General features: G+C 59.7%; 41 protein-coding genes and 2 pseudogenes. 21 read left to right on the top strand and 22 right to left on the bottom strand.

Annotated features, from left to right (window positions below; translation table 11 throughout):
* Positions 1 to 352 (top strand): MBG domain-containing protein (locus QD409_RS29055; RefSeq protein ID WP_430764345.1); only part of this gene is annotated, 352 nt, incomplete at its 5' end.
* Between the two features lie 260 nt (positions 353 to 612).
* The gene (locus QD409_RS29050) at positions 613 to 1,500 is read left to right on the top strand and encodes a hypothetical protein (protein WP_430764347.1); all 888 of its coding nucleotides are present in this window, start codon (positions 613 to 615) and stop codon (positions 1,498 to 1,500) included.
* 256 nt (positions 1,501 to 1,756) lie between these two features.
* On the opposite strand, the gene QD409_RS29045 is transcribed toward QD409_RS29050, so the two are convergent.
* Positions 1,757 to 2,542: a CDP-diacylglycerol diphosphatase gene (locus tag QD409_RS29045; protein WP_430764344.1), complete on the bottom strand. Its 786-nt coding sequence runs from the start codon at positions 2,540 to 2,542 to the stop codon at positions 1,757 to 1,759.
* A 245-nt stretch (positions 2,543 to 2,787) separates the two neighbouring features.
* Here QD409_RS29045 and QD409_RS29040 point away from each other — a divergent pair, with 245 nt between their 5' ends.
* From QD409_RS29040 to QD409_RS29030, 3 genes are all read left to right on the top strand, one after another.
* Complete coding sequence (locus QD409_RS29040) at positions 2,788 to 2,931, top strand: hypothetical protein (protein ID WP_430764343.1); 144 nt, start codon at positions 2,788 to 2,790, stop codon at positions 2,929 to 2,931.
* A gap of 197 nt (positions 2,932 to 3,128) precedes the next feature.
* Positions 3,129 to 3,470: a ferredoxin gene (gene fdxA / locus QD409_RS29035; RefSeq protein WP_430764342.1), complete on the top strand. Its 342-nt coding sequence runs from the start codon at positions 3,129 to 3,131 to the stop codon at positions 3,468 to 3,470.
* Between the two features lie 21 nt (positions 3,471 to 3,491).
* The gene (locus QD409_RS29030) at positions 3,492 to 4,382 is read left to right on the top strand and encodes a dihydrodipicolinate synthase family protein (RefSeq protein WP_430764341.1); all 891 of its coding nucleotides are present in this window, start codon (positions 3,492 to 3,494) and stop codon (positions 4,380 to 4,382) included.
* An 18-nt stretch (positions 4,383 to 4,400) separates the two neighbouring features.
* Here the strand turns inward: QD409_RS29030 and QD409_RS29025 are convergent, their stop codons facing one another.
* The 9 genes from QD409_RS29025 to QD409_RS28985 form a co-directional block, all read right to left on the bottom strand.
* A complete protein-coding gene (locus tag QD409_RS29025; RefSeq protein ID WP_430764340.1) occupies positions 4,401 to 5,795 on the bottom strand; it encodes an amidohydrolase family protein in 1,395 nt (464 codons plus the stop codon).
* Between the two features lie 12 nt (positions 5,796 to 5,807).
* Positions 5,808 to 6,731 (bottom strand): LysR family transcriptional regulator, encoded by a 924-nt coding sequence (locus QD409_RS29020; protein WP_430764339.1) that lies wholly within the window; start codon positions 6,729 to 6,731, stop codon positions 5,808 to 5,810.
* A 35-nt stretch (positions 6,732 to 6,766) separates the two neighbouring features.
* Complete coding sequence (locus QD409_RS29015; RefSeq protein WP_430764338.1) at positions 6,767 to 7,543, bottom strand: enoyl-CoA hydratase-related protein; 777 nt, start codon at positions 7,541 to 7,543, stop codon at positions 6,767 to 6,769.
* Positions 7,540 to 8,697, bottom strand: coding sequence for a CaiB/BaiF CoA transferase family protein (locus QD409_RS29010; RefSeq protein WP_430764337.1), 1,158 nt, complete (start codon positions 8,695 to 8,697; stop codon positions 7,540 to 7,542). Before QD409_RS29010 ends, QD409_RS29015 begins: the two co-directional genes overlap by 4 nt.
* Complete coding sequence (locus QD409_RS29005; RefSeq protein WP_430764336.1) at positions 8,694 to 10,052, bottom strand: FAD-dependent oxidoreductase; 1,359 nt, start codon at positions 10,050 to 10,052, stop codon at positions 8,694 to 8,696. Before QD409_RS29005 ends, QD409_RS29010 begins: the two co-directional genes overlap by 4 nt.
* Before the next feature lie 25 nt (positions 10,053 to 10,077).
* A complete protein-coding gene (locus QD409_RS29000; protein ID WP_430764335.1) occupies positions 10,078 to 10,911 on the bottom strand; it encodes an ABC transporter permease in 834 nt (277 codons plus the stop codon).
* Positions 10,908 to 11,726 carry an ABC transporter ATP-binding protein gene (locus QD409_RS28995; protein WP_430764334.1) on the bottom strand — a complete coding sequence of 273 codons (819 nt, stop codon included), beginning with the start codon at positions 11,724 to 11,726 and terminating at the stop codon, positions 10,908 to 10,910. Before QD409_RS28995 ends, QD409_RS29000 begins: the two co-directional genes overlap by 4 nt.
* A gap of 5 nt (positions 11,727 to 11,731) precedes the next feature.
* Entirely contained in the window at positions 11,732 to 12,766 is a 1,035-nt protein-coding gene (locus tag QD409_RS28990) for an ABC transporter substrate-binding protein (protein ID WP_430764333.1), read from the bottom strand.
* Between the two features lie 365 nt (positions 12,767 to 13,131).
* Positions 13,132 to 13,848, bottom strand: a complete 717-nt coding sequence (locus tag QD409_RS28985) for a helix-turn-helix transcriptional regulator (protein WP_430764332.1) — start codon at positions 13,846 to 13,848, stop codon at positions 13,132 to 13,134.
* A gap of 98 nt (positions 13,849 to 13,946) precedes the next feature.
* Here QD409_RS28985 and QD409_RS28980 point away from each other — a divergent pair, with 98 nt between their 5' ends.
* The 12 genes from QD409_RS28980 to QD409_RS28925 all read left to right on the top strand — a co-directional run bounded on the left by QD409_RS28980 (position 13,947) and on the right by QD409_RS28925 (position 26,655).
* Entirely contained in the window at positions 13,947 to 14,345 is a 399-nt protein-coding gene (locus QD409_RS28980) for a VOC family protein (RefSeq protein ID WP_430764331.1), read from the top strand.
* A gap of 450 nt (positions 14,346 to 14,795) precedes the next feature.
* The gene (gene queC / locus QD409_RS28975) at positions 14,796 to 15,506 is read left to right on the top strand and encodes a 7-cyano-7-deazaguanine synthase QueC (protein WP_430764330.1); all 711 of its coding nucleotides are present in this window, start codon (positions 14,796 to 14,798) and stop codon (positions 15,504 to 15,506) included.
* A complete protein-coding gene (gene queD, locus QD409_RS28970; RefSeq protein ID WP_430764329.1) occupies positions 15,506 to 15,862 on the top strand; it encodes a 6-carboxytetrahydropterin synthase QueD in 357 nt (118 codons plus the stop codon). The genes queC and queD overlap by 1 nt, the downstream gene beginning before the upstream one ends.
* Positions 15,859 to 16,587, top strand: a complete 729-nt coding sequence (gene queE, locus QD409_RS28965) for a 7-carboxy-7-deazaguanine synthase QueE (RefSeq protein ID WP_430764328.1) — start codon at positions 15,859 to 15,861, stop codon at positions 16,585 to 16,587. Before queD ends, queE begins: the two co-directional genes overlap by 4 nt.
* Before the next feature lie 467 nt (positions 16,588 to 17,054).
* On the top strand, positions 17,055 to 17,255 hold the full coding sequence (locus QD409_RS28960; RefSeq protein WP_430764327.1) for a hypothetical protein: 201 nt from the start codon (positions 17,055 to 17,057) through the stop codon (positions 17,253 to 17,255).
* A 483-nt stretch (positions 17,256 to 17,738) separates the two neighbouring features.
* Positions 17,739 to 18,458, top strand: a complete 720-nt coding sequence (locus QD409_RS28955; protein WP_430764326.1) for a helix-turn-helix domain-containing protein — start codon at positions 17,739 to 17,741, stop codon at positions 18,456 to 18,458.
* 294 nt (positions 18,459 to 18,752) lie between these two features.
* Positions 18,753 to 19,202: a hypothetical protein gene (locus QD409_RS28950; RefSeq protein WP_430764325.1), complete on the top strand. Its 450-nt coding sequence runs from the start codon at positions 18,753 to 18,755 to the stop codon at positions 19,200 to 19,202.
* A complete protein-coding gene (locus tag QD409_RS28945; protein ID WP_430764324.1) occupies positions 19,199 to 24,199 on the top strand; it encodes a beta strand repeat-containing protein in 5,001 nt (1,666 codons plus the stop codon). The genes QD409_RS28950 and QD409_RS28945 overlap by 4 nt, the downstream gene beginning before the upstream one ends.
* 7 nt (positions 24,200 to 24,206) lie before the next feature.
* Positions 24,207 to 24,782, top strand: a complete 576-nt coding sequence (locus QD409_RS28940; protein ID WP_430764323.1) for an invasion associated locus B family protein — start codon at positions 24,207 to 24,209, stop codon at positions 24,780 to 24,782.
* Positions 24,783 to 24,796: 14 nt separating this feature from the next.
* Positions 24,797 to 25,492: a hypothetical protein gene (locus tag QD409_RS28935; RefSeq protein ID WP_430764322.1), complete on the top strand. Its 696-nt coding sequence runs from the start codon at positions 24,797 to 24,799 to the stop codon at positions 25,490 to 25,492.
* Positions 25,489 to 25,962 carry a DUF4189 domain-containing protein gene (locus QD409_RS28930; RefSeq protein ID WP_430764346.1) on the top strand — a complete coding sequence of 158 codons (474 nt, stop codon included), beginning with the start codon at positions 25,489 to 25,491 and terminating at the stop codon, positions 25,960 to 25,962. The genes QD409_RS28935 and QD409_RS28930 overlap by 4 nt, the downstream gene beginning before the upstream one ends.
* A 210-nt stretch (positions 25,963 to 26,172) precedes the next feature.
* The gene (locus QD409_RS28925) at positions 26,173 to 26,655 is read left to right on the top strand and encodes an invasion associated locus B family protein (protein ID WP_430764321.1); all 483 of its coding nucleotides are present in this window, start codon (positions 26,173 to 26,175) and stop codon (positions 26,653 to 26,655) included.
* Here QD409_RS28925 and QD409_RS28920 read toward each other — a convergent pair.
* The 6 genes and pseudogenes from QD409_RS28920 to QD409_RS28895 form a co-directional block, all read right to left on the bottom strand.
* Positions 26,656 to 26,793 (bottom strand): annotated as a pseudogene (locus QD409_RS28920) (IS6 family transposase); the annotation flags it as partial.
* 160 nt (positions 26,794 to 26,953) lie between these two features.
* Positions 26,954 to 28,039 carry a quaternary amine ABC transporter ATP-binding protein gene (locus QD409_RS28915; protein ID WP_430764320.1) on the bottom strand — a complete coding sequence of 362 codons (1,086 nt, stop codon included), beginning with the start codon at positions 28,037 to 28,039 and terminating at the stop codon, positions 26,954 to 26,956.
* Positions 28,032 to 28,919 (bottom strand): ABC transporter permease, encoded by an 888-nt coding sequence (locus QD409_RS28910; protein ID WP_430764319.1) that lies wholly within the window; start codon positions 28,917 to 28,919, stop codon positions 28,032 to 28,034. Before QD409_RS28910 ends, QD409_RS28915 begins: the two co-directional genes overlap by 8 nt.
* 96 nt (positions 28,920 to 29,015) lie before the next feature.
* The gene (locus QD409_RS28905) at positions 29,016 to 30,017 is read right to left on the bottom strand and encodes an ABC transporter substrate-binding protein (protein ID WP_430764318.1); all 1,002 of its coding nucleotides are present in this window, start codon (positions 30,015 to 30,017) and stop codon (positions 29,016 to 29,018) included.
* Positions 30,018 to 30,088: 71 nt separating this feature from the next.
* Entirely contained in the window at positions 30,089 to 30,883 is a 795-nt protein-coding gene (locus tag QD409_RS28900) for a pyrroline-5-carboxylate reductase family protein (RefSeq protein ID WP_430764317.1), read from the bottom strand.
* A gap of 13 nt (positions 30,884 to 30,896) precedes the next feature.
* Positions 30,897 to 31,526, bottom strand: a complete 630-nt coding sequence (locus tag QD409_RS28895; protein WP_430764316.1) for a TetR/AcrR family transcriptional regulator — start codon at positions 31,524 to 31,526, stop codon at positions 30,897 to 30,899.
* Between the two features lie 146 nt (positions 31,527 to 31,672).
* Here QD409_RS28895 and QD409_RS28890 point away from each other — a divergent pair, with 146 nt between their 5' ends.
* The 3 genes from QD409_RS28890 (at position 31,673) to gfa (ending at position 35,256) form a co-directional block, all read left to right on the top strand.
* Positions 31,673 to 33,709 carry an NAD(P)-binding protein gene (locus QD409_RS28890; protein WP_430764315.1) on the top strand — a complete coding sequence of 679 codons (2,037 nt, stop codon included), beginning with the start codon at positions 31,673 to 31,675 and terminating at the stop codon, positions 33,707 to 33,709.
* Positions 33,710 to 33,756: 47 nt separating this feature from the next.
* A complete protein-coding gene (locus QD409_RS28885; protein WP_430764314.1) occupies positions 33,757 to 34,374 on the top strand; it encodes a dimethylsulfoniopropionate lyase in 618 nt (205 codons plus the stop codon).
* A gap of 309 nt (positions 34,375 to 34,683) precedes the next feature.
* Positions 34,684 to 35,256, top strand: coding sequence for an S-(hydroxymethyl)glutathione synthase (gene gfa / locus QD409_RS28880; RefSeq protein WP_092849209.1), 573 nt, complete (start codon positions 34,684 to 34,686; stop codon positions 35,254 to 35,256).
* 94 nt (positions 35,257 to 35,350) lie between these two features.
* Here the strand turns inward: gfa and QD409_RS28875 are convergent, their stop codons facing one another.
* The 3 genes from QD409_RS28875 to QD409_RS28865 are packed head-to-tail and all read right to left on the bottom strand — an operon-like array spanning position 35,351 to position 39,011.
* Positions 35,351 to 36,631 carry a M24 family metallopeptidase gene (locus QD409_RS28875; protein WP_092849212.1) on the bottom strand — a complete coding sequence of 427 codons (1,281 nt, stop codon included), beginning with the start codon at positions 36,629 to 36,631 and terminating at the stop codon, positions 35,351 to 35,353.
* Between the two features lie 48 nt (positions 36,632 to 36,679).
* Positions 36,680 to 37,768, bottom strand: a complete 1,089-nt coding sequence (locus tag QD409_RS28870; protein ID WP_092849215.1) for a hybrid-cluster NAD(P)-dependent oxidoreductase — start codon at positions 37,766 to 37,768, stop codon at positions 36,680 to 36,682.
* Positions 37,758 to 39,011: an aromatic ring-hydroxylating oxygenase subunit alpha gene (locus tag QD409_RS28865; RefSeq protein ID WP_092849222.1), complete on the bottom strand. Its 1,254-nt coding sequence runs from the start codon at positions 39,009 to 39,011 to the stop codon at positions 37,758 to 37,760. Before QD409_RS28865 ends, QD409_RS28870 begins: the two co-directional genes overlap by 11 nt.
* Positions 39,012 to 39,118: 107 nt before the next feature.
* Between QD409_RS28865 and QD409_RS28860 the strand changes: the two genes are divergently transcribed.
* Entirely contained in the window at positions 39,119 to 40,006 is an 888-nt protein-coding gene (locus tag QD409_RS28860) for a LysR substrate-binding domain-containing protein (RefSeq protein WP_092849233.1), read from the top strand.
* Between the two features lie 87 nt (positions 40,007 to 40,093).
* On the opposite strand, the gene QD409_RS28855 is transcribed toward QD409_RS28860, so the two are convergent.
* From QD409_RS28855 to QD409_RS28845, 3 genes and pseudogenes are all read right to left on the bottom strand, one after another.
* Positions 40,094 to 41,080 (bottom strand): GlxA family transcriptional regulator, encoded by a 987-nt coding sequence (locus QD409_RS28855; protein ID WP_430764313.1) that lies wholly within the window; start codon positions 41,078 to 41,080, stop codon positions 40,094 to 40,096.
* Between the two features lie 26 nt (positions 41,081 to 41,106).
* Positions 41,107 to 42,105 carry a 4-hydroxyproline epimerase gene (locus QD409_RS28850; protein WP_092849242.1) on the bottom strand — a complete coding sequence of 333 codons (999 nt, stop codon included), beginning with the start codon at positions 42,103 to 42,105 and terminating at the stop codon, positions 41,107 to 41,109.
* A gap of 16 nt (positions 42,106 to 42,121) precedes the next feature.
* Positions 42,122 to 42,280, bottom strand: a pseudogene (locus tag QD409_RS28845) (ABC transporter permease); the annotation flags it as partial.

The raw sequence follows: 42,280 nt of genomic DNA, 5'->3' as shown, positions 1-42,280 counted from the left end.
CCTCTTCGGTCAGCTGGCGACCGCGGCCGACCGAGTTTCCGGACCGGGCAGCTATGCCATCACGCAGGGMACGCTKACRGCCTCGGCCAACTACGATCTGAGCTTCGTCGGCGGCGTGCTGACGGTGACCGCCACAAGCCCGACCACGGAGCTGGCAAGCATCAACACGCCGCGCAGCTTCGCCCCCGACATGCCGCCGCTGCCGCCGGTCCAGGGGCAAGACGGCGCCCCGACCTTCGCCGGCGATGGGACAGGCAATGATGGCAGCCCTTACATCGTTGATCCGCGTTTCGATGGCACCGTCGTCTGCCTCGGCGATGGCGCGGCCTGTGTCGTGCAACCGGCGCCATGAGCCGGAATTGCAGATCATTGGCGGGAACAGGCGCATCCAGCGAAGAAGCTGGGGGCGGGGTATTTCTCCGGCAGATCGGTATTTTGCCGATCTCGCCCATTCCGGGACTGATGGCTGTCCGGGAGCGACTCGCCTGTGTGATTTGGACACCTGTCAAATGATGGTGCTGAGGGCGTTTCCCCGTGGGTGAAGTTTATGATTTTCCAACAACCCGGTCGTCGAGTGCTCCGCGCGAAATCGCAGCGGCTGCGACGCGCGAGGTGGATCTCTTGATCGGGGCGGAAGCCTTCCCGCGCGCAATGCTGCTGTTGGCAAGGAGTTTTATCGCGGAGCACGAGACTTCCCCGAGGGTGGCAGCTCTTTTCGCGACGCAACAGCGCTGGCTCCTGTACCACACAGCCCTTGCCTGTCATTTTCGCGCGGCCGCATCTGGCGGGCGCGGGCTGACGCGGCGAGCTTTTGCGAATGTCGCCCTCCAGCATGGGATCGCCAGCCGCAATACGGCTCACGCGTTCTTCGACGAGGTGCTGAAATACGATGTCATTCGTTTGGCAGACGGTGCCGCTGATGGCCATACGGGCCAGGTGGTTCCGTCCCGTGCGGCCTTGTCGATGCTGATCCAGTGGTACGCCGTCCATTTTGAGGCCCTCGACCTTATCGACGGTGGGCACAGGGCCGTCCGGTTCCTAGGGCATCCTGAAAGCATGCTCGCGTGCATGCAGCCGGGTGTCGCCGACGTTTTGCTGTCGAGCCCGGAGATGCGCATTCCCGGGCCCCTTTCTGCGATTTTCACCTGGGCCGACCCGGGCGGATTGTTGATGGATCGCCTCGTCGTTGGCATCGGCCCCGAGAGGCTGCCGGAGCAGAGCAGATATCTTACCGATGTGAGTGCTATTTCCCATCTGGCGCGATCTTCCGGTCTCTCCCGCGCCCATACAAGCCGCAAGCTTTCGGCTGCCGAAGCGATCGGGTGTATGGGGTGGAGCGGGCGGCGGGGTCACTCACCCATCTGGATCTCGCGCGGTTTCTACGAGCAATATGCCCGCGCCCAGGCGTGCAAACTGCTCATTCTAAACAATGCGTTTGAAGAAGCCTCGGCAGCAATCGTGTTTGCATCCGACAAACACGCGGTTGCCGGTGAAAGCTGAAAGGCTAGCGGGCTTCGGTCACTTCGGGATTGCGTCGTGAGACGGTATCCTGCCGCGGTCTGACAAGAGTTCTGAGCGTTAGCCGAAGCCGGGAGGCGTGGAAAGTTGGGCCTTCGTCCGGCCGTTCGGAATCTTGCTACTTACTCAGCCCTGCCGACTTGCGGGTGCTGGCGGCTTACCTTGCTACGCGTTTCGCAAATATCGATGGAGAGCCCGTTGGCTCGGGCATGCTCGAGGCGCTTCCGTTCCCGCCTGTTTATAAGCGGCATTTTGGATCGACCAATTCCTCTGCCGAGCCGTAGGAATCGTTGTCACCAAAGATCTCGGCAAGCAGGTAGAGACCTTGCTGCCCGTCCTGCCGTGAGGTTCCGACGATGCCGATTGTGACGTTCTCCATATCTGCGCGCGCGTGCGGAACGTCGTCTGCAACAAGCTGAAATGGGTTGATATTTTCAAATTGATCGGCGCTGACAAATCTTGCCCAGAAGGATCGCCAGGCAGATTTAGTGTTTATGCGCTGAAATTTTTCTGCGCCGATGTCGGCTGCATGACTGTTCAACGCCAATTTCAAGCTGCTGGATACGCATCCCATGTGAATGTGAAGGTGGTCCTGCGTACGGTTGCTTGCAGCGTTGATCCCCAATGCTGCATCCCGCCACGGATCCCGGTTCGCATGGTCGCCCATGACGATCGCCCACTCGTTCCAAGCATCAAGGAAGTAATTGGGTGCGTCGGGAACCAGAAGGCGCTTGTCTTCTATGCCACTGACATCGGCAAGCGGCGTGAGAATGGTTCGTTCTTTGTGGGTTGGTTCGCGCAGGATTGCATAGGACGCCAGGGGCTGCGGTTTCTGAACGACCTTGAGGCAGGGAAATGCGGCGCCGGTCAGAGTGGAATTGAGCCTGCAGCTTTCAACGGCGAGGCCCAGGGCGGCGCGGCTGGCGAATGAGCTGCCGAGAGCAACCACCAGAAGGATGCCGGTCGACAGAAGTGCAAGGCGGTATCGCCGCTTGGAAACACGCAATCCAGAAAGGTTTTCCAACCGGCAATCCCTAGCTAGCCACAGTCATTATCGGGTTAATGAAACATATCGACTCTCGTCGATACGACCAGCCAAAATCCCGTTACAGCAAGGCGGCCTCGCCATGGGATTACCTAGACGGCGGAAAGTACTTACATCATTCCAGAATATATTCAACGGATGGCCTGCTTCTTGCTTTCAGAAGAGTTTGCGACAGACTTTCGGCAACTGGAGCCATATTGAATTTGACATTCTGATCGATCCCATTGACCGCGCGACCCGATCCGATCTCGACGCTACCGATACTGCTCCGCCATGTGGTCGGGTGGAACGGAACGATCATCTGTGCCGAGGTCGATCCCGAAGCCGTGCTGCCCGCTCTCTGGGGCGCGGCCGATCTTGCAGCATGACATTTCCCGATGTGGCTCTGTCTCGAATGGCGGAAGCTACATTTTCCCGCAAACCATCTGCTCGTGGACCGCCAATCGCTCGGCCCGAGCGTTGCCGTTTTGGCAATGAAAGAGCCGAAAATCGGCGCTTCTTCAGAACGCTCTTGTTTGCCATAGTTTGCTAAAGGCGCCCTTCAGAGCGCCGCGAGGCGAACGTCATGGCTTACGTAATTACCGAACCCTGCATCGATACGAAGGATGGAGCCTGCACGGTGGCCTGCCCTGTCGATTGCATTTATGAGGGCGGCAGGATGTTCTACATCCAGCCGGAAGAATGCATCAATTGCGGGCTCTGTCTTTCCGTTTGTCCGGTCGACGCTATCTTGTGGGATGAGGAAATGCCGGCAGAGCGGCTGTTCCTGCGCGATGTCAATCGCGATTTCTTTACCGATGATGTCACCGGCTGGGGCGCTCCCGGCGGTTGGGACAAGAGCCGCATCACCAGCCTCGATCATCCTTTCGTGGCGGCCTATCGCAGCCCGAGTGAAAACAGAATCTAATAGAATGGGAGGAGCCTTCTCGTGACGCAGACCCGGATTGCCGGCGTGATCGCCGCCGTGCCGACGCCTTTCGACAATCATGGCGACATCAATGCCGACGCTTTCGTCGAGCATGCCCGCTGGTGCCTGGACAATGGTTGCGATTTCCTGAACGTGCTGGGCACGACGGGCGAGGCCAATTCCCTTTCCGCCGCCCAGCGCAGCGCTCTCATGACGACTGCGGCACGTGGATTGGATGGCCGCAGGCTGATGGTCGGAACTGGCACGCCGGACCTTGAAACGACGGCAGCACTGACGCGCCGCGCCTTCGATCTCGGTTTTGCGGCAGCACTCGTGCTGCCGCCCTATTACTACAAGCCTGTTGAGGAGGATGGCTTGTTCGCCTGGTTCGCCGAGCTTGTGAGAATGACGGCAGAGACCCCGATCTCGATCTACCTCTACAACTTCCCGCAATTGACCGGCATCGAGTTTTCCCCCGCACTGTCAGCGCGGCTTTCGCAGGCTTTTCCGGAGCGGATCCATGGGGCAAAGGATAGTTCCGGCAATCTTGCCTATGCGCGTGAGCTTGCCAAAATCGCTGGCTTCGGCGTCTTCCCGAGCAGCGAGGCGGCACTTGCCGATGCCGGTCGCGATGCTTACGCCGGCTGTATATCAGCGACCGTCAATATCGATCCTCGCTCGTCGCAACAGCTGTGGCGCGATCAGGAGAATGCCGAGCTGTTGGAACAGGTCCGTGGCCTGCGACAGGCCATCTCCGCCCATCCCCTTATTCCAGCTGTCAAGCATCTCGTCGGCAATCGCGCCGGTAATACGGTCTGGAATAAGGTATTACCGCCGCAGATGCCAATCACCGACAGGACGAGGCTCGAAAGTCTCGATGCGTTGCGAATCGGGGCTCTGGTCGATGCATGATCTTGCTTTGGTCCGGTTTCAGGTGATTCCGGGCCAAGTTGCATAATAGGTGCGTGTCGCTTCGGATAACGCTTTGACGAGAGGGCGCTGCTTCTCAAGCCTTGGCAGATCGGCTCTTGCCTGTGCCAGCAGCTCGGACAAGGCCGCATCGAAGTCGATGCCCGTCAGCTCTCCTTGACGCATCACTTCCCGGCCAGCGACAACAAGGCCCGTAGCATGCCGCGCGCTCATGCGGGTCAACAGCACTTCCGCCTCGTCGTCATCGTCGAACAGCGCCTCGGCAATCAGGGCCTGATAGTCAACGATTGTGAAGTCCTCGGCCTCGCTTGCGTTGATCACTTGGCCGCCCACCCGGATCGCGGCATCGAACACATTCTGTGCCGTCAATCGTCGCGACAGGCTACGCCCGCCCTGCAGGAGATAGAGGAGCCGCATTTCCCGCCATAGATCCTGATCGTCGTCCAATCCGGTGCCGTCGAGGCCGATGGCGAAGGCCGGGCGGCCCGGCTTGATCGTGGATGCGATCGGGGCAATGCCCGAGCGCAGACGCAGATTGGCAGAGGGATTGCTGACGAGTTGCACACCGCGCTCGGCAAGCAGTTCGCACTCGTCGGGACTTAGCTGGACGCCATGGGCAATGGCGAGCCGCGGCGAGAGGAAGCCGATTTTGTCGAGATAGGTGACAACGCCTTCGGGAAAGCGTCTGTCGAGCCAGATGCGCTGGCGCGGGCTTTCGAGCAAGTGCATGTGGATACGCCGGTCATGGAGCGCTGAAGCCTCGGCAATCGCCTCCAGAAGAGCGTTCGAGCACCATTGCGGCCCGATCGGCCCATACTGCACGTCGATCAACGGGCTGGTATTGGCAGCGGCAACTGCCTCGACGGCTGCGAGCTGCGTGTGGATCGGCGCATAGCTGGGGATAGTGCCGGCAAGCGCCTGCCAGTCATCCTGAGATAGAAAAGGCCGCAGCCGTTGCGGCCCACCATCATAGGCCCAGGCATCATGGTCGAGCAGCGGGCAGGAGAGCGCAAGCCGAATGCCGATGTCGAGGGCGGCCCGCATGACTGCGTCAGCCTCGCCGACCAGACGATCGACGTTCAAGGAGTTATGGCAATGCATCGTTGCGCCGACGCCGGTTCCGGCAAGGCGGCCAAAGGCGACGAGCGCTTCGAGATAGGGATCCGTGCGTGGCCGCAGCCTCAGACCGGGTATCCACACTTCGAGCGCATCGTCGACGGCGCCGAAATCGAGGGTGCGGATGCCGTAGCCATGGTCATGGGCATTGACGGGCGAGGGCAGAGCCAGATCGCCGGGCTGCAGGCCAAAAGATTGAAGCGCCTGCGGCAGCTCAGCACCGTCGGTGATCCTTTCGGCAGGCGCATGACCTGGATTGAGCAGCAACCGCGGTGCCATGATCGGTTTCCTCTAACGTGAGACCAGCGTGTTGATCTTCCCGGCGAATTTCGACAGTTCCTCGCCCATCGATTGGGCGACGACCTCCGTCGCATGGGTGAGCTGTCGGCGGCGTGAGACGACGATGCCGACTTCGAGATCCTGGAGCTTCGATCCTGCGATCGAGAGGGCGACGGCATCGCCGGCTTCCAGCTCGCGCAGCAAGCCAAGCGGTGTGAAGAAAGCGACGCCTTCGCCGGCAAGGATCATGGGTTTCAGCATCATCTGATTGTTTGTCGCCACCAGCGTACGCCCGACGCGGTTGAGAGCCCCGAGTTCAACGGCGATCATCGAACTCATGACCTCGTTGTCGAGCTGCAGCAGCATATTGAACTGGGCACATTCCTGCAGCGTGACGGATTTCTGCCTTGCCAGCGGATGGGTCTTGGCAACGATCGCCATCAGCGGCATGCGCACGCCATGGATCAGCTTCATGTCGTGCGGCCGGGCAAGATCGAAGGTGACGCCGATGTCGACGTCGCCTTCCGCCAGAAAGCGGAAGATATTGTTGTAGTTATCGGTGCGGATGCGGAAATCCACCGCCGGATGCTTCTTGTGAAAGCTGGAGACGAACTCCGGCAGGAACTGGATCGCGAGGCTGTCCAAGGCGGCGATATGGACACGGCCGGTGCTCTTGCCGTGGAGATCGCCGAGGTTGGACTTCATGATCTCATATTCGTGCAGCGTCTCCTTGGCGTGGCGCAGCACGATTTCGCCCGCAGACGTCAGCCGCAGCCCGTCGGAAAAGCGCTCGAACAGCGGTGTCCCGAGTTCGTCTTCCAGCTTCTTGATCTGGCGGCTGACGGCGGATGTCGCGACATGCAGCTCGTCGGATGCCTTGCGGATCGATCCGGAGCGTGCGACCTCGGCGAAATACTTCAGGATGCTGGCATGCATGAAAAGCCCTCGGCAATCTCGAAGCTATAGCATGCCTATCTGCCGCGCCAAACGGGCGCCCGCTTCTCGCGGAAAGCCGCGACACCCTCCATGGCATCCTCGCTTTTCAGGGCTTTGATCAGTGCCGGTGTCCTGAGCGCCTGAGCTTCGGCCGGGCTCAAATGCGCCGTGCGATTGACCGTCTGCTTGATGGCCCGCAGCGACAGCGGCGCGCAGGCGACGATGTCAGCGGTCCAGCGATCGACTGCGGCGTCCAGCTCTGCAGCCGACACAACTTCGTTCACCACGCCGTAGCTTGCCATTTCCTGCGCGCCGAACTGCCGCCCCGTCAGCATCACGGCCATGGCACGATTGAACGGGATCTTGCGCTGCAAAAGCACCATGCCGCCATCAAGCGGCATGCGGCCGACGCGGGCTTCGGGCAGACCGAAGCGAGCCGTCTCCACCGCAACGACGATATCGCAGCCGAGCACCATCTCGAAGCCGCCGCCAAGTGCATAGCCGTTGACGCGGGCGATGACGGGCACGTCAAGCGAGCGGCGGAACGCAAGGCCTCCGAAACCGTTTTCCCGCCCGACCGTCCAGTAATCGACGCCGGAACTGCCGCTGCCGCCTTTGAGGTCGGCGCCTGCGCAGAAGGCTTTCTCGCCAGAGCCCGTCAGGACGACGCAGCTGATATCGTCGCGACGCTCGATCTCCGTCCAGATCGCCTCGAGTGCGGCCTCGGTCTCGGCATCGACCGCGTTCATCCGGTCGGGGCGGTCGAGCGTGACGCGGGCGACGCGGTCTTCTACCGTAAACGAGACGCTCATGCAGCATCCCCCTGAAGCTCGGAAAGCGAGGCCAGAATTTCCTCATTGTGCTGGCCAAGCTGCGGCGGCGCAAACCGCACGCTCACCTGCGCGGCCGACATATCGATCGGCGAACCGATCAGGCGGATCGGGCCAGCGGCGGTCTCGCCTGCCTCGAGGATCATCTTGTTGATGATGGTCTGCTCGTCCCTCAGAGCCTCCGGCAGCGAACGCACTGGAGCGCAAAGAATATCGACAGCCTCCAGCCGCTCGATCCAATGAGCGGTGCTGTTTTTGGCGAAATTGTCGCGGAAGATCGCCTGTAACTCCGGCCGCCGCGCCATCTGCGCATCGAAATCCTTGTAGTGCGGATATTGCGAGAGGTCCTCGATCTCCAGCGCCTCGCAAATATCGCGCAAGGGATTTGGCTTGAAGGCGCCGACCATGACGATCGCGCCGTCCGTCGTCTCGAAGACGCCCGTCAGCGGGAAGGCGCCCCAGTTCAGATCCCTCTGCCGCATCAGATGCGTCGTGCCTTCCTGCATCTGCATGGCGATCATGGAATTGTAGAGGCTGACGGCCACCTGCTGGCCTTCGCCCGTCTTGTCGCGCTGCAGGAGGGCTAGAAGGATGCCTTGGACGAGATGCATGCCCGCCGAATAATCGGCAAGCGGCGTGGCATAGATCGACGTGGGGTGGCTGTTGTCGGACTTGCGGCGCATGACGCCGGAGACGGCCTGCGCCAGCACATCCTGGCCGCCCTTGTGCTGATAGGGGCCGGTCAGTCCAAACCCGGTGCCGACGGCGTAGATCAGGCGGGGATTGATCTTTTTCAGGTCTTCATAGCCGAAGCCCATGCGCTCCATGACGCCAGGCCGGAAGTTGTTGACGACGACGTCGGCCGTCTCGAGCAGTGCCTGGACGGTCTTGCGGGCGCTCGCGTCTTTGAGATCGAGCGCCAGGCTCTTCTTGTTGCGGTTCAAGGAGCAGAAGACCGGATTGTTGAGACCATCCGGATCGGAGCCGAGCGACCAGCGCGAGAGATCGCCGATCTTGACCTTTTCGATCTTGATGACTTCGGCGCCGTAGTCCGCCAGAACCTGCGTGCAGCATGGTCCGAGCATGACTTGCGTGAAATCGATCACGCGGATTCCGTCGAGTGGCAAAGTCGTCATTCTGCAGCCTCCAAATATGTCGCGTTTTCCGAGGGGATGTCGCCGGGATCGGCGCCCTGAGCCCGCATCTGTTTCTGAATTGCCCGGATATCGGCCTTGCGAACGGTCGTGCCGGCATTGAGGGCAACGGTTGCGGCCACACCCGCCGCCTCGCCCATCGCCATACAGGGCGGGATCTCGCGGCTGGATTTCTGCGCCTGCGGCGTTGCCGAATAGTGCCGGCCGGCAACGATCAGCTGATCGATCTCCTTCGGCAGCATGGCCCGGTAAGGCGTGTAGTAGTCGCGGCCGCGGCAGACCGTGTCGGCAAAATGACGGCGGGTCATGACGTCGTCCTTCGTCACGACATAGTCGCCTTGCAGCAGCCGCGTCTGGCGTACGCCGGTCTGCGGCGCGAAATCGACAACATAAGCATTCTCGAAGCCGGGCATCTTTTCGCGGGCGAAATCGAGCAGCTTGGCGATGCGCGAGCGGCCTTCCATCTCCGCCTTGGTCAGGTCTTCGACCTTGAGGCCGCTCAGCGTCGGCATATGCGGGCAGTTCAGCCAGACGACGCCTGGCAGCGGCGTCTTCAGCCACCAGAAGGACCAGCAGCCGCCGATCAGCCGCTTGGCTTCATGATCGAGCGTCTTGAAGGCTTCCGGCTCCTGCTGCTCGAAACGCTCCGCCGCTTCCGTATCGACGCCGCCCCAGCGGGACACAGTCGTCAGGATGAAGTTGGATTCGACGTGATCGGCTCCCGCGCTTGCCGCCACATCGAGATCGCCCGTGGTGTCGATGACGACATCGCCGAGGACCGCCTGCATGCCATTCTTCGTCTGACAGATCACGCCCTTGATCGCGCCACCCTCAACGATTGCCGAGGAGAACCAGCTATGGGTTCTAAGCTTGATTTTCGCCTCACCGATCATGTCATAGGCGGCGCGTTTGAAGGCGTCGGGATCGAATGCGGCCGAAAAGCAGATCGGATGCGGCATCGACTGGGTATGGAAGTCGAAGAGCCCCCAGCGAGCCCAGCGCTGCCATGCCTCCGGCGTGTCGCGGAATTCGATCAGGCGATCTCGATCGGTGGGGGTGACGCAGAGTCCCCAGCGCTTCATGCGCTCGATCGTCTCCATGCAGATGCCGCGTACGGTGATTTCGAGCTCGTTGATCATGTCGTCGAGCACCAGCACCATGCCGCCGGCAGCAAGTCCGCCGACATAGGGATAGCGTTCGAGAAGCGTGACGCTGGCGCCGTTGCGGGCGGCCGATACGGCTGCGGCAATCCCTGCCGGGCCACCGCCGACCACCACCACATCGGAGCGATCGACGACACGGATGTCCCGTGCAGGCTGACGAATAACCTGTTCCATTGGTGTTTCCTCGATTTTTTAGGGTTCAGTGCTGCCCGGCCGGCTTCCAGCGGATCATCTTCGCCTCTGCGACCGACACGATGAAAAAGAGGATCACGGCCAGCAGCGCGGCAATGACGACCGTTGCGTAGAGAAGCGGCGAGCGGAAATTATAGGTCGCCTCGATGATGAGTGCGCCAAGCCCGAAGCTGGAGCCGATCCATTCCGCCACGATCGCCCCCATGACGCTGCTGGTCGCGGCAATCTTCAAGGCGGCGAACAGGAACGGCAGCGAGCTTGGAAGGCGAACCTTCCAGAGGATCTCGGAGTTGCTGGCCGAAAGCACGCGCATCAGATCGAGCATGGCAGGGCTGGCGGAGCGAAGTCCCTGGACCATGTTGACCAGTGTCGGGAAGAAGCAGATGAGGCCGGCGATGATGATCTTCGGGGCGACGCCGTTGCCGAAGATCAAGACGAGGATCGGCGCAAGTGCAATGATCGGGATCGCTTTGACGAAGACGGCAATCGGATAGAAGGCTCTCTCCGCCGTGGCGCTGTGGACGAACCAGATTGCCAGGAGGATGGCGACGAGATTGCCGAAGATAAAACCGAGAACGGCCTCGAGCACCGTCGGCAGGAAGTTGCGCGTCAGTGTCGCGGCGTTGTCGCGAAACGCATAGAGGACGTCGAGCGGGCTCGGTGCCATGAAGGTCGGGATCTTGAAGATCCAGATGACCCCCTGCCACAGCACGATGCAGCCGAGTGCCGCAAGGATCGCCGGCATATGCGAGGAAAGAACGCCGACGGTTGCGTCCAGGACGGCGACCTTGCGCGGTGCCTTGGAGATACGGCCGATATCAGAGTGCACGGCGTTGCTCATATGCATTCCTCCAGCAGCGCGCGCAGATGCGCGGTGACCTTGATGAAGTCGACCGTGTCGCGCATCGCAAGCGCGCGGGGATAGGGGAGGTCGACCTTCATGAATTCCTTCACCCGGCCGGGGTGGGCCTGAAGCATCAGCACATGCTCGCCGAGGAAGACGGCCTCGGGGATGGAGTGGGTGACGAAGACGATGGTCGTGCCCGTCTCGCGCCAGATGCGCAGCAGTTCTTCGTTGAGCTTGTCGCGAGTGATTTCGTCCAGGGCGCCGAAGGGCTCGTCCATCAGCAGGATGCGCGGCTTGGTCACCAGGGCGCGGGCGATGGCGACACGCTGGCGCATACCGCCAGACAATTCGTGCGGCAGGGCGTTCTCGCGCCCATTGAGGCCGACAAGCGCCAGCAGTTCCATGGGATCGGCATAGGAGCTCTTGTCGTGTTTGCCCACTTCAAGAGGAAGGCGGACATTGTCGATGACGCTGCGCCACGGTAGCAACGTCGCTTCCTGGAAGACGAAGGCGAAGTCGCGGCCCTCGCGCGCCTGGCGCGGTGGGCGTCCGAAAACCGAAACCGAGCCGTCGCTGATATGGACAAGATCGGCGATGCAGCGCAGCAAGGTCGACTTGCCGCAGCCGGACGGCCCGAGCATGGTGACGAACGAGCCTTCCGGAATATCGACAGAGACATTGGACAGGGCGGTGAATTCATTGCCCTTGTCGCCGAAGCGGATGTCGAGATCGCGGATGGAAACGGCAAGCCCTGCCGTTTCGGCTGCCGGTAGCGGCTGCGGCTGCTTGATGGTGGCGGCGCTCATCATGACGTTCACCCGATCTGCTTGCGGATTTCGGTGGTCGCGTCGAGGATCGCCATGGTGGCGACGTCATCGACGGTCGGGGTAGCACCTGTGAACTGCTTGAGATCGGCATAGGCCTTGATCTGGGCGGCCCAATTGTCCTTGTTCATCGCGCCCCAGCCGGTCTGCTTGGTGCTGTCGCCGAAAGAGAAGTCAATGACCGAGTGGACTGCCTCGAGCTCGCTCGCCTTGTCGAGATTGGGATAGGCCTCGACCAGCATGCTGACGGCTTCTTCCGGATGGTCGCGAACATAGCCCCAGCCCTTGGCGGCGGCCGTGGTGAAGCGCACCAGCACGTCGGAATGTTTGTCGAGCTGTTCATCGGTCGTGTAGTAGACGTTGGCGTAGAGCTGCAGGCCGGCATCCCACAGCATCATGTCGACGCGCTCGCCGCCCAATACCTTCAGCGCATTGGTGTTCGTCACCCAGCCGGTGACGGCATCGGCCTGACCAGTGATCAACTGGTTCATGTCGGAACCCATATTGACCATCTTCACCTTGTCTTCCGGAATGCCGTTTTGGGCCAACAATGCGCGCAGCAGGATGAAGGCGGTTGGCTGCGTGGCGATCGTCTTGCCGATCATATCCTTCGGCTCGCGGATCGGTGCCTTCTTCAGGGAGAAATATGTAAACGGATGCTTACGATATCCGGCAAGAAACGCCTTGACCGGCATGCCGGCCGAGCGGGCGAGCATGACCGAGGGGCTTGAGGAGATCTGCCCGATGGTGGATTGGCCGGCAGCAACGCCGGCGACGCCATCCACATTCGGGCCGCCCGGCACGATGGTAAGATTGATGCCCTGTTCAGTAAAGAAGCCTTTCTTCTGGGCCGCGACCTCGCCAATCAGGCCGTTCGAGGCAAGCCAGCCGAGCTGCATGCGGACTTCGGCGACATCGGCTGCCTTGCCAGCGCGAATGCCGACAAAAGTCTGGGTCGCAGCGAGACCTCCGACCAAAGCAGCATTGGACAGGAAACGGCGACGATTCATCATGAATTGAGACATGCTGATAGTTCCCCTGTTGATTGGGCGATCGGACTTTTCGTCTCGTTATCCACCAATGCAAGGATGATGGGGGAATTTAGTGTTCTAATAAAGAACAATTATGCGCATTGTCAGTTGCCAAAAAGGCAACGGTACGCAGGGTTCATTGCGGTCGATGCGGGAAGCTTATCCTTCGGCCGTGCGCTCCAGGCGAACATGCCGGGTGTCGAGCACCGTTCGCGCAAGGGCCGAAATAATCGGGTGGAGAACTCGCATCTGACGCTGCGATGACGGGAGCCCGGTATGATGCAGCAGTTCAAGTCGGCGCGACAATGCCAGCACTTCGCCTCCATACAGGTCCGATTTCCAATCTATTCCACTGTCGGTCAGTCGGAGGTGAAGCGCTTCGATTGCTGGAGGGTAGCCTCTCGCCAGGCCGACCAGCGACGGCGCAGCTCGCCTGGACGAAGGCCATGCCCTTCGTCGAGCATATCGGCCGCGAGAATCCGGTCCGTACGGAAATGCCGAAAGCCCTGGCGTAATTCACACCACGCCACCAGAATTCGGTTGGTGTCCGAATAGCCGAGGATAACGGGCCACACGGTCCGTGCGGTTTCTTCGCCCGCGTCTGAGCGGTAACTCAGCCGAAGCTTGCGTCCCTCGCGCACCGCAGCGCGGAGCATCGACGGGTCGATGTTCTCCTCTTCGTGGCCCTGGACCACCGGTTTGGCGCCGACGCTCGGCTCTACGATGTAAGGACGCAGGTGTTTGGGAACCACTGCAGCGATCTTCGCAACGACATCGCGGGCGGCGTTGGAGAGCGTCTTGTCGGAACGGCCAGCAACCCATTGTGCTCCGAGCATCACCGCCTCGATCTCTTCCGGCGTCAGCATGAGCGGGGGCATTTCGTAGTCGGATGAGAGGAGATATCCGAAGCCTGCTTCACCCTCGATCGGAACCCGCTGGCTCATGAGATCGGCGACATCGCGATAGACCGTGCGCTTCGAGACTTCGAGCTCCTCCGCAAGCGCGGCGGCGGTCACCGGTCTGCTCGACCGGCGCAGGATTTGGATGATCTGAAACAATCGGTCGGCGCGGCGCATTCTTACTGACTCCTGCTGCCAGTATGGTGGCAGCAGGCTTGTGCGACAAGAGCCTTCAAGGCGCCGACAATCCTGCGGGCCTCTTGAAGGAGTAACCGATGAAATTAGCTTCCACGCGTCTGATCGCTGCCGACATCAAGAAGGTTGTCAGCTTCTACGAGATGGTCACCGGCCAGACGGCCGAGTGGCTGGCGCCAGTCTTTGCAGAGATCGTCACTCCCGCGGCAACGCTGGCCATCGGAAGCGCCGAGACTGTCGCTCTGTTCAGGGAGGGCAGCGCCGAACCCCGTGCCAATCGATCGATCATCCTTGAGTTCCAAGTCGATGATGTCGACACCGATTTCGCCCGATTAAAGGGTGAGGCGGAGGTTGTGCACGAGCCGAAAATGATGCCGTGGGGCAATAGGGCGGCGCAATTCCGCGATCCGGAGGGGACGCTCGTCAGCCTCTATACGCCTGTGACCGACAGCGCGAAACAGCGCTTCGCAGGCCGCTGACGGTTGAGCGTCCTCGCAGAAACGTGCGGGGGCATCCCCTCGGCAAACAGCCGCCTGTTTCGTATCACGCTTAAGTAGAGTCCCGAATTTTGGAGCCTCCTTCAAGCAAAGCTGCCTTTGATATCGCACCGCCTCAGCGACGTCCCGCCTTGAATTGGTGGTGAAAGGTCGAAGGCCCATTTGTGCAATCACCGCTGGGGCAGCGAACCGGATGGACCCCGAGAGCCGCGCCGGCAGGTGCCATCCGGTTTCAACATCCAGGGGAAATTTGGAGCGTCAGGCGAGCCCCCATTATCAGATACAACGTATCTGCACCTGTCGGCGCGCCGCCAAGAAATAAAACGGATGCCTTGTTTCTTCCGGATTCTGTTGCTAGGGAGCCTGCCGTGGCTTGCAGGAGCCATGAAATCCGGTCGCAGCCCACCCGGTCAAAACAAGGGATCCTGAATTATGAAGACTATCGTCGTCTGCTCCGGCGGATTGGACTCCGTTTCGCTCGCCCATAAGGTCGCGGCTGAACATCAGCTTATAGGCCTCGTCTCCTTCGACTATGGCCAGCGGCATCGCAAGGAAGTGGAATTCGCCGCAGCCTGCGCCAAACGGCTCGGCGTGCCGCATCAGATCATCGACATAACAGCCATTGGCAGGCACCTGACCGGATCGGCACTGACCGACAATGTCGATGTGCCTGATGGACACTATGCCGAGGAAACCATGAAGGCGACCGTCGTGCCGAACCGCAACGCGATCATGCTGGCGATCGCCTTCGGGCTTGCGGCTGCGCAGAAGGCGGATGCGGTCGCCGTTGCCGTTCATGGCGGCGATCATTTCATCTATCCCGATTGTCGCCCCGGCTTCATCGACGCCTTCCAGCAGATGCAGAACCATGCGCTCGACGGCTATGCCAGCGTTTCGCTCTACGCGCCCTATGTGACGGTGTCGAAGGCGGATATCGTCACCGACGGCGCTCGGCACCGAACCCCCTTTGCCGAAACCTGGTCCTGCTACAAGGGCGGTGAGCGCCATTGCGGCCGTTGCGGCACCTGCGTCGAGCGGCGCGAAGCCTTCCACCTCGCCGGTGTCGAAGATCCTACCGATTACGAGGATCCCGATTTCTGGGTATCAGCGACATCAGGCTTTTCTGCCGAGGAGGTGAAGTGATGTTCCGCATCACCAAGGAGTTTCATTTCTCCGCCTCGCATCAGCTCTCGCATTTGCCCGACGATCATCAATGCGCGCGCCTGCATGGGCATAATTACATCGTCGTGGTGGAGCTTTCGGCGGCCGAACTCGATGGGAACGGCTTTGTGCGTGACTATCACGAGCTTCAGCCGTTGAAGCGCTACATCGACGATGAGTTCGACCACCGCCACCTCAATGCTGTCCTCGGCCACGATCGCGTTACCTCGGAGTGTCTCGCCAAGCATTTCTACGATTGGTGCAAGGTCCGATTGCCGGAGACATCAGCCGTGCGCGTCAGCGAGACGCCAAAGACATGGGCGGAATACCGGCCATGAGTGAAGCGCGCATTCGCGTTAGCGAGATCTTTGGGCCGACGATCCAGGGCGAGGGGATCTTGATCGGCCTTCCCACGATTTTCGTGCGCACTGGCGGCTGCGATTATCGCTGCTCCTGGTGCGATACGCTGCATGCGGTCGACAGTGAATACCGCGATCAATGGCAGCCGATGCCCGTCGACGAGATCTGGCAGGAGGTGACGCGGCTCTCGGGCGGCAAGCCGCTGACGATTTCGCTCTCGGGCGGCAATCCCGCGATCCAGCCTCTCGGTCCGCTGATCGCGCGCGGTCATACGGAAGGCTACCGTTTTGCGCTGGAAACGCAGGGAAGCGTGGCCAAGGAATGGTTCTCGGAGCTTGATGTGCTGGTGCTGAGCTCGAAGCCGCCTTCGAGCGGTATGGCGACGAACTGGGCTGATTTCGATGACTGTCTGCGCATGGCAGGCGGCAAGCCGCAGATCGCGCTGAAGATCGTCGTATTCGACGATGTTGACTATGCCTATGCGCGCGATGCCTCGTTGCGCTATCCCCATCTGCCACTTTATCTGCAGCCCGGCAATCATACGCCGCCACCTGCCGACGCGGACGATGCCCTTGTGGATATCGACGGCATTGTCGAACGCATGCGCTGGTTGGTCGACAAGGTCGGCGATGACAAATGGTTTGAGGCGAGAGTGCTGCCGCAACTGCATGTGCTTATCTGGGGAAACAAGCGCGGCGTTTGAGTGATTGCGAACGGGTTGCGTCGGTTCGCGCTTTCGGCAGAGACCTTGAGGTTGCGATTGACGGCCGGCGCAACAAGAGCCCCGCCGCTGCCTCCTCGGCAGCGGCGCCTGACGGTCAATGAGGTGCGGCTTGCTGATCGTTTAAGCAACAATCAGGCCGGCGTCGCTGATAGCATTTTCTGTTGTCGAGCTGCCTAAATATTCACCGTTCAGGTATTCACCACAGCGCTTTGCAGTCTGACCGGTCGAAGTGGCAGAATAGTTTCTATTTTTTCTTGTATCGTTTGCAGCGCACGCGGTGAGTTTGCGAGTGACGCCGGGTCAGCGATTGTGATCAAAGTTGGATTGGTTGCAGCATAGCGATAGTCTGATTGGGTACTGCCCACAAAAGACTCTTACGCGTTCTTTCGATTTATTTTACATTAGGAATGTGATAGCTGGCATATAGTAATCCTGTGAGATTGAGAATGGTAGAATTCAAATTTAGTGATCCGCCTCTGGGGAACGGCACAGATGAGATTTCAAGCGAGTGCCAACGTCAATTGCTGCCTATCGTCGATGAAATAGTTCGAGCCGCTGCCGCAGCTGGATGGAATGAGAAAGATGTGCTTCTGGCGATGGCGGACGTTGCATGGGATCTATATGAAAAGCGCCGAGGCGATCTTTAGCAGCCACAATGGCGCGACAATCGGTTTTTCTGCTTTTCGGCGAACTAAGATTTAGCCTGAGAACAGCCCTCTGTTGAGGTGCGCGAGATGCCTTCATTCTGATGGGAATGTGATGCGCTCTGCCGGCTTACTCCTTTTTTTACCATACACATATCTCCCCTTCCAAACTCAGCTATTTGTACTATTTAATCTCGGACTATAGGCTGATTTGCGGCTGCGTTGAGCTGGCAGTGTTGGGAAATTGAGATCTCATGCGAAACTGAGATCTCGCCTGCTTGTTCGCGCTTACAGGATTTCGTTCGGGCGGGGCGATGAAGGATGAATTATGGAAGTGAGGCTCGGGAACGGGCCGATCGATATGTATTTGACATAATTCCTGAAAGTGCAGGCCCGAGAAAGGCCACCATGCGTGGGAGCGTCATTAGCTCCGTCCGTAATCCCGGATCCCAGACGTTCCTGGCAAAAGAGCACGCGGTAGGAATCATGTTAGCGCCGACCCGTAGCCTGAGGGCTTCTCTCGGTAGCGACAGGATCTCGGAATACGATGCGCCAATCGGCGCCATCGCGGTTAATCCCGCGGGCGTGGATAGCAGTCTTGCCTGGTCAGAAACCAGGAGAAATCTTGTCATTGCCATTCCCCCCGAAGTGCTGTCCGAGCTTGCGCTGCAGGAGTTTGATCTTGCCAAAGTCGAGCTTCAGCCGCCTGCCTTCGGGACCGTCGATCCCACAGCCCTCGGCATTGCGCAGAGGATTTCTGTCGAATTAACCGGGAAAGCAACTCCGAATGAACTCTATCTTGATTCATTGGTTACTCTGTTTAGCACGCATCTCCTTCGCACTTATGCAAGCCATATGAAACAGCCGCAGCCGCCCAGAGGAGGGCTCTCCGCCAAAAGCGCCCGACGCGTGGAAGAGTATCTCCGTGAACATTTTACGGAGAAGGTTCACGTCGCTGAACTTGCTGCTGTCGCTGGCATTTCGCCGAACCACTTCATAGTCAGGTTCGCCGTGACTTTTGGCATGCCGCCCCACCGTTACCTCATAAATCTGCGCTTGGACTTTACGGAAAAATTGCTTGTAGAGAGCGAGATGCCGATTGCAGAAGTCGCTTACGTGGCCGGGTTTTCGGACCAAAGCCATTTGGCGACAACGATGAAGAGATATCGCGGACGGACGCCGAAAGAGCTGCGGTTCGAGCGATAACTTGGCGCGCCCTGCGGACGCGTCTCGATCGGATGCGGCCGGAACCAATATCGCTATCTTACACTCATTGTTGAGTTCTGGCCGGAAAAAGGCCCGCGCCTGAATGAGCATCCGCATTCACGCGAACGGAGCAGAGTTTGCTTCCTGAAGCCAGGAAATTACCAGCAGAGTTTGCGAAACAGCCTCAGGTAGGTGTGGCAAAGCGGCGACACCCGCCGTCGGCTGAGCGAGAAATCGTAGTTTTCTAAAAAAAATCCGGAATTTTCTAAAATACGGTCGCGCTGAAATGAGGCCATGTTCCCGATGGCAATCATTCGGTGCATTATGGACATTCAATTTCCGGGATTTGAAATCTTTGCTCCGAAAATCGAGGTGGCATGGACGGCCCTACAACGACGGTACGCCAGTCGCATAACTGATGCGGAGCTTGATTACCTATTTGCCTGCCTTGTCCTTGGTTTGACCTCCCCGGCATATGCAGACGGCGATCCCTTGCTCCATTTCGAAGCCTGCCGAGCCCTTGTGGGGACAAAGCTTCTGCCCGATCGGGCCGATGCTGCATTGCATACCGTCCCAACTCTGTCGCAGCCGTGGGTCGAAAGTATCCGCGAGCAGCTCGAAAGCCAAGCCGCCAAGATGGGGCGCGCGCTTCAAGAAATGCATGATTTAAACGACGACTCGGCCGCCGATGCGGGTCCAAGCGAGCCTGGCCGTCCAGCCAACAGCGAGGAGAAAGCAGCATGAAGGAATGCGTTGGGGAGCCTCTGCAGGTCGAGTCTCGTACCGGATTTGCTCGAAACTGGGTTTCAGGTGGTGGCGTCGACCGCTCGGTCCGCCGTCGCTTGATGGCGGTGCTGCGCATGGCCCATCGTGTGCTCGGCTTCAAGCGGAGCCGGTTGGGGCACGGAATGCTCGGCATCGGTAGGGGCGGGCTCCTCGGGATGCTTCCGGCTTCGGCAGCCGCCGTTGCCATGGTCATGGCTGCGAGTTCGGGGGCGAGTGCCGCCACCGTGACCCTTGGCGGGGCGACCACAGGCGGCGCGGGTTCGCAAGTCGGTATTGGCACCGGCGCCCAGGCGGTCGCCAGCGGCGCCGGCGGCTCGCCGATCGCCATCGGCAACAACGCCGATGCAAGCGGAACAGCTCCTGTCGGTTTTACCTTTGAGGCGGTGGCAATCGGCAATGCGGCGGTCGCTACGGGGGCATGGGCGACGAGCATCGGTACCACCGCTTCGGCGACAGGAACCGGCGCTAGCGCCTTCGGTACCTCGGCCAACGCCTCGGCGAATCAGGCGACGGCGATCGGAAATGGAGCGGCCGCCTCGGGTATCACGTCGACGGCGGTCGGCTACCTGGCCAGTTCGTCGGGACAATATACGGTGGCTCTTGGCCGGGGTGCGTCGGCCTCAGGCGTCGGCGGTGCGATGGCGCTGGGCGCCGGCACGGTCGCAAGCAACGTCAATTCGGTGGCGCTCGGCGTGAACGCCACTGCCAACGCAGCGGGCGCCAGCGCTTTGGGCACTTTCTCCAGTGCGACGGGAGGAAACTCGACCGCCCTCGGCGTCAGCTCCGGTGCCACCGCCAACTTTGCATTTGCGGGAGGTTGGAGCTCCGTCGCTAGCGCGGACAGTGCCCTTGCCCTTGGCAAGTCAGCCGCGGCATCGGCGATTAACTCGGTCGCCGTCGGCTCTAGCGCCGTGGCGTCGGGAGATTTCGGGGTCGCCTTGGGTAACCAGGCGCAGGCGCTCGCTGCCGGTGGTAGCGTTGCGATAGGCTCAGGCGCAATCGTCGCAAGCACCGCGACCTCCAGCGTCGCGCTCGGCAACAATGCGAATGCCGGTGGTGTTCTTTCGGTTGCCACGGGCGCCGGTGCCAGCGCCAGCGGCGACAATTCCACTGCCACGGGACGCCAGGCCGTTGCCAGCGGCATAAACGCCGCCTCGTACGGATCTGGAACGAAGGCGACGGGAGACAATTCTCTCGCTGCCGGCGTCAGCGCCAACGCCGGCGGAGCCGGCAGTACCGCGCTCGGCATCGGCACCGTAGCTAGCGGAGACACCTCGGCGGCTGTGGGCTTCCAGGCCAGCGCGACGGCCACCGGCGCCACGGCCGTGGGACGTGATTCCGGTGCCAGCGGAATCAACGGTACCGCTCTCGGCCGCGGTGCCCGAACCAGCGGACAGAATGGCGTCGCTGTCGGCGCTGGAACGAGCGCGTCCGGGTTAAACTCCGTCTATGTCGGTCAGACTAGTTTTGCAACGAGCGCCAGTGGACAGAGCGCCATCGCCGTCGGCACGGACGTGACGGCGTCCGCTGATGACACCATTGCGATGGGACGCGAAAGCGGGGCGACTGCAACCAACGCCATCGCGGTGGGTCTCCAGTCCGTCGCGGATTCCGCCAACGCCGTGGCTATCGGCACTGGCGCGACCGCAACCGGTGGTAAGGCTGTCGCCATCGGCGCCGGCAACGTCGCTTACGGCGACGGCGCGGTCGCCATCGGCGATCCGAGCTATGCCAGCGGCACGGGTGCCTTCACCGGCGGCGCCAATAACATCGCCAACAGCGACGGCACGGCTAGCGCCACCGCCGCCAACCAGGCCAATGGCGCAGTTGCCATCGGCAACGGCAATGTCGCCATCGGTCAAGGCTCGGTCGCGATCGGCAACACGAGCCGCGCCGGCGCGGCCGGAGCGCTTGCCTTTGGCGACGCGGCCACGGCAAACAACGCACGCGACGTGGCGCTTGGTTCGGGCTCGGTGACCGCAGCAGCGGTCGGCACGCCCAATGCGGTGATCAACGGCACGACCTACGCCTTCCAGGGCACCACTCCGACCTCGACGGTCAGCGTCGGCGCTGTCGGCGTCGAGCGCACCATCACCAACGTCGCTGCGGGACGCATCAACGGGTCCTCGACGGATGCGGTCAACGGCTCGCAGCTCTTTGCCACCAACCAGGCGGTCGATGCCATCGGCACCACGCTCAACAACATCAACGTCGGCGGCGGCATCAAGTATTTCCATGCCAACTCGACACTGGCGGACTCGTCGGCGACGGGTACGGACTCGGTCGCGATCGGACCCGTCTCGACCGCGGCGGGGACGAACGCCATTGCGGCCGGCACCAACTCGAGCGCCTCCGGCGCCAACGCCTCGGCCATCGGCAACGGCGCGGTAGCATCGGCCCTCGACGCAACGGCCTTTGGATACATATCCAAGGCTTCGGGCCAATTCAGCACCGCCGTCGGACCCAATGCCAATGCTACAGCCACCTCCAGCATCGCGATCGGCCAGAACGCGTTTGCAACCGGCGTTCAGGCGACCGCTCTTGGCGTAGGAGCGAATGCCGGCGCTTCGAATGCGCTCTCGCTGGGCGCTCTTTCCGCCGCCGGCAACGCTGGTGACGTGGCGCTCGGCTCAAGCTCGGTGACCGCGGTCGCCGTCGGCACGCCAAGTGTGGTGATCAACGGCACGACCTACGCCTTCCAGGGCACCAATCCGACCTCGACGGTCAGCGTCGGCGCAGTCGGCGCCGAGCGCACCATCACCAATGTCGCTGCGGGACGGATCAACGGGTCCTCGACGGATGCGATCAACGGCTCGCAGCTCTTTGCCACCAACCAGGCGGTCAATGCCATCGGCACCACGGTTACGACGATCGGCGGGCAGGTCACGCAGAACACGGCCGACATCACCAATCTCGGCAATACCATCAACAATATCGCCGGCGACACATCGACGGCCTACACCGATGCAAACGGTAAGGGCATCCGATATGTGCGCACCAACGACAGGACCCTTGCCGTCAGCGATTCCTCAGCTCAAGGGATCGGTTCCACCGCCGTCGGTTACAATGCCACTTCCGTTGCCGACAACTCGCTTGCGCTTGGAAGAAATAGCAATGCAGCCATCGTTGGCGGCGTGGCTCTTGGCTCGGGATCGATCTCCGATCGCCCTCTGGCCCCGGCGTTCGGCCAGATAGCCGCAGGCCCGACGGGCTTCATCCAGTACAATACGACGGATAAAAACCTGCTGGGCGCTGTATCTGTGGGTTCAAGCACATCCTACCGGCAGATCACCAATGTCGCCGATGGCACAAACACGCAGGATGCCGTCACGGTCCGGCAGCTCCAGGGCGCCATCGCCTCGGTAGCTGCGACACCGGGCAAGTACTTCCATGCAAACTCCATCGCCGGAGATTCCCTTGCCGTCGGCGCCGAGTCGGTGGCGGTGGGCCCGACGACGGTGGTCAACGGTGACAATGGCATCGGCATCGGCAATGGCGCGATCGTCGATCAGATCGCTCCCGGCGGTACGGCAATCGGTCAGAACGCCCACGTCATGCTGGCTGACGGCGTTGCGCTCGGTACAAACTCGGTTGCTGCGGGCATCCAATCGGTCGCACTCGGCGCCGGCGCGCAAAGCAATAATATCAACAGCGTCGCGCTCGGCGCGCAATCCATAACCTCCGTGGGCGCGCAGACCAACTACACCGCCTTCGCCCTTACGGGCCTGCAAAACTCGGTCGGCGAAGTGTCGATCGGCTCGGCTGGATCAGAACGCAAGTTGACCAATGTCGCAGCCGGTTCGGCTGGCACCGACGCCGTAAACGTCAACCAGCTCAGGGGTCTCGGCACCAATATCACCAGCTTGATCGGGGGCAATACGACGGTGAACCCCGATGGCTCGATCACCGGTCCCACCTACAACATCCAGGGCAACAACTATTCGACGGTCTACGATGCCTTCGGCGCAGTCAACAACACGCTGACCAACATCAACAATGGCGGCGGCATCAAATATTTCCATGCCAATTCGACGCTGGCCGATTCCGCAGCAAGCGGCACCGACAGTGTTGCGATTGGGCCTCAGAGCGTAGCCAGTGGAACGAACAGCCTGGCCGCCGGCAACGGAGCCGCGGCCGCAGGGCCGAGTGCGGTTGCTCTCGGCCAAGGGGCACGGGCAAACAATGCCAATGACGTGGCGTTAGGCTCTGGTTCGGTAACGCAGGCTGCTGTCGGTACGGCCGGGACCACCATTCAGGGCAAGAACTATGCCTTTGCCGGCACCACGCCTGTCGGAACGGTGAGTGTGGGTGCCGCAGGGGCGGAGAGAACCATCACGAATGTCGCTGCCGGCCGCATTTCCGCCGACAGCACCGATGCCATCAACGGCTCGCAGCTTTCTGCGACCAACTCGGCGATTGAGAGCCTGCAGACCGGTGTTGGAACCATCACCAAAAATGCAGTCACATATGACCTCAATTCAGATGGCAGCAAGAAGAACAGCATCACGCTGCAGGGCGGTGACGTCAATGCGCCGGTGGTGATCTCCAACGTTGGCAGGGGCGTTGCCGCCACGGATGCGGTGAATGTCGCTCAATTGGGCGACAGCGTTACCCAGGTCAAATCGTATACGGACAACGCTGTCGCCAACACGTTGACTGCGGCCAATAATTATACGGACCAGAAATTCGGGCAACTGAACCAGCAACTCGGAGACATACGTTCCGAGGCAAGACAGGCGGCCGCGATAGGGCTTGCGGCGGCATCGCTTCGCTATGATGACCGTCCCGGCAAGCTGAGCGTGGCCGTCGGCGGCGGCGTGTGGCGGGGTGAGGGCGCCTTGGCCTTCGGCGCCGGTTACACCAGCGAAGACGGGCGAATGCGCGGCAACTTGTCGGGTACGGCGGCCGGCGGCCAGGTGGGCGTCGGCGCTGGCCTCAGCTTTACCTTGAATTGAGCCCGTCATGCTTAAAGGAGCGCTTTTCGGCGTCCCGGCTTTCATGGCGTGCATGCTCCTGTTCGGCTCGTTTGCGGCTGGGCAGGAGGCTGTCCTCGAAAACTATCGCATAAAGCCCTCTGAGGTTGTGGTTCCCCCGGAGCTGAAGCCTGGCGACTATCAGAGGATCATTCGCCCGTTCGAAAACTGGACCTTGATCTGCGACGAAAACCTGAAAAGCCACCAGCGGGTTTGCAACGTCACCCAGATCATCGAGAACGGGGTGGGACAAATTGCGTTCAGCTGGTCGCTCGCCGCAACCAAAAAAGGCGAGCCCTACATGATCTTGCGGACCGCCCCGGTTGCCAAGAGCGACGGTCATATCTCGCTCCAATTCGAGGGCCGCAAGGAGCCCATACAAGTCAAGCTCGATGGGTGCAGCCAAACGGTTTGCGTCGGCATGCTCCCGATCGGACCGATGATGCGCGAGCAGATTTCGAAGAGCACCGCGCCGGCGATCTCCTATCCAACGGCGGATGGAAGGACGATCAGCGTGACGGCAAACCTCAAGGGCCTTTCCACCGCCGTTAAGGCGATAAAGTGACGGACGGATTTTCAATGACCCAGCAATCAATCCACGAGCGCATCATGTCCCGGAACAGAAACGACGCCGCAATTCAGAACTTGGTCGACGATCAAGCGAAGCCGCAGCGGAAATGGCGGAAGGCGACCTTTCTCTCGCTGCTTGCAATTGCAATCGCGGGCGCTGCGGGCTACGCCGTTGCCAGATACGATTTGATCGGCAACCTGCTGCCGCAACCGGCTGTCGCCGCGGCGAACGATGCAAATCCTGCACTGCCAGACACGCCGTTTCTGCAGCATGCCAAACAGGCCGGCCTGCAATCCTGTTCGACCGTCTTCCCGGTTCTTGGGCAGTTGCTGACAAATGGCACTCAATACAATGTCCAATCGATCTGGAACAACGAGGCGGCCGACAAGCATGCGGTGCAGGCGCTTGTCGGTATGAACTATGCCACGCAGGGCTACAGCGGTCCGGCCGCCGGCATCGTATTCGCCGCGCCGATCGCATCCGGCTGCGAAGGTGCAATGGTTCGCGTGGCACCGTTTACAGGCTCCTGCCCGGAAGTTTCGGCCAAGTTTCCGAACGGGAGCAAGCTCGTCAACAATCTCGGGCAGATCGGTGTCTACGAACTCGGCAATGACGGGGGGGATGCCATGCTTCTGCCGAGTGGAAACGGTTGCGTCGTCATTTCCGTCGCTTCGGCAGCAAGAAAACAAGGGGGCTCAAAATGAGATTGAGATATGTCGTTGCGGCGATCGGCATGCTGTTTGTCTCTACCGGTCAATTGGGGGCAGCTGATCTTTTTACGGCAGAGCAACCGCCGGCCCCGCCGCCGGAGGAACGAGGCATATGGGCGGCCATCGCTTATTCCGCGCCCGATGAAAAATACGGTTTCTTCTGGGGCGCAGACAAACGGCAGGAAGCCATGGATATCGCGCTCAAGCATTGTGAGCGGGATAAGGGTAGCAACTGCGTCGTAGTCAGCATATTCCGCAATCATCGACACTGGGATGACGACGACAAGACCGGCTTTCCATATGATCATTGCGGTGTCCTTGCCATCGGCAAAGAAAAACGCAATCCAGTCACGCCGTGGAGCGCAAATTCGGCACCGACACGCCGCGAAGCTGAAGATCTTGCGCTTAAGGCGTGCGAGCGCTCGGGCTCTCGCTGCACCGTCCGGGAGTGGGTGTGTACGTGACCTATCCTGGCCATGAGCACGGAAGTTCGCGAGGACAGCGGTCATCACCCACTTTTAGCCCTTCGTCTCAGCTTCTTGCGGAACCGACCTTGGAAGGTCGCATTTCAAATTGAGAGATCTTATCCCTTGTCAATTTCGACATTCATTTCATATCGGACAATCGACCGTGTATCGAGTGCGTTACTCGCCTTTGTGTGCTCGAGCTTCGCTATGATGCCTGCTCCCGCAGCTTTTGCCCAGTCGATTCTGCCAAACGGCGCATCAAGCTTACAGGAGACCTATCAAGACTGGCGGGTTGCGTGCAGTCAACGCGACAAGGCGGCCGTATGTGCCATTTCCCAAGATCAAACCCAGCAAAATGGTCAGAGGCTGCTTGCCGTCGAGATCCAGAAACGTCCTGATGGCGGCGCGCTCGCATCGCTACTGCTGCCGTTCGGAATTCTCCTCGACTCAGGCGTCACGCCAAATATCGATGATCAGCCGCCTTTGAAGTCAGTCCGGTTTCGCACCTGTTTGCCTAACGGCTGCATCGCCTTGCTTCCGTTCGATGCCGCGACACTTGGCAAATTACGAACCGGCTCGCGCTTGAATCTCAAAGTTATTGCCGATGATGGCAACGCACTTGGCTTCCAGGTGTCGCTACAAGGCCTTTCCGCCGCTGTCGATCGCGTCGCCGCCTTGGGCGTCCATTAAGACGACGATGCCGCGCTCGAGCGGCGGCACTTCGACTTCGCGCAGGCTCAAATTGAACCTGAAATAGAACCAGACGGCACGCGCTACGATCTCGATTGGAAACCGATGGTTCCTGTAAGTCAGGGCTGTCTTGCTCACGCTGCCAACTATCGCAGCAGCGTTGATGACAAATCAATGTGACAGCACCCAGGCCTGTCTCCTTGGCCTCATCGACGCATAACGACGGGCTGTCTCCGAGTTCGTCGCGCAGACGCATTCGCTAATGCATGTTCGATTTCGAACGCTTGTCTTGCTTCCGTCATCCATAATGCATTGTGACGACGCTGTTGTCGTCTCTGGCCGACGAAACGGGCGCATTGACCATCGCAGTCGCAAGCCGGCGGAAGTTGACGATCCCGACGGGTTGGCCCGTGGGAGATATGACCGCTGCATCCCCATCGGGAGCGGAGGCGAGCATGCGAACGGCATCTTCGATCGTAGAGCCGGCTGCGATCGTCGTCTGAGGCAATGGCCCACCGGCATGCCAGGGCTCCATGATGGCCTCGACCTGTACGACGCGCCCTCTGTTCACCTCCTTGACGAAGTTTGCGATGTAGTCGTCGGCAGGCCGCAGGACGATGTCCTGGCTCGTTCCCTGCTGGATGACCTCGCCATCGCGCAGGATCGCGATCTGGTCTCCCAAACGCAGCGCTTCGTCGAGATCGTGCGTGATGAACACGATCGTCTTTTTGATTTCCTTCTGGATGTCGAGGAGAACGGACTGCATGTCCATTCGGATGAGAGGGTCCAGCGCAGAATAGGCCTCGTCCATGAGCAGAACAGGGGCGTCATTGGAAAGGGCGCGTGCCAGCCCGACACGTTGCTGCATGCCGCCCGAAAGCTGATTGGGGTAGTGTTGTTCGAACCCCTTCAAGCCCACGCGCTCCAGCCATCTCATGGCGACTTCAACGGCCTTGCCGCGCTGCATGCCTTGGACCTCGACGCCGAATACGGTGTTGTCGAGTACGTTGCGATGGGGAAGAAGCGCAAACTTCTGGAACACCATCGCCGTCTGATGCCGGCGGAAGCTGCGAAGTTCGGTATTGTTCATCTTCACGACATCGACGCCGTCGACAAGAACCTCTCCGGCTGTCGGATCTATCAGCCGGTTAATATGTCGAATGAGTGTCGACTTGCCCGAGCCCGAGAGCCCCATGATGACCTGAATGCAGCCGGACGGGATCTCGATGTTGATGTCCCTCAATCCAAGCACATGTCCGTGAACCCGATTGAGCTCGACTTTAGTCATGCCCTTTTTAACCGTCTCGACATAGGCGGCAGGATTTGGGCCGAAGATTTTGTAGAGGTTGCGGATTTTGATGCCGCCAAACTTTTGATCAGCCATGGACGGTCTCCCGATGCTTCTGGAGCCTCTTGCCATAGGCCTGGCTTACCCGGTCGAAGATGATGGCAATGCCGACAATGGCAAGGCCGTTGAAGATTCCCAGCGTGAAATATTGGTTTGCAATGGCCTTGAGTACGGGCTGGCCAAGTCCTTGAACGCCGATCATCGACGCAACGACGACCATCGCCAGGGCCATCATGATCGTTTGATTGATGCCGGCCATGATCGTCGGCAAGGCAAGCGGCAATTGGACCTTGAAGAGCTTCTGCGCATGCGATGTTCCGAAGGCATCGGCCGCCTCCAGAACATCTCTGTCCACAAGGCGGATACCCAGATCGGTCAATCGGATCATCGGAGGTATCGCATAGATGACGACGGCAATGAGGCCAGGCACCTTTCCGATCCCGAGCAGCATGACGACGGGAATGAGATAGACGAAGCTCGGCATGGTCTGCATGACGTCGAGGATCGGGTTGATGATGCGCTGGATCCGGTCCGAACGGGACATGACGATGCCGATCGGCAGGCCGATGGCGATCGACAGCACGGTACAGACGAAGATCATGGAGACTGTGCGCATCGTGTCATCCCACATATCGAAATAGCCGATCAGCAGCAGGGTCACGAGACAGCCGAGCACGATCTTGAGACTGCGGCTTGCGAGCCATGCTATGATCATGATCAGCAGGATGATGATGGGCCAGGGCGTCTGCGTCATGAAACGCTCCGACGCAATCAGGAAATGCTGGAGCGGAGCAAACAAGCTCTCGATCTGATCGCCATAGGCGCGGGTAAAGGCACGAAATCCGTCGTCGATGGCCTTTTTGAGGTTCCGAAGCGCGTCGTCATTCATGTGCGGAAATTTGTAAAACCAGTCCATTCGGTTCCCCTTTTCTTGAAAGAAGCCGTGCCAGTCTTTTTGATTTTTCGGCAGGCGGTCTGCGGTGCGCTCAAGGCGCACCGCAGATGAGCAACATCAAAGAGCCGCTTCGATCTTCTTGGCGGCATCCGGAGAAACCCACTTCGTCCAGATGTCCTTGTTTTCCTTCAGGAAGTGTTTGGCACCATCTTCGCCGCTTGCCTGGTTGTCCGTCATCCAGGCCATCAGCTTGTTGACGGTGCCGTTGTCCCAGGCACGCTTCTTGAGATAATCCATGACTTCCGGACTGACCTTCTGGGAGAAGGTCTTGGCAACAAGCGTGACGACATGGTCGGTCGGCCAGGCATTTGGCTTCGGATCGGGGCAATCCGCCACGGTGTTGCAGCGCTTCCACTCCGCCGCATCGCTCGACACGCCCGCCTCGAGCTTCACCATCTGGTACTTACCAAGCAAGGCCGTTGGCGCCCAGTAGTAGCCGACCCAGCCTGCTTTGCGTTCATATGCTTTTGCAATCGAACCATCGAGACCGGCGGCAGAGCCGGTATCGACGAGCGTGAAGCCCGCCTTTTCCGCATTAAAAGCCTTGTAGAGCTGCGACGTCACGACTGTGCCGCCCCAGCCCTGAGGGCCGTTGTAGACGGCACCCTTCTTCGAGTCTTCTGGATCTGGAAATAGTTCGGGATGTTTCAGCATATCCGGAATAGTCTTGATGTCCGGATGCGCGTCAGCAACGTATTTCGGGATCCACCATCCCTGCACGCCTCCGTCCGGAAGAGAGGTACCGGCGATGACGAGACGGCCTTCGTCTGTGCCCTTTTTCACGACATCTGGCAGCAGGTCGATCCAGGCTTCCGGCGCGATATCAGGCTGGCCCTTCTCAGCCATGGAGGTGATCGTAGGGACGGTGTCACCGACAGTGATTTCCGCGTCGCATCCATAGCCGGTGTTCAGAATGATCTTGTCGAGGTTGGAGAGCACTTCCGCGCTTTGCCAGTTCATGCTTGCGATCGTGACGCTGCCGCATTCGGCAGCGTTCGCAAGGGAGGCTCCGCCCACCAGCCCAAACATCATGCAGGTCGATGCCAATAGCTTTTTCATTTTCGTTCCCTTTGTTTAGCGGCCTATCTTTTTGGGGGAGCGGGCCGCCGCAAAACCCGCTCAAACGCTAATCAGGGAGCCTTTCCCATGCTCACCGATTTAATGAACGCCGCAGAAAGCCCCTTGTGCACTGCGGCATCGAATCCAGACGCGTGCATTTCATTGATCGCCGCCGCCGTCGTGCCGCGATAATCGAGAAACGTGCGAACAATATCGCCAGGACACTCCTGACGTCGCTCCAGCAGGCGGCCAGCGCCGATCAACACCGTGGAGACGGCACGCTCAGCAACGTCGCGGGTAAGTCCATGATCGACCGCATGGTCCATCATGGCGGCGGCGAGCAGAGCAGGAAAGGCCGGCCCCGAACCCGTAAGGCCCGTCAGATAGTCGATGTCATGCTCGCTTGCGACTTCATCCTGAACCCCGCAGGCGTTGAAAATTTGACGTATGACCGCACGATCCGGCTCAAGCACATGGTTTGAGGCGATCCATGGCGTATAGGAGCAAGAGACTTCCGCCGCCGCATTCGGAAGCGCGCGAACGACCCGCTCGGTCTGGTGTTGAGCGCTCAATGCCGCAAGGCGAATTCCGGCCATGACGGAAACGACGAGCTTGCCAGACGCATCGATCGACACGGCCGGCCAGTCCTGCGGTCGGACGGAGAGAATAATCACGTCCGCTCGATCGGCGAGCTCCTGGTTGTCTGTCGTCCAGAATGAGTCCGGAAAGCGCCCACTTCGTTCTCGTCGGTAAGACAGCGACAGGTTTTTGGGTGCGATGATGCCAGCCTCGAGGATTGAGGTGGCGATTGCTCCGCCGAGCCATCCGGCTCCACCGACTATGCCAATCCTCAGCGAACCGCTCATGCCATCACTCCCACTAGTCCGGCTTGTATCCATGCCTTGCGTAAAAGCGATCAAGTTCGCGCTGCTGCGGAGCTTGGCCGGTGTAGATCGCGATGTATTCCGGGATGCGCTTCATGCGCAGCGCAATGTTTTCCTTCGACTGCATCGAGATGTAGCCGATCTGAACCAGATAGGTCGTGCGCGCCCGGACATCGGCGGTGATTTCCGAGTTGCCGAAGCGCATGAACATTCGGGCAAGCGTCTCTAGGCGCACCTTGTCGGCGTCTTGAACTTCGTTGAGGATCTCTGCCGATTGAAGAGCCCAGCTTCGAATTGCGAACTCGAATTTGCTGTCGAACAGTTTTTCGTCGAGCCAGCAGTCGAAAACGTTAAACATCGCCTCTGCCAGGGTCTCGGCATATGCTTCCGATTGCTTGACGATGCCGCCCGTATTCTTGTCACGCCAGCGCGCAACCAGTCCCGCCAGCAACTCCTCCCGGTCCTTGAAAAACCAATAGAAGCTGGTGCGGGACAGATTGAGCTTCTTTGCGAGCGGAAGAATCTTCACCGAATCCACGCCGGATTCCAGGAGGGATTCATAGGCTGCCTCGAGCCACCCTTCCTGCGATCCACGCCAGCCGCTGTCATTCAGTGTTTGGTCCATATGCCATCTCCTAGCAAATTCCCGGGGTCCGCACAACAAAAATGTACACACATGTCATGAAGGTTGACTTTGCTGTTTTCTGGATTGACACAAGTGTACATTATGCATAGCGTCATGGTCTGCATACCTAATCTGGAGCCCGGCACATGTCGAACGATCCTCTCCTTCAGCCTTTTCAACTCAAGCATCTGACGCTGCGAAACCGCATCATCGTCACCTCCCATGAGCCGGCCTATCCGGAAGATGGAATGCCGAAGGAGCGGTATCGGGCCTACACAGTGGAGAGAGCGAAAGGCGGTGTGGCGCTGACGATGACGGCGGGATCGGCCGCTGTCTCGCGCGATAGTCCGCCTGTCTTCAACAATCTGCTCGCCTACAAGGACGAGATCGTCCCATGGATTCGGGAGATGACGGACGCCGTCCACGAGCAGGGCGCGGCGATCATGATCCAGCTCACCCATCTCGGGCGCCGCACGCGTTGGGACAAGGGCGATTGGCTCCCGGTCGTGGCCCCATCGCACCAGCGGGAAGCGGCGCACCGCGCATTTCCGAAGAAACTCGAAGATTGGGATATCGAGCGCATCATCAAGGATTTCGCCGACGCTGCCGAGCGCATGAAGGCCGGCGGCATGGATGGCGTGGAACTGGAGGCCTATGGCCATCTGATCGATCAGTTCGCCTCGCCGCTCACCAACGAACTCGACGGTCCCTACGGCGGCTCGCTCGAGAACCGCATGCGCTTCTGTCTGGATGTTTTCAGGGCGATACGAAAACGAGTGGGCGACGACTTCATCCTGGGCGTTCGCTATACAGCCGACGAGCGCCTTCCCGGCGGAACCGATAAGGCCGACGGCATAGCGATTTCGAAATTGCTCAAGGAAAGCGGTCTCATTGACTATCTGAACGTCATCCGTGGACACATCGACACGGACCCAGGCTTGACGGACGTCATTCCAATTCAGGGCATGGCGAACTCACCGCATCTCGATTTCGCGGGCGAAATCCGCGCGGCGACGAACTTCCCGACATTCCACGCCGCCAAGATCCCGGACGTCGCCACCGCTCGCCACGCCATAGCCGCCGGCAAGGTCGACATGGTTGGAATGACCCGCGCGCATATGACGGATCCGCATATCGTGCGGAAGATCATGGAAAAGCGCGAGGACGACATTCGGCCATGCGTTGGCGCAAATTACTGTCTTGACCGCATCTATCAGGGCGGCTTGGCGTTCTGTATCCACAATGCCGCTACCGGCCGAGAGCAGACCATGCCTCACGTGGTCGCAAAGGCAGAGACCCGCAGGAAGATTGTCGTCGTCGGCGCCGGGCCGGCTGGCCTTGAAGCAGCCCGCGTTGCGGCCGAGCGCGGCCATGATGTCGTGGTCTTTGAGGCGGCCAACAATCCGGGCGGCCAGATCCGATTGACCGCGCAGAGCGAACGTCGGCGAGAGATGATCAGCATCATCGACTGGCGCATGAGCCAGTGCGAAAAGCGCGGCGTGACCTTTCACTTCAACACCTGGGCTGATGCCGAGACGGTGATCGCTCAGAGTCCGGACGTCGTTATCATCGCGACCGGCGGCCTACCGCACACCGACGTGCTGTCGAAGGGCAATGAGCTGGTCGTTTCCTCCTGGGATATCATCTCCGGCGATGTAAAACCCGGCACAAACGTTCTCATCTTTGACGATGCCGGCGACCATGCAGGCCTGCAGGCGGCCGAGTTTATTGCCAAAGCCGGCGCAAAAGTCGAAATCATGACGCCTGACCGATCATTCGCGCCGGAAGTCATGGCGATGAACCTCGTGCCGTATATGCGTTCGTTGCAGAAGCTCGATGCCACCTTCACGGTGACGTTCCGGCTGGAATCGGCCGAAAAGCAGGGCAATCAGATCATCGCCAATGTCGGCAGCGACTATGGCGGGGTCGCCAAGCAGCGTGTCGTCGACCAGATCGTCGTGAACCATGGCACCATTCCGCTCGACGAACTCTATTTCGAATTGAAGCCTCAATCGAGGAACCTGGGAGAAACCTCGTACGATCAGCTTTTGGCGGGCGAGCCTCAATCGGTCACGCGCAATGCCGAGGGCAAGTTCCAGCTGTTCAGGATTGGAGACGCCGTGGCGGCCCGCAATACGCATGCCGCGATCTACGACGGCCTTCGGATCGCAAAAGACCTCTGACACCCGAAGGCCAATTGCCCACCGCCCGGATCATGGGGGATCAGCAGATGGCAGAACGCAACGGTCAGCTACAGCTCTTTGTCGATGCGGCATTCGCCGCATTCGACCATTGCGCAAGCGATGCCGAGGCTCGCCGGTCGGTCCTGCAGATATTCTCAAGGCTTCAGACACCTGGGGAACAGAGGCAAGGCGAGGCAGGCCAGCTCCCCGCTTGTTTGCACTTGTCAACGGCACTTGCAATCGAAACCGGCTCCGATCAGCTGCGGCAAATGATAACCCGATTTCAGGCCATGGAACCGCGATTGAGATGGCGACGCCGCGAGGAATCATCCGGCACGTCGAGCGGGAACTTCGAAGAAGGCCATGCCAACGCAATGATCATCGGCCCGGGCGGACTGGAGGAGCGCTCCGATGTCTGGATTGGCGTCACCCTCATGGCACCGGGAGTACGCTATCCCGATCATGATCATGCACCGGAGGAAGTCTATCTGGTTTTGTCGGAAGGCGAATTCCAACATGGGACTTCCCAATGGTTCAGCCCCGGCGTTGGCGGATCCTTCTATAATCCGCCCGGCATCAAACATGCCATGCGATCCGTAGACACACCGCTTTTTGCGTTCTGGGCGCTTCTGGCCGATCGGACGCCTATGGAAAGGAAATTCTGATCGACGTAAGAGCAGCCGTAGCGGTGGAAGCCGGCAGGCTGCTTGGATACGGCGTTGGAGCATTCCGAGTATCCGCTAGCGCGCATAGGGCGCCGGCGGCAGCAAGCGCCGTTCGCGGTCGTTGAGTGGCAAAGGCAGTAAGCGAAAATGCCCGGTTCTGTGGTAGCTTTGGGATGTACTAGGCTCTCCGAATGTTCCCGAAGTTTTCCGCGGGAGGACGACCTTTATGGGCGTGCCGAAGGGTCTGCAGAATGAGTGCAGCTTGGCCGGGACATTCTGCTCCGGCCCGGAAGGGAAGGAGAAAGAACCATGAGTACTGTGACGATCCATCCGACGGTGGATTCCGGGTATCGGGCGACGGATGCCTCCTTTGCAGGAGGTACGCTCGTGTGCAATTGCACGACCAACGCCGTGAAGGTGAAAGTGAAGGGCGACATCGCCCATAATCACGCATGCGGATGCACGAAGTGCTGGAAGCCTGAAGGAGCAGTCTTCTCGGTCGTCGCCGTCGCGCCGTCGAGCGAGATCGAGGTTATCGAAAACGGCAACAAGCTTGCTGTTGTGGATCCCTCCGCGCTCATCCAGCGCCATGCATGCAAGGAGTGCGGCGTCCATATGTACGGGCCCGTCGAGCGTGAACATCCATTCCAGGGGCTGTCATTCATTCATCCCGAGCGCTTCCAGGAAAGGGGCTGGGCAGCGCCCGGCTTTGCAGCCTTCGTGTCTTCGATCATTGAAAGCGGCTATGAACCATCGAAGATGGAGGGCGTCCGTTCGCGGCTGAAAGAGCTCGGTCTCGAACCCTACGATTGCCTGTCTCCCGCCCTGATGGACTATATGGCCACCTGGACGGCGAAGAAAAACGGGGTGCTCGCAGCCTAAACGGCTCGTGGGAGTGCTTGCTCGGCACTCCCACATTCCATCCGATCCGAAAGGTGGAGCGGAACCAAAATACTGCCCTCAACTCAAGGCCGCGTCAGATTTCTTCCCACGGGAATGTATCAAGTCTCTCCGCGCCCGTCGCCGTAATCAGGACTTGCGTTTCAAGCTTGATGCTCTCGGATCCATCCTCCGCAATCAGGCTTTCGACGTTCACAACCATGTTCTCCTCAATGACGCCACTGCAATTGCGGTCGAAGTCGGGATGGAGGAAAATGCCGGGCCATTCGTCTGCCATGCCCGTGCCATGGAGCGCCAGGGTATACCGGTATGGCTGGTATTTTTCCGGAATACGCCACGAAAGCTCATTGAATTCTGCGAAGCTAATTCCGGGTCGCAAAACCGCCAGATTGTGTTCGATCTGGTCTCTGGCGGCCGAATAGAGCTCTCTTTGTTTGGTGTTCATGGCGACGTGGCCACACGTCCAGGATCGTGAAAGATCTGCGCAATAGCCATAAGGACCGATCATGTCGGTATCGAAGGATATCATATCGCCACGCTTGATGATGTAGTCCGAACATTCCTGATACCAGGGGTTCGTGCGCGGGCCAGCCGTCAGCAGTTTTGTTTCAAGCCATTCGCCGCCGCTACGCGCATTTTCGAAGTGGAGTTCCGCCCAGATTTCCCTCTCGGTCCGACCCGGCTCGGAAACCTCGTACATTCGCGCCATGCCGGCTTCGCACACGCGGATGGTCCATCGCATGAGGTCGATCTCGTCAGCGCTCTTGATAGAGCGAGCCCGCTCAGCCAGTTCCTGGCCGTCGAGCAGTGTCAGGCCTTGCTCTTTCAGGGCGAAGGCGCCGGCAGGCTCAAGCCTGTCGACCGCAATACGAAGGTTCGTACCCTGCGTACAGATAATATCGCAGATTTCGTCGGCCCATTCCTTGAGGCGATCCTCGACAAGATTGCCCGCTGTGAAGAAGAGCCAGGATTTTGCCGATCGTATCTCATCAATGCCGGGAAGCCCCTCATTGACATGTTCGGCGCCCTCGAATTCGAAGAGAATTGCCGAACCATCGGCCAGGATGAGCGCATATCGCGACGGATTATGCATCGTCCAGACGCTCATGTTGGATGAATCGAAGGCATAGCGGATGTTAACGGGGTCATAGAGCAGCAATGCGCCACAGTCCCAATCTCTCATCTTCAGACGCAGGCGCTCCAGGCGATAGCGGCGAGCACGATGAAGCGTCGCATCCGGGATCGGACTGATGAGCGGACGATCCGCACCTTCAGGATTGAGATATGCTTGCTTGCGCTCGTCTTTGAAAACTGGCGAACTCGCCTGTTCTGATGACGAGACATTGCCTTGCAGCATGCGCCTGGATCCTTGTTATCTGATAACTGGTGCTGCGTAATGCGATGCCTACCGATCTACGACCAGATCGCTAAGGGGCTTTGAACAACAGGGCAGGAAAAGCCCGGCATCGATTTCTCGCTGCCTTATTCCGCCATTATGATTCATCTCGACCGAGCCTGAGAGCAATTTGGATTTGCATGTTCCACAGACGCCGTTTGCGCAGGAGGACGGCAGCCGTACGCCGGATTTCTTGGCGGTCGACAGGACCGTCTGCTCGCTTGAAACAGCAATCTTGCGAGCCTGCTTTACGAACTCGACCTCGAAGACCTCGTTACTCGGCGTCTCCTCCGCGGCAGTCTCCGCCTCGTCGATCACCGCTGCATCGAAACTCTCCTCGACATAATTGGAGGGCGGGACACCAAGGGCTGATGATATCGAGCGTGCCGCGGCCATGAAGGGCGCCGGGCCGCAGCACATCACAATTCTGTCGGCGATATCGGGCACGGCGAGCTTGATGAATTCCGGCGAGATACGCCCGGTAAGCCCTGGCCAGGATGGCTCACCACTGACGCCTTCCGGCAGGAAGTGCAACCTCAATCCCTTCATTTTCGAGGCCAGCCATGCGAGCTCTTGCCGGAAAATGAGATCGAGCGGTGTGCGCGCCGCATGGACAAAGGCGATGTCTGACGGCTCGCAGCTATCAGCCAGGTCGCGCACGATCGACATGACCGGCGTTATGCCGGATCCACCGGAGAGAAGAAGGAGTTTTCGCGCACTATCGCGTGGGCGAATGAAGTGCCCGAGAGGACCTTGCGCTTTTAATCTCATCCCAACGGCAAGGTTATCGTGGAGCCAGTTCGACGCTCTGCCGCTTGCGACCCTCTTGACGGTAACCGTGAAGGCGTTGGGTCGATGCGGTGACGACGAAATACTGTAGCAGCGCGGTTCGACAGCATCGCCGACAGGGACATCGAACAGAAAATACTGGCCGCTTTCGAAGCCGAAGCGCTTGCCTTCGCAGGATGCGAAGGTGAAGCTGCGCACATCATGGGTTTCCTGGTGGATGTCGATACAGACGAGCGCGTCGTCGTGCTCGCTATCCCAACTGCCAGGGGTGGCCGAAATGCTTTGTTTCTGCATGACGTCAGTAGCCATGGGCGCGCATCCGATCAATGTACCAGGTCGCGAACTTATCGAGGTTGGTCTCCGAAAAGCGCGAATAGGGACCCGGCCGATAGGCGGGATCAAGGGCACCGGCATGGGAGCGTGCGACCAGGTTGGCATCCTGGTCCGTGGTCGCGATCCAGACATCCGTCAGCTTGTCGAGATCATAGTCGACGCCTTCGACGGCGTCCTTGTGGACGAGCCATTTGGTTCTGACCAAAGTCTTGCCGGCGGACAGGGGGATGACGGTCGCCACCACGGCGTGATCGCCCATGAAATGGTTCCAGCTATTGTGCCCCCATAGATGGGTGTCGCCGAGATCCTTGCGGGTCATATGCCCGAGCAGCTTCGATGATGCCGCCGTCGCGTCGTGTGTCTGGGATTCACCGGCGCCGGCGATGATCAGACGCTGGGTTCTGAAGTTGGTCGCGCAGTCCGCAAGCTGTTCGACGGCGGCAGAAGGATAGCCATCTGCCTCCCAGGCCGTCGTTTTCTGTTCATAGAGCCGGAAATGCTCTTCGGCCTGGGCGCGATCATCGGGGCTCAGCGTTTCGGGATCGAAGCCGAAATCGAGATCGACGAACGACACGCAAAGCTCGGGATGGTTTGCCGAGCAATGATAGCATTCACGATTGTTTTCCATCGTGAGCTTCCAGTTGCCGTCTTCGATGACATCGGTCTGATGGGCGACTTTGGCATTCCTGATATCGTAGGGTGCCAGCCGCTCCACCATGGTCTTTTCCAGGACATCGATATCTTCGGGGGGATTGTCGGAAAGACAGATGTAGATGAGGCCACCAATCGATTTGAATGCGACGGGTTTGAGGCCGTGACAATCCTTGTCGAACTCCTTGCCCATGTGCGGCGCATAGCTCAATTCGCCCGTCAATTCGTAGGTCCAGGTGTGATAGGGACAGACGAGCTTCGAGATGATCGTCTTGCCTGCATCGAGGAGACGGGAGCCGCGATGGCGACAGACATTGTGTAGAACACGGATCTCATTGTCGTCATCACGCAGGAGGATCAGGCTCGTGTTGCCAATGTCGATGACCGTGGCGTCACCAGGCTCCGGCACGTCGCAGTCGAGCCCGACACAAATCCAGTGCCTATGGAAGAACACGTCCATATCCGCGTCGAAGACGTCTTCGCGCGTATAGAGGCCTGCCGGCAGGGAATGTCCGTCCGCGCGGGCGTCAAGGAGTGCCGAAATTGACGAAGGAAGTCTGTTTAGCATGAGCGCCTCTTATGCGTTGATATCTGCAGCGTGCGCTTGCTCCGCAGTGCTTTCAACGGCATTAATTCTCAAGTTGACATAACCTAGACTTATGGATGGAGGGGCGCATGCGGTTTCGGAGACGTCTGCCGTCATTGACCGGACTGCTGATGCTGGAGGCGGTCCTCAGACGAAAGAGCTTTACGGCTGCGGCCGGAGAACTGGGTGTCACACAGGCGGCGGTCAGCCGGCAGATCGCCCTGCTCGAGGATGAGCTTGGCCAACCAATGTTCCTGCGTAAACATCGCGCCATTGAGCCGACCGCCGCCTGTCTCACGCTGGGTTTGTCATTGGCGCAGAGTTTCGCCAATATTGTGGATACGATCGAGGCGATCAAAGCATCGTCCCAGGCCGTGGTCACCATCGGAGCGACTGTCGCTTTTTCCTCGTTCTGGCTGCTTCCGCGCCTGGCCGATTTTCGCGACCGCAACCCGGGCATTCAAATCAGGGTCATCTCGCAGGACGCAAAGATCGACCTCGACAGCGGTGAGGTTGATATCGCGATCCGATATGGCTCGCCTCCATTCGGTGATGGAACGGTCATAGCGTCGCGCGGGGACGTCATCATGCCGGTCTGTTCGCCGGAGTATTTTCGAAGACGAGCAGCCGGGCCCTTGTCGGCAAAGGACGATTTCATCGAGACGGATGCGGCGGATCGATCCTGGCTGTCCTGGACGCAGTGGCTTGCCAAATCGAGCGCGACATTTGAAGCACGGCCCTCGCTTCGCTTCAATCATTACACGGAAACGATCTTCGCCGCGCGGGCAGGGCAAGGCGTGGCGCTCGGCTGGGGAGCGCTCATCCAGACATTCCTGGAGGATGGAACGCTCGTGCCATGCGACGATTCAAAACTGATGGATGAAGGCCGCTACAACGTCTTGCTGCCGCTGAAGGCAAGACGAACGATCGCCAGCGACCAGGCGGCAGCCTGGTTGACCGCAGCGCTCCACGGCTGATCTCAATCGTTTGGTCTCCCATCGGAGGGGCAAATGCAATGGTTTGGAAATTCGTGGGCGTTGCCGCGCTAGGTCTGGACGAACGCTTCAGGCATGTGCGCGGCGCAGCTCCGTCGGTGATTGGCCATAGAGCCTGCGAAAGAGCCTTGCAAAATGGGAAGCGCTGTCAAAGCCGACCTCGAGCGCAATTTCGATGAGCGGCGCCTGTGTCTGGAGAACCAACTGCTTGGCGCGTTCCATGCGAATGCGTGTGTAGACGGCTCCAGGCGACGTTTTCATTTCCTCCGTGAACAAGCGTTCGAGCTGTCGCCTTGACAACCCGACGGATGCCGCAAGATCTTCGGTCGGTATGACATCTTCGATATGGCTCTCCATGGTGATCAGGACCGCCTTCAGGCGCGGATCCTGACATTGGATGGCAAGCGGCTTGCGCGGCTGTATGTCTAGCCCAGATCGGGCTCGCTCGATTTGCAGGACTTCCAGCGCGTTTCGTTCAGCGTCCTTGCTGATATGCCGTCTGACGAGAAAGGCAGCCATATCGGCAGAGCTGCTGCCGCCAGCGCATGATCCGCGGTTCCGATCGAGATTGAACAGGCGGTCGGAGCGAACCGGGTTGTCCGGAAACTGCTCCCGATAGGCCTGATAGTGAAGCCAGCTGACGCAGGTTTGGTGTGTCTTCATTAGACCGAGACGCGCTAAAATGAATGTGCCGGTGCAAACCCCGATCAGCGGGATTTTTTGAGCTGCAGCTCTCTTCAGATAGTCCGAGGTTTGACTGTCGATCGTGACGTCGGAGTTCAAAAGCCCGCCCACCACCACAATGTAGTGGAACTCGCGCGGGTCGATAAAATCCGATGTCGGTGCGACCTGGACACCGCAGCTGGATGTGATGAGATGCCGTGTGCTCCCCAGCACATGCCAATCGGCCAGCACTCTGCCGGATTTGTCGGCCTCGTCGCTCGCCAATCTCAGCGTATCGATAAACAACGCGAAGGCGGAAAGAGTAAATGATCGTGCGAGTACAAACCCGACTTTTAAGGGACTGTGTTTAACTTCATCTTTGACGGATTTCATGCATCGCCTCGTGTGATCAAGCCCTTCTACTTGATCTGGAAACCATACGCCAAGGGATCGTGATCGTCGACGAAGATCGTGTTGTGGCCGATGATCCGGGCCCAGCCTCCAACGCTGGGCTTTATGCCCTTGAAGTCTCCGATTTTCACTTCGGCCTCGATGCGGCCCTCGAATATGGTGCCGATCAAGCTCTCCTGCCGAAAGCTGTCGCCAACCCTCAGGCGACCCTTGCCATGCAACTGCGCCAATCGTGCCGAAGTTCCAGTGCCGCCGGGGGAGCGGTCGATCGCCTTGTCGCCATAAAAAACGGCGCCTCGACCATCGGCGTTGTCACTCGTCGGGGCGTCGCACCATAAGACATGGTGAACTCCGCGAATCCGCTGGTTTTCCGGATGAACCGGATCGCAAATCGGTGCGAGGGCATCCCGCAGCTTCCTGCTGATGTCGACGATGTCATCGCTCGACATGCCATCCAAGCCGGGCCAGTTTCCCTGCGGTTCGACGACCGCATAATAATTTCCGCCATAGGAGACATCGATCGTCAGGAGGCCGAGTCCTGGCACATCCACCTCGACATCCGCCGCATGCAGATAGCTTGCGACATTGAACATGCGGACGGCTTCGACAAACTCACCAGGCTTGTCATAGTCGATGTCGACGCGGCCCGCCGGTGTCTCGATCGAGAGTTTTCCGGGAATGCGCGGTGTGACGAGGCCTTCCTCGATCGCCGCCGTCACCAGCCCGATCGTCCCGGCTCCGCACATGGGCAGACATCCGCTGACTTCGATGAAGAGAACCGCAAAGTCGCAGTCGTCACGAAAGGCGGGATAGATGATTGCCCCGGACATGATGTCGTGGCCGCGCGGCTCGAACATCAATGCTTGCCGGATCCAGTCATGATCGCGCACAAAAATTTCACGACGTTCGGCGATCGGAAGGTGTGGAAGCAAAGGTCCGCCACCGGCAACCAGCCTTACCGGATTGCCGCAGGTATGGGAGTCGATGCAGAAAAAGCTGTGACGCATTCGATGGTCTTTCCGCTCAGGCATTCATGTCCGAAGACCGCGACCGTCCTTGCAGGACGCCCTTCGACAGCCGATCGAGCAGGATCGCGATGGCAACGATGGCGAGCCCGGCGCGCAGGCCGAGCCCCATTTCCATCCGGGTCAGGCCCCGGGTTACCTCGGCTCCCAGCCCGCC

It is taken from the genome of Rhizobium sp. BR 315 (genome assembly GCF_050577975.1).
Taxonomy (GTDB): domain Bacteria; phylum Pseudomonadota; class Alphaproteobacteria; order Rhizobiales; family Rhizobiaceae; genus Rhizobium; species Rhizobium miluonense.
The sequence above is the reverse complement of the archived record's forward strand: the minus strand, read 5'-3'. Positions and strand labels throughout refer to the sequence as shown.

Bases quoted from the DNA above. Each gene is read 5' to 3' on its own strand.
- QD409_RS28915 (WP_430764320.1), bottom strand. From the start codon at position 28,039: ATGGCTGATCAAAAGTTTGGCGGCATCAAAATCCGCAACCTCTACAAA.
- QD409_RS29000 (WP_430764335.1), bottom strand. From the start codon at position 10,911: ATGAGCAACGCCGTGCACTCTGATATCGGCCGTATCTCCAAGGCACCG.
- QD409_RS29015 (WP_430764338.1), bottom strand. From the start codon at position 7,543: ATGAGCGTCTCGTTTACGGTAGAAGACCGCGTCGCCCGCGTCACGCTC.
- QD409_RS28890 (WP_430764315.1), top strand. From the start codon at position 31,673: ATGTCGAACGATCCTCTCCTTCAGCCTTTTCAACTCAAGCATCTGACG.
- queE (WP_430764328.1), top strand. From the start codon at position 15,859: ATGAGTGAAGCGCGCATTCGCGTTAGCGAGATCTTTGGGCCGACGATC.
- QD409_RS28940 (WP_430764323.1), top strand. From the start codon at position 24,207: ATGCTTAAAGGAGCGCTTTTCGGCGTCCCGGCTTTCATGGCGTGCATG.
- QD409_RS29025 (WP_430764340.1), bottom strand. From the start codon at position 5,795: ATGGCACCGCGGTTGCTGCTCAATCCAGGTCATGCGCCTGCCGAAAGG.
- QD409_RS28895 (WP_430764316.1), bottom strand. From the start codon at position 31,526: ATGGACCAAACACTGAATGACAGCGGCTGGCGTGGATCGCAGGAAGGG.
- QD409_RS28980 (WP_430764331.1), top strand. From the start codon at position 13,947: ATGAAATTAGCTTCCACGCGTCTGATCGCTGCCGACATCAAGAAGGTT.
- QD409_RS29020 (WP_430764339.1), bottom strand. From the start codon at position 6,731: ATGCATGCCAGCATCCTGAAGTATTTCGCCGAGGTCGCACGCTCCGGA.
- queC (WP_430764330.1), top strand. From the start codon at position 14,796: ATGAAGACTATCGTCGTCTGCTCCGGCGGATTGGACTCCGTTTCGCTC.
- QD409_RS28960 (WP_430764327.1), top strand. From the start codon at position 17,055: ATGGTAGAATTCAAATTTAGTGATCCGCCTCTGGGGAACGGCACAGAT.
- QD409_RS28870 (WP_092849215.1), bottom strand. From the start codon at position 37,768: ATGGCTACTGACGTCATGCAGAAACAAAGCATTTCGGCCACCCCTGGC.
- QD409_RS28995 (WP_430764334.1), bottom strand. From the start codon at position 11,726: ATGATGAGCGCCGCCACCATCAAGCAGCCGCAGCCGCTACCGGCAGCC.
- QD409_RS28860 (WP_092849233.1), top strand. From the start codon at position 39,119: ATGCGGTTTCGGAGACGTCTGCCGTCATTGACCGGACTGCTGATGCTG.
- QD409_RS28910 (WP_430764319.1), bottom strand. From the start codon at position 28,919: ATGGACTGGTTTTACAAATTTCCGCACATGAATGACGACGCGCTTCGG.
- QD409_RS28885 (WP_430764314.1), top strand. From the start codon at position 33,757: ATGGCAGAACGCAACGGTCAGCTACAGCTCTTTGTCGATGCGGCATTC.
- fdxA (WP_430764342.1), top strand. From the start codon at position 3,129: ATGGCTTACGTAATTACCGAACCCTGCATCGATACGAAGGATGGAGCC.
- QD409_RS28935 (WP_430764322.1), top strand. From the start codon at position 24,797: ATGACCCAGCAATCAATCCACGAGCGCATCATGTCCCGGAACAGAAAC.
- QD409_RS29010 (WP_430764337.1), bottom strand. From the start codon at position 8,697: ATGACGACTTTGCCACTCGACGGAATCCGCGTGATCGATTTCACGCAA.
- QD409_RS28990 (WP_430764333.1), bottom strand. From the start codon at position 12,766: ATGTCTCAATTCATGATGAATCGTCGCCGTTTCCTGTCCAATGCTGCT.
- QD409_RS28950 (WP_430764325.1), top strand. From the start codon at position 18,753: ATGTTCCCGATGGCAATCATTCGGTGCATTATGGACATTCAATTTCCG.
- QD409_RS28900 (WP_430764317.1), bottom strand. From the start codon at position 30,883: ATGAGCGGTTCGCTGAGGATTGGCATAGTCGGTGGAGCCGGATGGCTC.
- QD409_RS28905 (WP_430764318.1), bottom strand. From the start codon at position 30,017: ATGAAAAAGCTATTGGCATCGACCTGCATGATGTTTGGGCTGGTGGGC.
- QD409_RS29005 (WP_430764336.1), bottom strand. From the start codon at position 10,052: ATGGAACAGGTTATTCGTCAGCCTGCACGGGACATCCGTGTCGTCGAT.
- QD409_RS28855 (WP_430764313.1), bottom strand. From the start codon at position 41,080: ATGAAATCCGTCAAAGATGAAGTTAAACACAGTCCCTTAAAAGTCGGG.
- queD (WP_430764329.1), top strand. From the start codon at position 15,506: ATGTTCCGCATCACCAAGGAGTTTCATTTCTCCGCCTCGCATCAGCTC.
- QD409_RS28850 (WP_092849242.1), bottom strand. From the start codon at position 42,105: ATGCGTCACAGCTTTTTCTGCATCGACTCCCATACCTGCGGCAATCCG.
- QD409_RS28985 (WP_430764332.1), bottom strand. From the start codon at position 13,848: ATGCGCCGCGCCGACCGATTGTTTCAGATCATCCAAATCCTGCGCCGG.
- QD409_RS28955 (WP_430764326.1), top strand. From the start codon at position 17,739: ATGTTAGCGCCGACCCGTAGCCTGAGGGCTTCTCTCGGTAGCGACAGG.
- QD409_RS28925 (WP_430764321.1), top strand. From the start codon at position 26,173: ATGATGCCTGCTCCCGCAGCTTTTGCCCAGTCGATTCTGCCAAACGGC.
- QD409_RS28865 (WP_092849222.1), bottom strand. From the start codon at position 39,011: ATGCTAAACAGACTTCCTTCGTCAATTTCGGCACTCCTTGACGCCCGC.
- QD409_RS28930 (WP_430764346.1), top strand. From the start codon at position 25,489: ATGAGATTGAGATATGTCGTTGCGGCGATCGGCATGCTGTTTGTCTCT.
- gfa (WP_092849209.1), top strand. From the start codon at position 34,684: ATGAGTACTGTGACGATCCATCCGACGGTGGATTCCGGGTATCGGGCG.
- QD409_RS28945 (WP_430764324.1), top strand. From the start codon at position 19,199: ATGAAGGAATGCGTTGGGGAGCCTCTGCAGGTCGAGTCTCGTACCGGA.
- QD409_RS28875 (WP_092849212.1), bottom strand. From the start codon at position 36,631: ATGCTGCAAGGCAATGTCTCGTCATCAGAACAGGCGAGTTCGCCAGTT.